This is a genomic window from Halomonas sp. TH-94, from assembly GCF_057473365.1.
Genome location: NZ_JBYCKL010000055.1, coordinates 1 through 50,816, shown reverse-complemented (window position 1 = coordinate 50,816; position 50,816 = coordinate 1). Strand labels below are relative to the sequence as shown.

The window sequence follows — 50,816 nt, the reverse complement described above, 5'->3', positions numbered from 1 at the left end:
GAAGTCCATCGGCGGGTGGCTGCGCGGGTAGTCGCCGTCGTTCATGCCCAGCAGGCACACCCGCTTGAAGGGGATGGCGCGCATCGGCATCAGGGTGGCGAAGTTCACCGCCCCGGCCAGGAAGCGCTGCGACAGGCTCGGCTCGTCGATCTGGGTGAGCCAGTATTCGCGCACCACGGAAAGCGGTAGGTCGCGGGTCAGCCCGGCCGCCTCGGCGCTCTCCTGCCACGCCTGCAGCGTCTGTTCGAGCTGGGCCAGCATCAGGCTGTCTTCGGGGGCGTCGGCGAGAAAGCTCGCTTCCAGCAGGCTGCGCAGGCGCTGTACCCAGCCGGCCACGTCGGTGGGTTCGCGCAGGCTGCGCCACTGCCGCTCCAGGGTTTCCAGCAGCGCGGCCAGCGGGCCGGCCAAGGCCGCTTCCAGGCCGCCGATGTCGTCGAAGGGTTCGATGCCCTGCCAAGGGCCGCTGGCGGCCTCGCCCACGGCGTAGCCCAGCAGCAGCCGGCGCAGGCCGAAGGCCCAGGTGTTCTGCTCCATGCCCTGTGGCAGGTCGAGGCTGCCGCGCTGACCGGCGTTGAGCCCCCAGCGGATGCCGGCACCCTCGATCCAGCGGCGCAGGGTGGGTACGTCCTGCTCCTGAATGCCGAAGCGAGCGCGTAGGGCGGGCACGTCGAGCAGGTCGAGCAGGTCGCTTACCGAGAGGCGCAGTTCCGGCAGGCGCAGCAGTTTTTCCAGCGCGATCAGCAGCGGCAGGCGGTGGCGGCTGCCCTGGTCGGAGAGCGTGAAGGGGATGTAGCGCGGGTCGTCGCGTTCCAACTGGCCCCTCGCATATTGACCGAAGACCGCCTGCACGTGGGGCGCGTAGTGGTCGATGTCCGGCACCATGACGATGATGTCGCGGGGCCTGAGGCCGGGGTCGGCGCTGAAGGCGGCGAGCAGCTGGTCGTGGAGGATCTCCACTTCGCGCTGGGGGCTGTGGGCGGCGTGGAAGACGATGGAGTCGTCGCGGCTGGGGTCCACCACCGGCCAGGTGTCGCGGGTCTCGTGCAGCGGGCGCAGTTCGCGGATATCGTCCTGCAGCTGCTGCAGCAGCCGGCCATCGCCCTCGCGCACGAAGGGCTCGAACAGGTCGATGCGCAGCGAGTCGGCGGCGAACAGGCGCTCGTACTGCTGGGCGTCGTCGTGCTCGTCGAGCAGGCGCAGGTAGTCGCGGCCCTGCTTGCCCCAGGCGGCCAGCAGCGGCTGGGCGTGCAGGTGCAGGCTTTCCGCTCCGTCACCGCTGGCGTCGCCAACGCCAAGCACGTCGAGCCGCGCCGGCATGCCTTGCTTGCGCTGCTGGCGATAACGCTGGGCGCGGAGCAGGTCCTTGTGCTCGATGATGTCGGCCCAGTAGTGCTGGCAGGGGTTGTGTACGCACAGCACCACCTGGCAGCAGCGGGCGATGGCGGCCAGCGCTTCCAGCGACTGCTGGGGCAGCGACGAGATGCCGAACACCATCACCCGCCTTGGAAGACCAACGGGGCGATTATCGCCATCGAGCTGGCGCGACGCCTCGAGGAAACGCCGATGCACCATGGCGCGGCTGGAGGCCACGCCGTCTTCGCCCACGTCTTCGGCAACGCTGTGCACCACGGCTCGCCACAGGGCCGGCTGCCAGCGTTGGGTGTCGACGATGGGGCGGGCCTCGCCGCGGGCGGAGATCAGCACGTCCTCGCCGCGGGCCCAGGCGTCGAGCCAGTCGGCGCGGTAGACCTGATACTGGTCGAACAGGTCGGCCAGGCGCTCGGCGAGCTGATGGTGCTTGCGCAGGTCGCTGTCGCCTTCGAGGAAACGGCGCAGCGGGGCGAATTCGTCGCGCGGCATCAGTTCCGGCAGCAGGCGCAGCAGCCGCCAGATCAGGTGCGACTTGTCGAAGGGCGAGGTGACCGGCACCGCGTTGGGGTCGTCTTCTACGTGGTTGAGCACGGCGCGGTAGGCCTGCCACAGGAAGCGCGCCGGCAGGGTGACGTCGAGCGCCGCGGCAATGCCGCTGCCGCCGTCGGCTTCGTCGGCGGCCAGCGCCAGCTTCATCCACTGGCCGATGCCGTTGCTCTGCACCAGGATCGTCTCGTTCTCCAGCGGTGCCAGCGGGTGGCGCTTCATCCACTCCACCGCCACGCCGCGCAGGTCCTCCAGGCGGTTGCCGTGAACGACCATGAAGCCGGGGGTGAGGGGCGTAGCGGCGAACGGCATGGCGGGTCCTTGCTGCATACATGAACTCAACCATGTTGCCATAAATACAGCTTTGCAGTTTTACGGGTTTACGCATTTACGGTCATGCGCTTCCAAGCCGAGACGCCTATACGGATAGGCGCTTGTCTGGCCGAAAACTCTGAGGCATGGTCTGGAGATCGTGCGTTGCACTTCTATATCAGGGACGACAATGGCCTATGACCTCAGTGAACGCCTGGTAATCGGACTGGCATCCAGCGCCCTGTTCGACCTGGAGGCGTCCGACCGGGTGTTTCGCGAGCAGGGCGAGGCGTCCTATCGCATCTATCAGCGTGAAAACGAGAACAAGCCGTTAAGCACCGGCGTTGCCTTCCCGTTCATCAAGCGTCTGCTGTCATTGAACGAGCTGAGCCCGGACAACCCGCCCATCGAGGTGGTACTGCTCTCGCGCAACGATCCGGAAACCGGGCTGCGGGTCATGAAGTCCATCGAGCACCATGAGCTGGGGATCACGCGGGCCATCTTTCTCCAGGGGCGCTACCCCCACCGCTTCATCCCGGCATTGAACATCAGCCTCTTCCTGTCGGCCAATCGCCAGGACGTCGACCAGGCGATCCTGGCCGGGCATCCGGCGGGGCAGGTGCTATCGTCGGGCGATCTCGACCTGACCGACGAGGAGGAGCTGCGGATCGCTTTCGACTTCGATGGCGTGCTGGTCACCGACGAGTCCGAAACCATCTACCAGCAGCAGGGAATCGATGCATTCCACGAGTATGAGCGGGCCAATGCCCAGGTGCCGCCCGAGGCGGGCTTGCTGGCCGTGTTCCTGCGCAAGCTCGCCCACATCCAGATGCTGGAAAAGCAGCGCGAAGAAGAAACGCAGGGGGCGTATCGTCCCAAGGTCAGGGTCTCCATCGTCACCGCCCGCAACGCGCCGGCTCATGAGCGGGTCATCCATACCATGCGCAGTTGGGGAGTGACGGTCAACGAGGCCTATTTCCTCGGCGGCATCGCCAAGGAGCACGTCCTCGGCATCATCAAGCCGCATATCTTCTTCGACGACCAGGCGTCTCATCTCTCCGCCACCAGCAATATTCTGCCGTCGGTGCATGTACCGTTCGGGCAGCTCAATCAGAGTATGGTCGCTGTCGATATTCATTCGCCGCCGCCTGAAGAGAATCCACCTTGAGAGACCTCAGGGCGCTTCTCGCCGTAACACCATGCCGGCGTGATAGAGCACGCCGTCGATGAACTCACCGTCGGCGGTGAAGCCGGTGTCGTCCCAGTATTCGATGTAATTGCCGGTCACGCGGTAGCGGCCCTGGTAGGCGCTCTCGCGCTCGCCGCGGGCTTCGTCGTAGCGGTTGTTAGGCAGTAGTTCGTGGCGAATGTGGCCGTCGTCGGTGACCCACATGCCCACATAGGGGTGGTCTGCCATGCTGATGTCTCCGGTTGGGGCTGCAGCCTCCCCTGGTTGGGGAGGCGCAGCGGCAAGGATCAGGCTCAGGAGCAGGGCTTTCGTGCTCATGCGCTGGCGGTAGGGCGAACCACGATCTCGCTGGTGTCCACCTCTTCCGGCTGGGCGATGACATGGCCAATGGCAGCGGCGATGGCCTCGGGCTTGAGCGCTATCTCGCGGAAACTCTTCATCGCTTCGGCGGCGCCGGGGTCGGTGATGGTATCGGCCAGCTCAGACTCGACCACGCCGGGATAGACGCAGGTGACGCGCAGCTTGTCGTTCTCCTGGCGCAGTCCGTCGGAAATGGCCCGCACGGCGTACTTGGTAGCGCAGTAGACAGCGCCGGTGGGCACCACGTAGAGCCCGCCGATGGAGGAGATGTTGATCACCTGTCCGCTGCCCTGAGCCTGCATGGTGGGCAGTACGGCGGCGATGCCGTGCAGCACGCCGCGGACGTTGACGTCGATCATGCGGTCCCACTCCTTGACCTTGAGCGAGGCCAGGGGCGAGAGCGGCATGACGCCGGCATTGTTGATGATGACGTCGATGCGCCCGTGCAATTCCAGCGCAGCATCGGCGAAGGCCTGCACGTCTTCGCGCCGAGTGACGTCCAGCGCGCGGTACTCCACGCTGCCGCCTTCGGAACGAATGGCCTGGGCTAACGCTTCCAGCCGCTCGGTGCGGCGTGCGCCGATGACCAGATGATGGCCTTGTTTGGCCAGCAACCGGGTGGTGGCCTCGCCAATGCCGCTGCTGGCGCCGGTGAGAAGAATGACTTTGCTCATGATGGGACTCCTTAGGATGTTGTCATGGACAAGCCTAGGGAGGCAGCGACGATGCCAACAGGGTCATTCCTCTGGAAATATTGCCTATTTCTATTGAGGATTTGTTCTGTGAGCGGAATTTAGCGATTGTTGTTGCCTAAACGTGAGTTTCGCAGTCGGGGCTAAGGAGGCTTCAGATGGCGGCGCATACTGGTTCGCCAACTCAGGAACGGATGATCGAACGGCTCTACCGGCTTGCGCCGCACGAGGGCTACACCCAATCCTTACTGGAAGGCGTGCGCTTCATGCGTTCGAACCGCCCCTTGAAGCATACGCCGGTACTGTACGAGCCGAGCATCGTCATCGTCTGCCAGGGCCGCAAGCGGGGCTACCTGGGCGATGAGGTGTATCTCTACGATGCCCTGCACTATCTGGTGCTGTCGGTGCCGCTGCCCTTTACCTCGGAAACCGAGGCCAGCCCCGAGGAGCCGCTGCTGGCCATATCGATTCGATTGGACATGGCCATGGTGGCGGAGCTGGTCTTGCTGCTGGATCAGGAGGACGCCCGCTCGGTGCCGCCACGGGGCATGATTTCCACGCCGCTTGGCGCGCCCATGTCGGATGCCACGCTCAGGCTGCTCGAGGCGCTGGCCTCGCCCATGGAAGCGCAGGTGCTAGGGCCCGATATCGTGCGGGAGATCTGCTACCGAGTACTGGTCGGGGAGCAGGGCGGCAGCGTACGCGCGGCGCTGGCCCAGCAGGGCCAATTCGGCAGAATCGCCAAGGCGTTGCACCGCATCCACGCGGATTACGCCGAGCCCCTGGAGGTGGGGCTCCTGGCAAGTGAAGTCGGCATGAGCCCTGCGGTGTTCCATGTGCACTTCAAGGCGGTGACGCAAACGTCGCCGCTTCAGTACATCAAGTCGACGCGGCTGCATCAGGCGCGGATGCTGATGATTCGCGACGGCCTGCCTGCAGCGGCCGCCGCCGCCAGGGTGGGTTACGAGAGTGCGTCGCAGTTCAGCCGCGAGTTCAAGCGCTTCTTCGGCCGGCCGCCCGGCGAGGAAGTGCGTGAAATGAAGGCCTCGCTGGCGCTGTTGCCCCCTGAACGGGTGGCAGACCTGGCAGTGTCGCATTGAGGGTGGTGCGGCATCCCCGCTAGTTTTATGGTCGGGAGCTGGGCGCACTGGCCTGTTTCTCCCGACCATTGGTTGTTTTCAGTCTTTGAGGAAATCAAGGAGATCCTGGTTGAAGCGTTCCTTGTGTGTGTCGGTCAGGCCATGCGGTGCGCCGGAATAGACGATCAGCTCTGCTCCCTGGATTTGCTCGGCAGACGCCTTTCCAGAGATGTCGAGTGGCACGATCTGATCGTCGTCACCGTGGATGACCAAAGTGGGCACATCGAATTTCTTCAGATCCTCGCGGAAATCCGTGGCCGAGAACGCAGTGATGGAATCGTAGGTGTTCTTGTGACCAGCTTGCATGCCTTGTGCCCACCAGCTGTCGATCAGACCTTGCGAGACCTCGGCACCAGGGCGGTTGAAGCCGTAGAACGGGCCGGATGCGAGATCGAGGTACAGCTGCGACCGATTTTCCAGTGAGGCCTGGCGGATGCCGTCGAAGACTTCCAGCGGCAGGCCGTCCGGATTGTCGGCGGTCTGCAGCATCAGCGGCGGCACGGCACTAACCAGCACGGCCTTCTTGACCCGTTCGGTACCGTGACGGCTGATGTAGCGTGCCACTTCGCCGCCGCCCGTGGAAAACCCGACAGCGGTGATGTCCTTGAGGTCAAGGGCATTGATTACAGCCGCTAGGTCGTCGGCGTAGTGGTTCATGTCGTTGCCGTCCCAGGGCTGGCTGGAGCGGCCATGGCCGCGGCGGTCGTGGGCAACCACCCTGTAGCCCTGGTCGGCCAGGAAGAGCATCTGCGATTCCCAGCTGTCCGAGTTCAGCGGCCAACCATGGCTGAAGGTGACGACCGGGCCCTCCTTCGGGCCCCAATCCTTGTAGTAGAGGCGCACGCCGTCGGCAGTAATCACGTAGTTGCCATCTACGCTGGCGCCGGCTGCGATGCTTGCGGGCGTGGCGGCCTGCGCTGTGTCGCCGGCCTGCAGGGTGATGGCGAGCAAGCCGGCAGCGAAGGTACTGGTGGTGATGTTCATGCGATATCTCCAGTGTTCGATCGAAAGAAAGAAAAGTGGTGAAGTGAAATCAATCGGCTATGAGCAGCGTCACGTCGATGTTTCCGCGCGTCGCATTGGAGTACGGGCAGACGATGTGGGCTTGGTCGACCAGGTCTTGCAGGGTGTCGCGGTCAAGGCCGGGGGCGGCGATGGTCAGTTCTGCTTCGATACCGAAACCGGTGGAAATCTGGCCGATGCCGACCTTGGCGGTGACGTTGGTGGCTGCGGGCAGTGCGACTTTCTGATTGCCGGCAACGTATTTCAGTGCGCCGAGGAAGCAGGCCGAGTATCCGGCGGCGAACAACTGCTCCGGGTTGGTGCCGGGGCCGCCGGCGCCGCCCAATTCGCGCGGGGTCGACAGCTGCACGTCGAGTATGTTGTCGGAGGAGGTGGCGCGGCCTTCGCGGCCCCCTGTGGCAGTAGCGGTGGCGGCGTAAAGGATTTTTTCGATAGTCATGGCAGTCGTTCCTATTCAGTTGAGTGGCCGGGTGGTGTGACCCGGTGAGATGTATTCTGCGCGTCCTATCGATACAATTGGTGGTATAAAGTCCTAAAAACTTGATCAGGAGTACGGCCCGTGGTGGACAGGCTTGCGGCGCTGATGACGCACTTCCCGGTGAGAGCGCAGGTGTTCAATGCGGGGCCGTTGTGCGGTACCAACACACTGCGAAATGACGGCGCCCACGGACAGTTGCATCTGGTGCGCAGGGGGGCAGTTGAGGTGCGGTACGGCAGGGAGTTACTGCAGGTCGAACGACCGAGTCTGTTGTTGTTTCCACGACCGCTGACGCATCGCTTCGTCACCGATCCCGAGCGTGGTGCGGACATGGTCTGCGCAAACCTGTCGTTCGAGGGCGGCGCAGGCAATCCGATCGCATCGGCGCTACCGGACGTCGCCTGCCTGCCGCTGGCAGAGATTGCCGGCGCCGAGCCGGTGCTGATGTTGTTATTCGAGGAGGCGTTCGAGCAGCGATGCGGACGCGTCGCGCTGGTCGAGCGCCTGTTCGAGGTGGTGATGATCCAGGTTTTGCGCCAACTGATGGCCAGTGGCGAAGTGCACGGCGGCCTGCTGTCCGGCTTGTCACATCCGCGCCTGCGCAACGCACTGGTGGCTATGCATGAGAAGCCCGAGCAGGCGTGGACACTGGATGAACTGGCGAATGTTGCCGGCATGTCGCGCAGCGTATTCGCCACGACCTTTCGCGAGACGGTAGGCGTTACGTCGGGGCAGTACTTACAAAGCTGGCGCGTGCGGCTGGCACAGAAGGCCTTGCTGCGCGGGCGGCCTCTGAAAGTGATCGCAACCGAGGTTGGTTACGGTAGTGAAGCCGCGCTCTCCCGTGCGTTCAAGGCACAATCCGGGCAATCGCCGCGGCAGTGGAAAGCCGGTCATCCATAGAGACTTTGGGCCCATCGATATGGACACGAGTCCGTGGACGGCCTGTCGCAGGTGCATTGAGCAGCCTGTCGAGCGGTGTAGGATGGTAGACCCTCACCGAAGACAATAAGGGCTGGCCATGAGCGACTATCTGTTGGAAGAGGCGCCGCTGAGCAGCGGGGCCATCTATCGCCTGTTCTGCGGCACCATCTGCCCGCGCCCCATCGCCTGGGTGTCGACGCACGATCGTGACGGCAACACCAACCTGGCGCCGTTCTCTTTCTTCAACGTGGTGAGCGTGGCGCCGCCGGTGCTGGGCTTCTCGCCGCTGCTCAATGGCGAAGGTCAGCCCAAGGACACCATTCGCAACCTGGAGCAGGTGCCGGAGTGCGTGGTGCACATCAGCGGCGAGGCGTTGGTCAACGAGATGAACGCTACCAGCGCCAGCCTGCCGGCAGGAGAGGATGAGTTCGCCCTGGCGGGCTTGGAGAAAATTGCCATGCCGGGGCTCTCGGTGCCGCGGGTGGCCGCGGCGCCGGTGGCCTTCGGGTGTCGGCTACGCGAGATCGTGCGCTTCGGCGATCAGCCCATGGCGGGCTGCCTGGTGCTGGCGGAGGTGGTATCGATCCACATCGACGATGCGATATGGAACGGGCGCCACGTGAGCGTCGAGGCGCTCAAGCCCATCGGTCGGATGGCGGGCAGCGACTACGCCCGCACCACGGATCTGTTCGGGTTGGAGCGGCCGGGGTGAGGCGCTGGCCTCACGCACGTTAGGCTCAGGTGGCGCTGGCGAATCAAAATTCTCCCGTCAGCTTCTTCTCCAACAGCTCCAGGCGATCCTGCCCCCAGAAAGGCTCGCCATCGACGTCGTACCATGGCACGCCGAAGCAGCCGGCGGCGACCGCTCGTTCGCAGGCGTCATCCAGGCGCTGCTGGCCCACTTCAGACTCCGCTTCCTCCATCAGCTCCTGGCCGTCCAGGCCGCAGGCATCGGCAATCTCGCGCAGGGTGGCGAGGTCGGCGATGTCGCGCTCCTCGGCCCAGCAGGCACGCAGTATGGCCAGTGTCAGGTCGGAGATGTCGTGCCCTTGGGCCTTGGCGGTCAGCGCCAGGCGCGCCGCCGGGCGGTCGTCGGTGGGGAAGTGTTTCGGTTCCAAGTTGAGTGGAACGCCAAGCACCTGCTGCCATCGCTTCAGCTCGAACAGGCGATAGGCCTGGCGCTCGGGGGAGCGCTTGGGCAGCGGTAGCCCGCCTGTCCTTGGGAAGATGCCGCTGACCGAGACCGGCACGTAGTCGATGGTGGCGCCGTGGCGGGAGGCGACCTCGCCGAGCCGGGCATGACCCAGGTAGGTCCAGGGCGATACCAGGCTCAGATAGTAGGTGATGGTTTGCGACATGGGCGCGTCCTCAGGTCCGTTGCGTAGGGTTTTCTGAGGCTAGCGCGCACTGAGGCCGATGTCCTGCTCTTACGTTCTATAGTCGATACGGCGTGATCAGTGAGGCGGGCGTGAAGCCGCGGCCTTGCGAGCTCCGATCTTGTCGCAAACGTCAAGCATACAAGTCGCTTTAATCGTGAGGCCGAGTTCCTGGAAGCAGTATGTTGAAACCATGGGTCAGTCTTTCTAACTACAATGGTCGCCCTCATGCGTTTACGATTCCGCTCCCTTCGACTGCTCGTCGTCACCCTGGCCGGTGCGTGCCTCCTGGCCGTAACGGCCGCCCTGGTAGGCTATTCACTGGTGTCCGCTTCGCGCACCCAGGACGTGGTGGCCGAACATACCCAATCACTGCTCGAAAGTGGCATCGATGAGCGGCTCTCCTCGCTGGCCCATGTCGAGGCCCAGCGCATCCGCAACGAACTGGACCGTGCCCTGACCCTGGCCAGCCAACTGGCCCATACCAATGCTCTCATGGGGATTCCTGGTGAAGATGGACGTCCCCAACTGCGTCTGAGCCGTAAGGAGCTCTCCCAACTGGTGCGCCACACGGTGGTCGAGAACCCCGGCTTGCTGGACGCCTATATCGGCTGGGAGCCCAACGCCTTCGGTGTCGACGCCAGGTATGTCGATACCGGGTTTGCCGAGGGCAGCGGGCGCTTCCGCCCCTGGTGGGTCCGCGAGGCCGATGGCAGCATGCGCCTGGGCGTTCTCACCGAGGAGAACATGGAGAGCGAGGCGCCGCTGGGCAACGGCATGCGCCGGGGCGAATACTACCTCTGCCCGCGCGATACCTTGGCGCCTTGCATCATCGACCCGGCAGCCTACGACTATGCGGGAGTCATGCGTATGGTCACCTCCTTCAACGTGCCCATCCTCGTGGCGGGGGAGTTCCGCGGGATCGCCGGTGTCGACATGTCGGTGGATTTCACTCAGGAGTTCCTGAATCAGGCCAACCAGGAGCTTTATGACGGCGCAGGCGAGATGGCGCTGATCGCTTCGCTGGGCAGCGTGGCGGCTTATACCGCCGATGACGACTCCTTGGGCGATGCGGCCGGTCAGGTGCTGGGCGATGCGGTGAAACAACGCATTCTCGAAGCCCAGCGCAGCGGCGAGATGCAACGGATAGAAGATGCCGACGGCATGCTCGAACTCTACCTGCCCTTCAGCGTCAGCGACGACCAGGCGCCTTGGGTGCTGCTCACCCGCCTGCCGCGGGAGGTGGTGCTGGCCGAGTTGGGAGCTCTGCAGCGTACCTTGGGCGACCAGCGCCGCGAGCACTTGCTGGGCATGGGCCTGGTGGGGCTGTTGGTCGCCGGTCTCGGCCTGATCGCGATCTGGCTGGTGGGAGGCGGCATCGCCAGGCCGCTGCGAGAGTTGGCCGGGCGCATGCGTGAGATTGCCACCGGAGATGGCGACCTGACCCAGCGCCTGCCGGTCGAAGGGCGCGATGAGAGCGCCGAACTGGCGATCCAGTTCAACGCCTTCGCCGACAAGATCCATGACGTGTTGCGCGAGGTGCGCGTAAGCAGCGAAGCGGTGCGTGTCGCCGCCACCGAGATCGCCAGCGGTGGCCAGGATCTGTCGCGGCGCACCGATACTGCCGCTGCCAGTTTGCAGCAAACCTCGGCCTCGATGGAGGAGATCACCAGTACCGTGGAACACACCGCCGAATCCGCACGCGAGGCCAATGGCCTGTCGCAGACGGCCTCCGAGGTGGCTGTGCGTGGCGGGGAAGTGGTATCCCGGGTAGTGGCGACCATGGATGAGATTTCCGAGTCTTCACGCAAGATCGCTGAAATCGTCTCAGTGATCGACGGTATCGCCTTCCAGACCAATCTGCTGGCTTTGAACGCCTCGGTGGAAGCGGCCCGTGCCGGCGAGCAAGGGCGCGGCTTCGCTGTGGTAGCCGGCGAAGTACGCCAACTCGCCAGCCGCTCGGCGGCGGCCGCGAGCGAGATAAAGGCTCTGATCGAGGCTTCGGGGGCCAAGGTGCATGACGGTACCGAACTGGTCGGCCAGGCGGGTACCACCATGAGCGAAATCGTGGCCAGCGTTTCTCGGGTGAGTACCGTGCTCCAACAGATCACGGCGGCCACCAGCGAGCAGAGCGACGGCATCAGCCAGGTCAATGTGGCGGTCGCCGAGCTGGACCGCATGACCCAGGAAAACGCTGCCCTGGTCGAGCAGTCGAGCGCCGCCGCCGAACGGCTCGAGGAGCAGTCGCTGCGCCTGGCCGAGGCGGTGGGGACCTTCACCTTGGCCAATGCTACCAGTGAGCCCCCGCCATGGAGCCCCGCTGCCCTGCTGCCGGCAGGTGCGCGCCAGGTCGCAGAGGAGGCTTAGTGACCTGACGCCGTGCCGTCGCTCTCGTTCGTGGCGGCTGGCTGGATGGGGTGGCCGGCCGTGTCGCTTGACGGGACAAGGCCGGCCGTTGCCGATTACTCGGCTTCCGGCGGCACCAACTCCTCCGGCACCTCGATGCCGATTTCACGATAGTAGCGCAGTGCGCCGGCGTGCAACGGCGTGGTGGTGTTCTCTACCGAGATCTCGGCGCTCATCCCCTGGGCCGGAGCGAAGGTCTGGCCCAGCCGCTCGATGTTCTCCCAATAGGCGCGGGTGAACTCGTAGGCGGCGTCCTCGTCGAGGTCGCTGGTGGCGGCGATGCCGATGTAGGTGCCAAGAGTAGTGGCGGCCGGCATGTCGCGGTAGGTGCCTTCTGGAATCTCCGTGGCCGAGAGGAACGGCAGCGCCTCGGTGGCTGTGCTCACCTGCTCGTCGGTGAGCGAGAGCACCCGCAGCGGACGCGAGGAGTGAACCTCGGTGAAGGCCGGAATCGGCGGGATGCCGTTGTAGCTGAAGCCGACGATACGGCCGTCGACCACGGCATCGGCAGCGTCCGACATACTCATGCGCTGGTAATCCGGTGAGATGCCCAGGGAGTCGAATACCAGCTCGGTGATGTACTCGCCGCCGCCGCCAATGCTGCTGGGGTTGAAGCGGGCTCCTTCCAGATCTGCCAAAGTCTCGATGCCGCTGTCCTGGCGCACCGCCCAGTGCATGGTCGAAGGGGCCACCCACAGCACCATGCGCATCTGCTCGATGGCATCGTTCTCGTAGCGCCCCGTGCCGTTATAGGCCTCATAGGCACCCGGGGCGTCGATCAGACCCATGTCGATCTCGCCGCGGCCGAGGCGAATGGCGTTCTCACGCGAGCCGCCGGTTTCGCGTACCGAGACTTCGAGCGGCGAATCGGCACTGACGAGCCGTGAAAGCTCCGAGAAGCCGAAGTACCAGCCGGAAGCGGCCGGGGCCACGCCGATGCCGATGGCCTGCTGAGCGAGAGCCGGGGTGGCGAGCCCGGTGGCAAGCGCTGCCACGGCCAGCGGCTTGAGGGCATGACTAAGTGAACTTGGCAATCTCATGGCGTATCTCCTCGCTTATCGTTGTGGTTATGAGTCTTGCTCTTCGCGGTAGGCAGCGATCACCTCTCGGGCGACGCGCAGGCCGTCAATGGCGGCTGGAAAGCCGCAGTAGGGGACACACTGCAGCAGCACCTCACGGATTTCCTCCTCGCTGCAGCCGTTGTTGAGTGCGCCGCGCAGGTGCACCTTGAGTTCGTGGGGCCGGTTGAGCGCTACCAGCATGCCAATGTTGATCAGGCTGCGGGTAGGCCGGGCCAACCCGGGTCGATTCCAGATATCGTTCCAGCAGTTGCGGGTGACCAGCTCCTGCATCGGCCAGCTGAAATCGTCCGTCTGGTCGAGGGCGGCATCCACATAGGCGTCGCCCAGTACCTCGCGGCGGGTGGCCAGTCCCTTCGGGTCGAGTTCGTCATGACGGGATGTGGTCATGGCATCGTCTCCTTTCGTTCTCGCGGGGCCCGTCACTCGGCCAGGTTCTTCACCGGTCGGCCCGCCTCGAAGGCCAGCAGGTTGTCGAAGGCATCACCGAAGTAGAGCTCGTAGCTGTCCTTCTCCACGTAGCCCAGGTGAGGCGTGGCGAGGAAATTGGGCAGTTCGAGCAGCGGATGGCTCGTCACCGGCTCCTCCTCGAATACGTCCACCGCGGCACGACCCGGTCGGCCTTCGCGCAGGGCGGCTTCCAGTGCACCTGCCTCGATCAGCGGCGCACGGCTGGTATTGACCAGCAGGGCCGTGGGCTTCATTCGGGCGAGATCCGCGGCGGTAACGATGCCCTGAGTATCCTCGTTTAGCCGCAGGTGCAGGCTCAGCACGTCGCTGCGCTCGAACAGCTCAGCCTGGCTTGTCGCTACTTCAAGGCCCGCCTCCGCGGCGCGGGCGCGGGTGGTTTCGCGGCCCCACACCAGCACGTTCATCTCGAAGGCCTGGCCGTAGCGGGCCATCAGCTTGCCGATCTTGCCGTAGCCGAAGATACCCAGCGTGCGACCCTTGAGCCCGGTGCCCAGGGTGCGCTGCCAGCGGCCGGCCTTGAGGTTCTCGAACTCCTGAGGAATATGGCGCATGGCGGCGAGTACCAGACCCCAGGTGAGCTCGGCGGCGGCATAAGGCGAGCCGGTACCGGCCATGACCGTGACCCCATGGCGCTTGCAGGCGGCCATGTCGACGTGGGCTGCGCCGCCGCCGGTCTGGCTGATCGCCTTCAGGTTGGGCAGGCGTGCCAGCAGCGATGCGGTAATCGGCGTGCGTTCGCGGATCAGTACCAGTGCGTCGGCCTTTGCAAAACGCTCCACCAAGGCATCCTCGTCGGTCACGGTGTCGTGGTGGAGGATGACCTCGTGGCCTTCCAGCTTGGTGAAGGCATCGAGGTGGCGCACGCAGTCCTGATAGTCGTCGGGGATCACGATTTTCATTGAGCGGTTTCCTTGCTGGCCGCAGGTGAAGAAGGGCTCCCTAATGTGCTTCGGTTCAGCCGATATTGCCAGGCCCATACGCCGCCGATCAGGGCGATGCCTACTGCATCGGTGATGAGTTGGCCGCTGATCAGCATCAGTGCCGCCGTCAGCAGCATGCCGCGCTCAGGCCAGGAGCAGGGGCGCACGAAGTAGCCGATGGTAGAGGCGGCCAGGGCGATGATGCCGAGCACGCCACTGCCCACTGCCAAGGCGATCTCGAGCCCCGTGCCGTTGCCCAGCAGCGGCGGGTGGTAGATGAACATGTAGGGGATCAGGAAACCGCCCAATGAGATCTTGGTGGCGGTGAGCGCGGTGCGAAACCAGTGCGAGCCCGCAATGGCTCCGCCGATATAGGCAGCCAGCGCCACCGGGGGGGTAACGCCGGAAAGAATGGCGAAGTAGAGAATGAACAGGTGTGCCGAGAGGCTGGGAAGCCCCGCTTCGATGAATGCCGCGGCGACCACTGAGGCGGCCAGCATGTAGGCCGCTACCGTGGGCAGGCCCATGCCGAGGATGATCGCCACCACCATGGCCAGCAGCAGGGTCACGAGCACATCGCCACCGCTGACGACGAGAATCACCGAGGAAACCTTCAGGCCCAGGCCGGTAAGGCTGATGACCGAGGCGATGATGGCCACGCTGCCGATGATCACGGCGATCATGGCCGCGGTCATGGCCCCGGCTTCCAGGGCGGCCGGCAGCGACTTGAGGCGCTCGACGAAAGTGCCCGGGCTACGCCAGGAGAACAGGTATAACGCCATGGCGGTGAAGTAGGCTGCCACCGCCGCGGTGGTGGGGGTATAGCGCATGACCAGCAACGCGATCAGCACCGCTAGCGGTATCACCAGAGTTTCGATGTTGAACAGGCCCTCGCGCAGGGTGGGGCGCTGTGACTTGGGGATCGGGTTGAGGCCTAGGCGCTTGGCCTCGAAATGTACGCTCATCCAGATGGCGAGGTAGAACAGCAGCGCCGGGATCAGGGCGGCACCGATGATGTTGAGGTAGCTCGTCGAGATCACGTCGGCCATGACGAAGGCCGCTGCCCCCATGACCGGCGGCAGGATCTGGCCACCGGTGGAGGCCGAGGCCTCGGTGGCGGCGGCAAAGCGTGGGCTGTAGCCGTTGCGCTTCATCAGTGGAATGGTAAACACGCCGGTGGTGGCCACGTTGGCGGCAGTACTGCCGCTGATGCTGCCGAACATGGCGCTGCACAGGGTGGCGGCCTTGGCCGGGCCGCCTGCCATGCCGCCGGTAACGGTATTGGAGAGACGCATGAAGGTGTCGCCGCCGCCGGTGGTCACCAGCAGGGCGCCGAACATGATGAAGATCACGATCACCGTGGAAGAGGTTCGCATGAGACTGCCGTAAACCCCGGTGGGACTCATGTAGAAGGTGGCGATCAGATCATCCCAGCGAAAGCCGCCATGGCCCCACACACCGGGTAGATAATGGCCGAAGGCAGCATAGGCCAGGGCAATCAGTACCAGAATGGGAAAGGCCAGGCCGATGGCGCGTCGGCACGCTTCCAGCAGCAGAAGAATGGCCGATACCCCGAGCACCAGGTCCAGCGTGGTGGGCATCAGGTAGCCCAGTTGATAGATGATGCGGTCGAAGTGGTAGACGTAGTAGGCGCTGATGGCCACGCCCAAGGCGATCGGGACGATGTCGAACCAGGGAACGCGGTCGGCATCGCGGGCGCGACAGTTGTACGCCAGGAAGATCAACGGAAGGGCAAACAGCAGGTGGATGGCGTTCTGGGTGTTCACCGGACCGGTGACCGCTGTGTAGAGGTGGAACAGGGCCATGGACACTGCGGCAAGGCGTGTTACCAGGAACCAGAAGCCCGTGAGCTTCCGCTTTCCCGAGTCCTCTGAATATTTCTCGACCACTTTTGCGTTCTGGGGGGTGTCCATCGGTTGACTCCCACGTCGTCGCCTCCGTGGAGACGACGACGTGTCAGGCTGCGTTGTATCTGACCCGCATGTGCTACCTGCGGACGTGCGGCTGGGTTACTGAGCTTCGGGTGGGATGACGTCGTCGGGAATGTCGAGCCCGAGTTCCTGGTAGTAGCGCAGTGCGCCGGCATGCAGCGGGAAGGTTGCATTGTCGAGCACGGTCTGCGGCGTCACGCCCTCGGCGGGCTTGAACGAGGCGGCAACCTGCTCCTGATTCTCCCAATAGGCCTTGGTGATTTCGTAGACCAGGTCGTCGTCGAGATCGGCATTGGCTGCCACGCCCATGAAGATGCCAAGCGACGTGGCTTCGGGCATGTCGCGATAGGTACCCTCGGGAATCACGGTGCCGGTCAGGAAGGGCAGCTCTTCGGTGACTTGGTCGACCTGCTCGTCGGAGAGCGAGAGCAGCCGCAGCGGGCGCGACGAATGTACTTCGGTGAAGGCGGGGATAGGCGGCACCCCGTTATAGCTGAAGCCGACCAGGCGGCCATCGACCACGCCTTCAGCAGCATCGTCGATGCGCATGCGCTGGAAGTCGGGCTCGACACCCAGGATATCGAACACCAACTCGGTGATGTACTCGCCGCCGCCCCCGATGCTGCTGGGGTTGAAGCGTTGGCCGGCGAGTCCTTCGAAGGAGTCGATATTACTGTCCTGGCGCACGGCCCAGTGCATGGTAGAAGGGGCGATCCAGTAGATCAGCCGGGCGTCCGGGTTGGGTGTGTCTTCGAAGCGGCCGGTGCCGTTGTACATCTCGTAGCCTACCAGCGCCTCGGTAAAGGCCAGATCGAGTTCGCCGCGAGTCAGGCGGATGGCATTCTCGCGGGTACCGCCGGTTTCGCGCACGGTGATTTCGTAGGGAGTGTTGGCGCTGATCACGCGGGCGCCCTCGGAGATGCCGAAGAACCAGCCGGTCCCGGTGGGAACCGCACCGAGATTTAGCGAGGTGTTTGCCTGGGCGCCGGTGGCAACCAGACTGCCGATAACCAGTAGGGAGGCAGGAATGAAGCGGCGTGCCTTGCGGGTGATATCTGTCATTGTTATGTCCTCTCTTGCTTCGGGAAGTCGTAATGTTCAGACGAAAGCCGAGAATCTTCCCTGATCGATTCGAGCCGTTGGAAACCGCTTTTTATGTTCCATAGCGGCGCGATAAGGCGAGTTGATCTCGCCACGTCCCATTGATACCCGCTTGCTAATAGCTTGTGTATTGGTGATTCATGACCCTTTCATTCGCCAATGGAGAAGGCTGAAGCCAGCCCTTTAATTGCTGCAATGCGAATCAGCTCTTTGCGTCATGCCGGCCTTTGTAGTGGAAAAGCTTCAGTACCGGTGGCCGATTGAACCAGGTGCTCGACGAACATTCGGGCTGCCATGGAAAGCCGCTCCAGGTCCTTTACATAGATGCAGAGTTCGCGTCTGGCCCAGGCGTCGTGGAGCGTCAGCACTTTGACGCGCAGCCCACCTACGTAGGGTCGAATGGCTCCCCTCGGCACGACGCCTATCCCCAGACCGGCCTGCACCATCATGCAGAGTGCGTCGTAGCTGGTGACCTGAATACGCAGCTTCAACGGCCGATTTGCCAGGCTGGCCGCCCTCAACAGCTCGAGGTTGATGGCGCTGGAGGTGTGCAGGCCGACGTAAGCGTGATCGAGGCTTTCATGAAATTCGATGCTTTCATGTCGGGCCAGGGGATGGTCGAGCGGTGTGACCAGCACCAGGTCGTCGGTGTGGTACGGAAATTCTGCTAAATCATAGCCGTGGGTGAGCTTGGCACAGATGCCGATGTCGGCGCCATTTCCCATGACTTCACGGGTGATTATCGGGCTGACTTTTTCCTCGAGGTGAACGCCGATATCGGGATGCTTGGCAAAGAAATTCTGCGTCTCGTTGGGCAGGTATTGGGTGATAGCCGACATGTTGGCATACACCCGGATATTGCCACGTGCGCCGCTGGCATATTCCTGCATCTGCAGATCGAGACTCTCCAGGCCGTGTATCACCCCGCGGGAGAGATTGAGCAGAGCATTTCCTGCCGGAGTGAGTTCCACGCCACGATGGTTGCGCCGCAGCAAGGGCGTATTGAAATAGGCCTCCAGTTCGCTCAGGCGCTTGCTGACCGCCGAGGTGGCGATGTACTCGGCTTCGGCAGCCCCGGTGATGGTGCCCATCTCGGCCACGCGGACGAACAACTTGAGTGACGTGGTATCGAGTTTCATGAGTCGGTGAGTGCGCCTTTTCTTGAGATTGTATGCAACTCGGCTCGATTTGTTGAAAATGTAGGCCTATATTGGCCCCTATAGCAAATAATCGTACACAATTATGTATTCGACCTTTGTTGTAAGCGGTGCCGCGCCGCAAGGTCCGAAAGTGTCTCTCAGGTGCTTCAGTCTGCTAGGGAGAGTGCATGACCGCAGCTGATCGCGTTTATCAGATCATCAAGAAGCGCATCCTCAACGGCCAGTACCCGGCCGGAAGCTACGTGCGCGAGGCTACCATCGGTCAGGAGCTGGAACTGAGCCGTACCCCGATACGTGAAGCCTTGCGTCGGCTGGTCTCGGACGGTTGGGTGGAAGCGATACCGCATCACGGTGCTCGCGTGGTGTCGTGGACTCAGCGCGATGTGGAAGAAGTGTTCGAACTGCGTGTCCTGCTCGAACCTCAGGTGGTGAGACGCGCCGCTTCGCGCATCACCCCGGAGCGGTTATCGGCGCTCGAGGCGCTGGCGGAACGCATGGACAGGCTGACGGAGCGCGGCGACGAGGGGGCCATCGAGGAGATCGCCATGCTCAACAATCAATACCATGCCGAGCTCGTGGCGGCGGCTGACAGCCCCCGGCTGCAACGCTTGCTGGAAACCATCGTGCAGGTGCCGGTTTCGAGACGCAGCTTCCATCACTATACCCTCGAGGAGCTGCGTGGAAGCATGCAGCACCATCGCGAACTAATTCGCGCTCTGGCCGCCAAGGACGGTGAGTGGGGCGCCTCCGTCATGCGTGCCCATATCCTGGCCGCCCGTGCCGCCCAGCTTCGCCCCACTTCCAGCGAGAGTGTCGGCAAGAGTGTCGGCGAGAGTGCCGGCGAGCCGATACGACGCCTGGGCCGGAGGTGAACCGGCTACTTCGCTTCATGCGCTCCCCACCGCGCATTCCATACAACAATACCCATCAGGACCGCTTGCCATGAAGACCTCGCACTCCGACACGCCGCTCAATCTGGCCCAACAGCTCATTTCCGATCACCTGGTTACCGGTGAGATGACACCCGGCAGTGAAATCGCTCTTCGTATCGATCAGGCGCTGCTGCAAGACGTACTCGGCACCTTGGTCATGCTCGAACTCGAGGCCATGGGCCTCGATCGGGTAAAAACCAACCCGAGCGTCCAGTACATCGATCATGGCCTCATCCAGGCCGACAATCTCAATGCCGAAACCTACCTGTTTCTGAAAAGTGCCTGCGAGCGTTTCGGCGTGTGGTACTCCGGCCCCGGGAACGGCATCAGCCACCCTGTCCACATGGAGCACTTCGGCATTCCAGGTCAATCAATCGTCGGCTGTGACAGCCACACTACGGCGGCGGGCTCGTTGGGTATGCTGGCCATCGGCGCCGGCGGCATCGAGGTCGCCATGGCCATGGCCGGCGAGCCGCTCTACCTGAGCATGCCGGAGATCTGGGGTATACGGCTGGAGGGCAGCCTGCCCGACTGGGTCTCGGCCAAGGATGCCGTGCTGGAGCTGTTGCGTCGTCACGGCGTGGCCGGCGGCAAGAACACCATCATCGAGTATCACGGCCCCGGGCTCGCCAATCTGTCGGCCATGGATCGACATGTCCTGGCCAACATGGGCACCGAGATGGGGGCTACGGCCAGCCTCTTCCCCAGTGACGAGGAAACGCGTCGCTTCATGGCGGCGCGCGGTCGCGAGGCGGACTGGAAGCCGCTCGCCGCCCAGCCCGGCTGCACCTATGACCGTGAGGAGGTGCTCGACCTGTCGAGCCTCGAGCCGATGATCGCGCTCCCTTCGAGCCCCGACAAGGTAGTGACGGTGCGCGAGGCGGCCGGTGAACCATTGCATCAGGCCTACATCGGTTCCTCGGGGAATCCGGGATTCCGCGACTTCGCCGTAGTGGCGGAGATAGTGCGAGGGCGTACCGTGGCGGATGGCGTCTCGCTCGACATCAATCCCTCCTCGCGCCAGGTACTCACGACATTGATCCGCGAAGGCTACCTGGCTGATCTGGTGGCTTGCGGTGCGCGTTTGCATCAGACCGGCTGCAACGGCTGTATCGGTATGGGACAGGCACCGGCGGTAGGACTCAACAGCCTGCGTACCGTGCCGCGCAACTTTCCGGGACGTTCGGGTACTCGCGAAGACAGCGTTTTCCTGTGTAGCCCTGAAACTGCCGCCGCCTCGGCGTTGGCCGGCGTCATCACCGATCCGCGCAGCCTCGACATGCCCTATCCCCGTATCGCAGAGCCGGCGCGGATGGTGGTCAATCGAGATGTCTTCACGCCGCCGTTGGCGCTGGCGGAGGCTCGCCTGAAGCCGCTGCAGAAAACCGACAACACTCCGGCACTGCCGGAGCTGCCGCCCCTGCCCGACCTCATTGAGGTTCCGGTGCTGCTGAGCGCCGGCGACAATATCTCCACCGACGACATCATGCCCGCCGGGCAGCGGGTCATGCCCTACTGGAGCAGCGTTTACGCCTCGGCACCCTTCACATTCGAGGCGGTCGACGAAGACTATGCACGCCGCGCCGAAGCGAGCCGCGAGCTGGGTGGCCATGCCATAGTCGCAGGGCACAACTATGGCCAAGGCTCGAGCCGCGAAAACGCCGCCCTGGTGCCGCGCTACCTTGGGCTGCAGGTGGTACTGGCCAAGAGTTTTGCCCGTATTCACTGGCAGAACCTGATCTGCTTCGGCGCTCTGCCGCTGACCTTCGTCGACGAAAGCGACCGAGATCGGCTGGAACAGGGCGACAGCCTGGTGATTCGTGACCTGTACGCTCAATTGGCTGCCGGCCCTGAACTCACCGCCGAGCTGGTGGGCAAGGGCACGTTGCGTCTGCACCACGGCTTGACGCCGCGTCAGCGCGAGCTAGTGACGAGCGGCGGGGTCATCAACCATATCCGTGGTGGCGGTGAAGCCCGTAAAGGGGCCGAGGGGCACTAGGTTTGACTTGCGAAAACGGTGGGATGGCTGGCTTGGTATACCGCCTGAGATCCTAGGCGAGACCGCCCAGGAACGTATGGTTAAGCTGCTGGGCTTGCTCGATGCCGCATGAGAGGGAGTATCTTGCAGCTTTGAATAATCGATTATTTCCTGTTGACATGATTTTTACGCTTGGCTAGGCTCAGTTACATATGAGATTGGTATACCAGCTGTGCCCTGGAAGCCAGCCGGATCGATACGAGGTCGTCCCATGTGCGCCTTGAATAGTGACGTTGCGACCAGCGGTTCCGTGAGACCCGACACCTTGGCCGCCACCTCCTTGGGCCAGCTCAAGCAGGCGCTGATCAAGGACTATAACGACGTCAACCATCGTCTTTTCGGCATCGGCGTGGTGCGCCAGAAAGTCGACATTCAGGGCGACAGAATCCTGATCATCGCGTTGCACAAACGGGTTCCGGCACTGGGTTACCTCAACGGTCTGAACAGCAACGTGAGCGAGCTGGCCGACCACTATCTCATCAAGGGATTCAAGCACGAGTTCAAGCTGCTGCTGGAGGAGAAGTACGGCTTCGAGGTCCTGTCCATCTTCAAGGACTACGATGCCGAAGCCGAGCTCTCCGCCACGGTGGTGATAATGAAAAAGGATGTGCGCGACTACCTCTGACGCTTCCGGCGTCGGGCATGGTCCGTAAATCCGCAGGCAAGACGTTGACTGGTGATGTGAACTCGACCTGAAAAGGCGAGTGCTCGAGACCGTCAGCGCAGTTCGAGGCTTCAGGCCTCTTGCTGTGCTGGCGGTCTTTTTTTTATGGCAACAAGAGGAGAACAACGATGGCCAAGGTAGCGGATATCGTCAATGCGATGAGCGTGATAACGGGTGGCAGAACGGTTTCGTCCCTGGAGGATATCAGGAGCGGCAAGCACCCTTTCGTGATCAAGAAATCCTCGGGTATCTACGGTAAGGAGGTGCTGGAAACCCCGGGGTTGGTCTATGGCGATCCCGATAAGGACGTCAGGAAAGTCGCCGTGTGCATGACCATGACGGAGCACGTGATAGAGCTGGCGGGAGCCACCGGCGTAGACGCCATCGTGGCCCATCATCCCCTCGCCGATGCCGCCAGCTGTGGTGGCGTTACGCTGAAGAGCTACTGCGATCTTTACGATCTGGCGGCTCTGGAGTGCCACGAAGCCTTCCACGGGCTGCATCCCGGTATCCCTTTCCTGCACGGGCACAAGGTGGAGAAGGGCAGCATCACTTACGGCGGCGTGCACGGCAACGTCATGTTCGTCGGCAAGACGCTGCCTGGCGTCACCACCCTCGGTGACATGCTCGACCGCCTGGACGGTTACATGGGGCTGGATCAGGACAGTGCCCTGCTCGCCGAGGAGCGACTGGTGCGAGGCATCGAGGAGATTCGCGAAACCAGTGTCGAGACGCGGGGCTTCATCCATCTGGGCGAACGAGACAGCCGGGTCGAGCACGTGTTGCACATCTTCCCGCACACCGGTTTTTCATCGGCGAACCTGCGTCAGGCGGTGGCCGAGAACCCCGGTGTCGATACGGTGCTGGCCTCGATCAGCCGCGTCTACGCAGGCCACGAGCTGATCGAGACGGCTCGCGAGCTGGGCCTCAACTTCCTGGTCGGCAACTGCCACGTGATGGAAATACTCGAGAACGGTCTGCCGCTGGCTTATGCCCTGGATGAGCTGCTCCCGGGTGTGGACGTGGTGCTGTTCCGCGACCGCGTCACCTCCACGCCGGTAGGCCGAGTGGGCAATGAGGTCATGCAGGCCTATGCCAGGGAGATGTCCACGGGCCACTTGATGGGTAAGCACGCGCTGAGCGAGACATGACGGTGACACTTACCGCTATTCTCTCCCCAAGCGCTCATTCAATAATAATAGAGGCACTGTCATGAAAACCTCAGTGACTACCCCTGAAACACCCGCTGACGCTGACAAGAAAGAAGTCGTGCTACCGGCAAACAAGCGGGCGTGGAAGCGTATCGAAGTGGTCGGCATCGTGCTGCTGTGCATTTGCTTGTTGATGCTGCTGCTCTCACCTACCAGCCTCTCGGGGCTGTTCAATGCCATTCTCGACTCCGTGCGACCGGTGGTTGTCGATGTGTTTCTCACCGGCGTGGTCGGCACGGCGATAATCGTCAGTGTGATCATCGGTCGATTGCTGGAGCGACTGGGCTTCACCGATGCGCTGGTGCGCATTTTCGTGCCGGCGATGAAGCTGTTGGGCGTCAACCCGGCGGTGATCATTCCCAGCGTCTACAACATTTTTGGCGACATCAATGCGGCGGGAAAAATCTCCGGCCCGATCCTCAAGAAAGCGGGTGCCACCAAGGACGAACAGAAGCTGGCCGTAGCGACCATGGTGCAGTCGCAGCAGTCTTTTTCCACCTTCATGCTGGGACTGATGGCGCTGACCTTTGCCGGGGTGAACGTCTTTGCCGTGGTGCTGCTGGCGGTGTTCCTGCCACTGGTGATCGTGCCGCTGATCCTGTCGAAGGTGCTCTATCGCGACGTCAAGCGGGTCGAGATCGGTCACCTGCCGACCTTCACTCCAGATCGCGACTTCATGCCCACGCTGTTCAGCGCAGCTCGGGAAGGCGTGGAACTGTTGTTGCTGATCCTGATCCCTGCGGTGGCACTCGTCTTTGCGGTGATCGGCGTGCTCGATTACATCGGCGTCTGGGCGCCGATCGAGGCGGGGCTGGGCAGGGTTCTGCTACTGTTCAACATCCATCCGGAAACCGGCGTCCTGGCGGTGCTGGTCAGCCCGACGCTTGCCATGGGCCAACTGCAGAGCATTGCCGCCGACCTAGACCCCTCGTTGGTGGTGGGCTCCTTCGTGCTGGCCTCTTCCGGCCTGCCGCTGTCAGCCGTGTTCGGCCAGGTGCCGGTGGTATGGGCGGAAAGCTCCGATCTTTCCGAGCGCGAAGCCATGGGCGCCGCCGTGCTGGGAATCGTCATGCGCCTGGGTACGGCCTTCCTGATCGCCTTCTTCGTCACGCCGCTGGTGGTATAGCAACCAAAGCACGGCCGGCCGAATTTGATCGGCCGGCCGGCCGTGGCTGGGATGGCCGACGAGCGCTCAGCGGTAGGTGTCCTGATACTGTTTGCGCAGCTCGTTCTTCTGCACCTTGCCCATGGTGTTTCGCGGCAGGGTATCGGCGAAGATAACCCGTTTGGGTTGCTTGTACTTCGCCAGCCGCCCTTCGAGATGAGCGAGTACCTGCTTCTCCTGCAGCGCGGTGCCCGGTTCCGGTATCACCACGGCGGTCACGCCTTCGCCGAAGTCCGGGTGCGGCAGGCCGATCACCGCCGATTCCACCACGCCCTCCAGCTCGTCGATCACTTGCTCGACCTCCTTGGGGTAGACGTTGTAGCCACCCGAAATCACCAGGTCCTTGTCGCGCCCGACGATGTGCACGTAGCCCTGCTCGTCGGTCATGGCCAGATCGCCGGTGATGAAGAAGCCATCCTCCAGCAGTTCCTCGCGGGTCTTCTCGGGCATGCGCCAGTAGCCGATGAAGACGTTGGGCCCGCGGATCTCGAGCATGCCGATCTCGCCCTGGGGCACCGGCTCGTGGGTCTCGCGGTCGGTGATGCGGTACTCCACTCCCGGCAGCGGCATGCCCACGGTGCCGGCACGGCGCTCGCCGTCGTAGGGGTTGGAGATGTTCATGTTGGTCTCGGTCATGCCGTAGCGCTCGAGGATGGCGTGCCCGGTCTTCGCCGCGAAGGCCTGGTGGGTTTCGGCGGTGAGCGGGGCGGAGCCGGAGACGAACAGGCGCATGTTGGCGGTGACCTCGGGGGTGAGGCGCTCGTCGGCCACCAGTCGGGTGTAGAAGGTGGGCACGCCCATCATGACGCTGCCGTGCGGTAGCTCTTCGAAGATGACGTCGGCATCGAACTTGGGCAGGAACAGCATGCTCGAACCGGCCATCAGGGTGACGTTGCAGCCGACGAACAGGCCGTGGGTGTGGAAGATGGGCAGGGCATGGATCAGGCGGTCCGTGGTGGAGAAGCACCAGGCCTCCACCAGGGTGGCGGCATTGGAGCCCAGGTTGCGGTGGGTCAGCATGGCGCCCTTGGAGCGCCCCGTGGTGCCCGAGGTGTAGAGAATCGCGGCCAGGTCGTCCTCCCCGCGCGGCTCGATGCCCGTGTAGGGTTCGGCCCGCTCGGCCAGCGCCATCAGGCTGCCGTCGGCGGCGGTGCCGAGGGTCTCCACCGCGGGGCAGCCGCTCGCGGCGGCCACCGAGCTGGCCTCCTCGAGGGCGGCGGGGCGGCAGACGAACAGTGCCGGTTCGGCGTCATCCAGAAAGTAGCGGATCTCATCGGCGGTATAGCCGGTATTGAGCGGCAGATAGACGCCGCCCATGCGCAGGCAGGCGAGATAGAGCAGGATCGCCTCGGGGCTCTTGTCGACCTGCACCGCGACCCGGTCGCCGGGGGCCACATCCAGCGTGACCAGCGCGCCGGCGAGGCGGGCGCTGGCTTCCAGGGCATCGAGGTAGGAGTAGCGATGGCCTTCGCGGGTAGTGATGAAATCGGCATTGCCGCGGTCGCGCATGCGGTCGGCAAAGGTTTCGAAGAGGTTGTGACTCATTTGGCTGGCTCTCCCTTGGCCATCTTCCTGGCGCGGCGGTTGAGGTCGCGGACCTCGTTGGAACAGACCACGGTGGCATTGGCGGTGTAGTTTTCATGGTTGCGCTCGATATCGTCGAGCACATAGAGGTAGTTGACCATGAGACCGGCGGCCTGCTTCAAGCCCTTGGACGAGATATCGCCGAGCCAGTTGATGCGATGCAGCTCGGCGCCGTTGCCGAGGTGGAAGCGTGCCACCGCATTGAGCGGTAGGCCGCGAGCGTTCTTCTCATCGACCAGATAGCGGGCCGCCAGCGGTTTGACGATAGCCTTGAGGCGCTCGCTACGGGCGGGGTCGAGATGCCAGTCGGTCGCGTCGAGCTCGTGCAGCTCCTGGCTCACTTCGTCGGGCAGGGCACCGTCGTCGCGCTGCTCGGCTAGCCAATGGGCAAAGCCCGGCACCGGGGAGAGCGTGACGAAGTACTTGAGCTGCGGCAGCTCCATTTTCAGCTCCTGAACCACCTGCTTGATCAGGAAATTGCCGAAGGAGATGCCACGCAGCCCGGTCTGGCAGTTGCTGATGCCGAAGAAGGCGGCGGCATCGGCGGATTCGGCGTCGTCGATGTCGCGTTCTCCGGCGCTTTCCCCCGAGAGAATGGGCTGGATGCGGTCGGGAAGGCCCCGGCACAGAGCCACTTCGACGAAAATCAGCGGCTCGTCGCCGATGGCCGGGTGGAAGAAAGCGAAGCAGCGACGGTCGCGGGCGTCGAGGCGTCGTCGCAGATCGTCCCAGTCGCGAATCTCGTGCACCGCCTCGTAGCGAATGATCTTCTCCAGGATGGAGGCCGGGGTGTTCCAGTCGATGCGCTTGAGCATCAAAAAGCCGCGGTTGAACCACGAGCCGAACAGGTGGGCGAAGTCGGCGTCGATGGCACTCAGCTCTTCCCGCTCGGTGGGTGGGCGTTCGCGCAGCCGGGCCAGTAAACCTTCACGCATGCGTACCAGCTCATAGGTGCCGTTGCTGGCCAGGTTGAGGCGCCGGAACAGCTCCTGCCGGCGCGGCTCGCAGGCATCGAACAGGGCTTGCAGGCGAGGATTGTCGCGCTGCTCGCGGTAGGCTTCGTAGGCCTGGTCGATGCCAGTCGGGTCGGCGGAGAATTCGCTGCCAAGCCCTTCGAAGAAGCGAGTGCGTTCGTCCTCGCTCAGCCGGCTGTACATGGAGAGCGCGCGACTGGCCAGACTGATGCTCGAGGCCTCGCCGTCGCTCGCCAGCAGCGCTCGGCAGGCTGCCAGCATCTGAGCGTGGTCTGGCGCGACAAGCTCGCCCTGTCGTCGCCAGAGTCGGGCGTCGCGCTGGGTGATGCTGTTGAACAGCTCCTGCAGGAAAGTCATGTTCATGAATCCATACTCCTCAGCCCATGATCAGGTTGGGCAGCCACAAGGCGATGCCGGGGAAGAAGCACAGCAGCAGGATGCCGAGCACCATGCACAGGGCGTAGGGCAGGCTGCCCAACAGGATGTCGCGCAGCGAGATGTCCGGCGCGATGCCCTTGATGATGAACAGGTTCAAGCCCACCGGCGGGGTGATCAGGCCGATTTCCAGGTTGATGGTCAGGATCACCGCGAACCAGTAGGGGTCGAAGTCGGCGGCGAGGATGATCGGCAGCAGGATCGGCGCGGTCATCACGATTACCGCCACCGGCGGCAGGAAGAAGCCGGCCACCAGCAGGAACAGATTGATGATACCCATCAGCACCCAGCGGTTCACTTCCATATCGGCGATGACGGCGGCCACGGTCTGGGTGATGAACATCGAGGAGAGGGCATAGGCGAACACCTCCGCGGTAGCGATCACCAGCATGATCATCACGCTCTCGCGCAGGGAGTCGCGCATGATCAGCTTGATCGGCCCTACTTGCCACATGCGGTAGATGAGTACCGCCAGTGCCACGCAGAGGAAGGCGCCGACGCCGGCGGCCTCGGAGGGAGTGGCTACGCCGCCATAGAGTGCGAACAGAATCCCGGCGATCACCGCCATGAAGGGCAGCACGCGCACCAGCGCCTTGAGGTTGGCGTCGACGTTGGCCTTCACGCTCTGCTTCATCTGGACGGCGGCCTTGGCCAGAGGGTTGGAATAGCCACCGGCCAGGCGGCAGGCGATCATGGTCCAGGCCATGAACAGCCCGGCCAGCATCAACCCGGGCATGACCCCGGCGATGAACAGCCTACCGATCGAGGTCTCGGTGGAGATGCCGTAGATGATCATGGTCACCGAGGGCGGTATGAGAATGCCGAGGGTGCCGCCGGCCGCGATACAGCCGGCGGCAACGCCATCGGGATAGCCGCGGGAGCGCATCTCGGGAATGCCCATCTTGCCGATGGCGGCGCAGGTGGCTGGCGACGAGCCGGAAAGTGCCGAGAACACGGTACAGGCTCCGATGTTGGAGACCGCGAGCCCGCCCGGCAGGCGTCCCATCCACAGATCCAGCGAGCGGTAGAGGTCACGCCCGGTAGGCGAGGAGGCCACGGCGGCACCCATCAGGATGAACATGGGAATGGCGACGAAGCCGAATTCGGCGATGCGGTCGAAGAAGGTCTCGCCGAAATAGATCAGCTCCGGCAGGCCGCGGTCGTACATCAACGCCAGAAGCGAGACGGCGCCCAGGGCGAAGGCGATGGGCGTGCCGATGGCCATCAGCACGATGAGCGCAATGGCGACGATGATACCCAGGGTGATCGGATCCATGATTACACCTCACCACGCAGGATTTCAGCGACGTACTGCAGCGAGAGCAGGCTGGTACCCACCGCCATTGGCAGCAGCCCCGGCCACAGCAGCGGGTTCCACACGGTGCCGGTGCGCCAATTGAACATGTAGGCCTCGATCACGTAGACCCATGAGGCGTAGGCCAGCGCCGCACAGAAGGCCAGGCCGATCAGTGCCGCCACCAGGCGCATGATCTTGCGTGCCGCGCCGCCCAGGGCATCCGGCAGGATGGTGATGGCGACATGGCCGCCGGTCATCAGTACGTAGGGGCTGCCCATCAACATGGCGCTGGTCACCGAGAACACGGTGAATTCGGTCTGCCAACTGGTGCTCATGCCGAGCACGTAGCGAATGAAGACCATCTGGCAGATCACCAGCACGCCGGCAATGAACATCGCGGCCGCCAGGTAGGCGCTGGCGCGCGACAGGGTATCCATCAGGCGAATGTAGCCGCCGACGACAGCGGAACGTTGAGCAAGGGATTGAGAGTGGGCCATGGCCATGCAGTCCTCCCGGGTTGGAAACGGGGGCCACCCGTTGCGGGTGGCCCGACACGCGCTAGGAAGGGTTGGCGTCATTCGACGGCCAGGGCGGCATCGATGATGGCCTGGCCGTTGGGCACGCTCTCGGCGAAGTTCTTGTAGGAGGTTTGGCGGGCGATCTCGAGCCAGGCGTTGTAGTCCGCCTCGCTCATGCGTACCACCTCGATGCCGTTCTGCTCGTAGACCTCGACCATCTTGGCATCGATGGCTGCGGCCTCGGCGGCGAAGAACTCCTCGGCTGCCTTGCCCGCTTCCATCAGCGCGGCCTGCTGCTCCTCGTTGAGGCGCTGCCACACCTGTTCGGAGATCAGCACCGGCTCATACATGAACCACAGCGCGAAATCGCCCGGCTCGGTCAGGCACTCCACCTGCTCGTAGAGGCGGAAGGAGATGAACGACATCGACGAGGTATTGGCGGCATCCAGCACGCCGGTCTGCATGGCGGTGTAAACCTCGGAAGAGGGCATCGAGGCGATGGAGGCGCCGGCGGCCTGCAGCATCTGCTCGAAGGCCGGGCCGGCGGCACGGATGTTCTGCCCACGCACGGTGTCGGGGGAGGTGATGCACTGCTCGCTGGAGGCGAAACCGCCGGCCAGCCAGCTGTCGGCCAATACACGGGCTCCGTTGTCCATGATCACCTGCTTGATCATGTCCATGTACTCGGAGTCGTTGAGTCGTGCGGCATGCTCGTGGTTACGCACCAGGCCCGGCATCAGGGTGGCGGAGAACTCGGGATGACGGCCGCTGGCGTAATCCAGCGGCAGCAGGGTCAAGTCCAGGCGTCCGCGCACCAGTGCCCCCCACTGCTCGCCGGCTTTGAACAGGGACTGGCCGGGGTAGACCTGGATTTCGAGCCCTACGTCGGCTTCGGCGACCTGGCGGGCCATCATTTGCACCATCTCGTCACGGACATCGCCTTGACCACCGGGGAACTGGTGTGAGGCGCGCAGGACGGTATTGGCGGAAGCAGTGCTGCTGAGGGCGAGGGCCAGCCCGACCGCAGTCAAGGTGGCTAGGGTGTAGCGTTGCATTTGGCGTCTCCTTGGGGTTGTTATTGTGCTTGGCGTTCTTTTTATATTCATCAGGCTCGCTGATATATACTTCAATAGCTGTTGCGTATACCTATGTCAAATCCGTTACAGTAAAAAGATCCGCTCTAGAATGCCGCGATTGAGGAGGTGGCTATGCCCAGCACCAAACGCTCCAATGCACAGCGTCTACGCGATTCGCTGGAAAACGACATCATCAATGGGCGCCGGGTGCCCGGCGAAAGACTCGATCCGGAGGCGCTGGGGCGAGAGTTCAATGTGTCCCGCACCCCGGTCCGCGAAGCGATCCAGCAGCTGGTCGCCAGCGGGTTGGTGACGGTATCCCCCAAGAAGGGGACCTTCGTGGCAAGGGTGGGCATCGATCAGCTGATCGAGATGTTCGAGGTGATGGCGGAACTGGAGGGCATGTGCGGCCGACTGGCGGCGAGACGCATCAGCGATGCGGAACTCGACGAGCTGCGTGGTGCCCTGGAACGCTGCGAGGCCGCTGCCGGAGCCGGAGACACCGATGAGTACTACTACGAGAACGAGGTCTTTCATGACTGTATCTATCGTGCCAGTCACAACAACTTCTTGCTCGGCGAGGCTCGCCAGCTGAAGCAGCGGCTCAAGCCCTATCGGCGTTTGCAGCTGCAGGTGCGTCAGCGCATGCTCAGTTCGCTGACCGAGCACCGAACCGTTGTATCGGCCATCGCAGCCGGCGATTCTGCGGCAGCCGAGCAGGCCCTGCGCGACCACGTACTGATCCAGGGCGAGCGTTTCAGCGACTTCGTGGCCAGCATTCGCGAGTTCGAGCGTCCGGTGTCCGCTACCGGCTCGTAAGGGGATGCAAAGCCCCTCGATTTTCCCAGGGCGCGGGCCTACAGTGAGCGGCAGGACAGTCATTGGAGCCGCCATGTTTCCCCCGTTCACGCTACGCTACGCCCGCCTGCCGGAACGCTTCTATGCGCACTTCGAGCCGGTGCCCGTACGCGACCCGCACCTGGTGGCCTTCAACCGTACGCTGGCCGAGGAGCTTGGCTTCGACCTTGCTGCCTTCGATGCCGAAGAGGCGGCAGTGTGGTTCTCCGGCAATGTGGTGCCGCGCGGCGCCGAGCCGCTGTCCCAGGCCTATGCCGGGCATCAGTTCGGCGGTTTCGTGCCGCAGTTGGGTGACGGGCGCGCCGTCCTTCTCGGCGAGGTGACCGACCGCAATGGCCGGCTGCGCGACATCCAGCTCAAGGGGGCGGGGCGTACGCCTTTCTCCCGCGGCGGGGATGGCCGGGCGCCGCTGGGGCCGGTGCTACGCGAGTATCTGGTCAGCGAGGCGATGCATGCCATGGGCATTCCCACTACCCGGGCGCTGGCGGCGGTGACCACCGGCGAGCGGGTAATGCGCGGCATTCCCGAGCCGGGGGCCATCCTCACCAGAGTCGCTTCCAGTCATATTCGAGTCGGCACCTTTCAATACTTTGCCGCCCGCGGTGACATGGAGGGCGTGCGTGAGCTGGCCGAGCACGTCATCGAGCGCCACTATCCTGAACTCAATACGCCGGAACTCGCCGACCAAGGCAACGGTGCGCGCTATCTGGGGCTGCTGGAAGCGGTGCAAGACCGCCAGGCGGCGCTGATCGCCAGATGGATGGGGCTGGGCTTCATCCATGGTGTGATGAATACCGACAACACGTCGATTTCGGGTGAAACCATCGACTTCGGCCCCTGTGCCTTCATGGAGCAGTACGATCCCAAGATGGTGTTCAGCTCCATCGACGAGGGCGGGCGCTACGCCTATGCCAACCAGCCAAGAATCGCTCAGTGGAACCTGGCGCGCCTGGCCGAGACCCTGTTGCCCTTGATCGATGAAGATGGCGACAAGGCGGTGGAGCTGGCCACCGAGCTGCTGCAGCGCTTCCCCGAGCGGTACGAAGCCGAGTGGCTGACGGTGATGCGCGCCAAGCTCGGCCTGAGCAGCGAGAAGCCCGGCGACAAGACACTGATCGAAGCACTGCTGGCAAGCATGCATCGCGGTCGTGCCGACTTTACCCTGACGTTCCGTTCGCTGGCCGATGTTGCCGAGAGCGCGGAAGCGGAAGCCGAACTCGTGGCGCTGTTCGAGCGCCCCGAAGAGATCGCCGCCTGGTTAGAGGAGTGGCGTGAGCGCCTGGCTCAGGATGAGCAGGCCGAGAGCGAACGGGCTCGGCGGATGCGTTTGGCCAACCCTGCCTTCATCCCGCGTAACCACCGTGTGCAGCAGGCGCTCACCGCGGCCATGGACGAGAACGATTTCGGCCCCTTCGAGACGCTGCTGGAGATCGTGACCCACCCCTTCGACGACCAGCCCGGGCGTGAGGAATTCACCCTCCCGGCCGAACCCACCGAGCGCGTGTTCCGTACCTTCTGCGGTACCTGATCGCGCTCGTTGCGTATCTTGTCGGTCCAGCCCGGAAGCACGCCGGCTGGGCTGACAAGCTGCTCGTACTCTCACCTCTTTTCCGGTCTGGTGTCGTAGCGACGTAGGCCTCGGCGGCGAAATCGTCGGCGCCGACACAGCTTAACTTTCTGCGTAAACTGCTTTGCAGCACAACGACAATCTGGAGAACGGACATGGCAAGTCCTGACGACATGCCCCCTCGCGGCGCCAGCGTGGACCTCTCGCAAGAGTCGGTTCACTGGGACCAGCCGATGAGCTACGGCGACTATCTGCAGCTGGGGCCGCTGCTGTCGGCCCAGCAGCCAGGCAGCGCGGAGCATGACGAGATGCTGTTCATCGTCATCCATCAGGTGTCCGAGCTGTGGCTCAAGCAGTGCCTGCACGAGGCCCATGCCGCTGCGGCGCATATCGCCGCCGACCGGCTGCGCCCGGCGTTCAAGATGCTGACCCGGGTGGCGAGGATCCAGGCCCAGATGATCAGCGCCTGGGAGGTCCTGGTGACCATGACCCCGGCGGACTACGCACGCTTTCGCGACAGCCTGGGGCAGAGTTCGGGCTTTCAGTCGTATCAGTACCGCGAGCTGGAGTTCCTGCTCGGCAACAAGAATGCCGCCATGGTCGAGGTGCATCGCCGCCATCCCGAGCGTTACCGGCGGCTGAGCGAGGTGCTGCATGCCCCGAGCCTGTACGACGTCAGCCTGCAGCTGCTGGCGCGGCGCGGCTTCGAACTTCCGGACTCGGTCATCGCGCGGGACTGGGCTGAGCCCTATCGGCCCTGTGCCGAAGTCGAGCAGGTCTGGGCTTCGATCTATCGCGATACCGGGCGGCACTGGGAGCTGTACGAGCTGGCCGAGAAGCTCGTCGACACCGAGTACCACTTTCATCAGTGGCGCTTCAGTCACCTCCAGACCGTGGAGCGCATCATCGGTCAGAAGCCCGGGACCGGCGGCACCGGCGGCGTCTCCTTCCTGGCCAAGGCATTGGACCTGCAGTTCTTCCCCGAACTGTGGTCGGTGCGCACCACCCTGGAGGAGGGCGCCTCATGACCCGGCTCTACGACCTCTCCCAGCCGCTGCGCGCCGACATGCCGGTGTGGCCCGGCGACACGGCTTTCTGTCACGAGCCGACCTGGGTAATTGACGGGCAGTGCCCGGTCAACGTTTCGCGTTTGACGCTCTCGACCCACACCGGCACCCATGCCGATGCGCCGAGCCACTACGCGGCCGATGGCCAAGCCATCGACGAGGTGGAACTCACCCCCTACTTGGGCCCCTGCGTGGTGCTGGACATGCGTCATGCCGCGCCGAGGGTCGAGCCCAAGCACCTGTTGCCCGTGCTGCCGCCGCACGTCGAGCGGGTGTTGCTGCGCACCTGGGAGCATTTTCCCCATGCTGAATGGCGCAGCGACTTCACCACCATCGCGCCGGAGAGCATCGACCTGTTGGCCGAGCGCGGCGCGCGGCTGATCGGCGTGGACAGTCCTTCGCTCGACCCCGAGGTGGATAGCCGGCTGCTGGCGCATTGGCGTGTGCATCATCACGGTATGGCGATCCTGGAAGGGCTGGTGCTGGACGCGGTGCCGCCGGGCCGTTACGAGCTGATCGCCCTGCCGCTCAAGCTGGCCGGGGCCGATGCCTCACCGGTGCGTGCGCTACTGCGCGAACTGGATAGATAGCTGCGCGAGCTGAGCCTTTACCCTTAACCCAAGACAAGTCTTGCCGGAGCCTGCCATGCCCCCTAGCCTCGATGAGGTCCGCGAACTGGACCGCCAGGATCCGCTGGCCACCTTCAAGCCCTGCTTCTCTTTACCGGAAGATACGATCTATCTGGATGGCAACTCCCTGGGAGCTCAGCCGAGCGCTGCCGTGGAAGCCGTCGACGGCTTGATGCGGCAGTGGCGCGATTCGCTGATCCAGGGCTGGAATCAGGGCTGGTTCGATGCCCCGGAGCGGCTCGGTAACCGGTTGGCGCCGCTGCTGGGGGCCGAGCGGGGCGAAGTGCTGGTGACCGATACCATCACCCATAACCTGTTCAAGCTGCTGGGCTATATCACCGAAGGGCAGGGGCTCACCGAAGGGAACAGGCGAGTGCGGCCGGTGGTTCTCAGCGAAGGCGGCAACTTCCCCACCGACGGCTACATCGCCCAGGGGTTTTGCCGTTTCGGCGGCTTCGAACATCGGGTAGTGCCGGAAGGCGAGGCGCTGGATGCGTATCTCGACGACCGGGTGGCGGCGGTGGTACTCAGCCACGTGCACTACCGCACCGGCAGGCTGCGCGACATGGCGGCGATCACCCGTCAGGTGCATGCCAGCGGCGCCGAGGTCATCTGGGACCTGGCCCACTCGGCCGGCGCTCTGCCCGTCGAGCTGGCGGCCTGCGGGGTGCGCTACGCCGTGGGCTGCACCTACAAGTACCTCAATGGCGGCCCCGGTGCGCCGGCCTTTCTCTATGTGCGGCGCGACTGTCAAGCGCTGGGCTGGCAGCCGCTCTCGGGCTGGCTGGGCCACGCCGCGCCGTTCGCCTTCGAGGCCGACTATGCCCCCGCTCCTGGCATCTCGCGCTTTCGTACCGGTACCCACTCGCCGCTGGCCTGCGCGGCGCTGGAGGCATCCCTGGCGCTGTGGCAGGAGGTGGACCTCACACAGCTGCGGCGCAAGAGCCAGCGCTTGATCGAACTCTTCCGCGAGTCGTTGGGCGATTGTCTGGATGAGCACGCCATCAGCGATATCACTCCGGCCGAGGCGCAGCGCGGCAGTCAGGTGGGGTTGGTGGCCCCGAACCATGGCTCTTCCAACGCCCCGAACCATGGCTATGCCATCGTCCAGGCGCTGATCGAGCGCGGCGTGATCGGCGACTACCGCGAACCGGGGCTGATGCGCTTCGGCTTCGCACCGCTCTACCTGAGTCATGAGGATGTCTGGCGAGCGGCGCAGCACCTGCGTGAGGTGCTGGCCGAGGGCGAGTATCTCGCCCCGCGCTTTCAGCAGCGCGGGGCGGTGACCTGAAGCAGGGTCAGTTGATCATCCCGGGCAGCCAGGTGGCGATGCCGGGGAACACGATCAGCAGCGCGACCAGCAGCATCGAGCAGAGGATATAGGGAATGGCTGCGGAGTAGATTTCGCGCATGGTGGTGCCCTTGGGCGCCACGCCTTTCATCACGAACAGCAACAGTCCCAGTGGCGGCGTGGAAAAACTGATTTCCAGCGCCAGCAGCATGATGATGCCGAACCAGATGGGGTCGAAGCCGAGCACCTGGGCCAGCGGGAAGAAGAACGGCACCGTGAGCATCATGATCGAGATCTGCTCCATGAAGGTACCGAGCACCAGCAGCACGGCGAACATCGCCAACAGCATCAGAATCGGCGCCAGATCGAAGCTGGTGGCCCACTGGATCAGCCCACTGGAAGCGCCCGAGAAGGCCAGCAGCTGACTGAAGGTCGCCGAGCCGAACACGATCAAGTACGCCATCAACGTGACCTTGAGTGCACCGATCACCGAAAGCTTGAACGCCTCCCAGGTCATGCAGCGGAAGACCACCGCCAGCACGATGGCGCCGAGAGCGCCGAACGCCGCCGCCTCGGAGGGCGTGGCGAAGCCCATCAGCATCAGCGCCACGATGAACACCATCACGCTGATCATCGGCAGGATGTCGGTGACCACCAGCAGCAGTTTCTGCTTGAACGGCACCGGTTCGAGTTCGTAATTGGGCGCTGCGTCCGGATCGAGCCGGGTCTGGATCCAGATGGTGACGATGTAGAACCCGGCCAGCACCAGACCCGGCATGATGCCGGCGATCAGCAGGGCACCGATGTCGACCTTGGCCAGGGTGGCCAGCAGTACCGCAAGCGCCGAGGGTGGAATGATGATCGCAAGCCCCCCGGTGCCCAGGATCGGGCCGATGGCCATGCGCTTCTTGTAGCCGCGGCGCTCCATCTCCGGCACCAGCAGCGAGCCCATCAGCGCGGTGGAGCCCATCGAAGAGCCGCTGAGGGTGGAAAACCCGGTACCGCCCACCACGGTGACGTAGGAGAGTCGGCCGGGTACCTTGCCCATCAGCTGGTCGATGGCGTTGAACATGCGCATGCCCAGGCCGGTGCGGAAGAACAGCTCGCCCATCAGAAGGAACAGCGGGATCGGCACCAGGTTGAAGCTGGAGAGGGCACCGAAACCGTTATTGAGCAGTTGAATGAGACCGTTCTGGCCGCCCATGAAGTACCAGGCGCCGATGACGTTGGCGGCGAGGAAGGCCAGGGCGATCGGCGTACCGATGGCCATGAAGCCGAGAATCAGAGCCAGCAGAAAGGCCAGGGCCAGATACCATTCCATTATTCCTTGATCCCCGCTTCGCCGCTGTGAAGGATGTCCCGCCCTACCACGAAGCGGGCGAATTCGATGGCCATCATGAAAAAGCACACCGGATAAGCGATGGTGAGGATCCATTTCGGCACGAAGAAGGCGCGCACGTCATAGTCGTTGCGCATGAGGTTCATCGACACCAGGTCATAGCCCTTCCAGGCCAGCACCACACAGACCGCCACGCACAGCAGCGCCACCAGGCGGCTCAGCACCTGCAGTGCCAGCGGTGGCAGGATCGAAGTAAGCAGTTCGATGTGCACATGGCCCTTGTGCCGCACCAGCCAGGGCGCGCCCAGCAGGGTCAGGTAGAACATGGCGTACTCGGTGGAGAGAAAGAACCACGCCGAAGGCTGCAGCCCCAGGTTGCGGATCACCACCGAGAGCACGATGGCGACCATCAACCACACCAGCATGATGGCGGCGACGAGGGCCATGCCATTGAGCACCAGCAGATAAGCTCGACTCGCGTAGCGCATGAGGAGTCCCGGACGAGAAGGTAGAGGCGAAGCCGCCATGTGGGTTGGGCCGGCCAATCAAGGCCGGCCCACGCCTGTTACAGGTCGTTGAACTTCTCGATCAGCTCGTCGTAGTGTTCGAGGCCCATGGGGTGGCGCTCCATCTGGCGGCGCATACGCTCCCAGGTGGCTTCACGGGCAGCCTCGGAGAAACGCTCGCCGGCCTCGCCTTCCAGGCGGAAGACCTGCATGCCATCCGCTTCCAGCTCGGCCTGCTGCTCTTCGGCCAGCACGTCGAAGCGCTCGGCGCTGGCACGCTCGTGCTCGATCGCCACTTCCTGCAGGATCTCGCGGGCTTCCTCGCTCAGGCCGTTCCAGCTGTCGAGGTTGACGATCACGCCCATGTCGGTGGAGAAGAAGTCGGGATCGATACGGTAGTTGAGGAAGCGGTCCCAGTTGAGATCCTTGAGACCGATCTGGGTCCAGCCGGTGGCGTTGACCACGTTGCGCTCGAGCGCCGAGTAGACGTCGGTGGTGGGCAGGCTGATCGGCTGGGCGCCCAGGTAGTCCTGGAAGAAGGCGTCATAAACGGGGTTGCTGCGCAGGGTCAGGCCGGAAACGCTGAGGTTGCCGTCATCGTTCAGGCGCGGCTCGTTGATGGTGTAGAGGTTGTAGCTCACCCCGCTGTCGAACCAGCCCAGGTAATAGACACCCATCTTGTCCTGGTGGATCTGGTTGAGCAGATCGATGCCGCCGTTCTCGCGGGCGAAGATGGCGTTGGTGTTGGAGGCCACCATGGCGTCGCGTTCGGGCACGGTGCCGGCGTAGAAGCTGGCTGCGGTGTAGGCCATGTCGACTACGCCGTTGCGTACGGCATCGGGCTGTTCGGAGAGGCCGATGACCTCGGGGCCGCCACGTACGTCGATCTGCACCACGCCTTCACCGCGCTCGTTCACCTTGTCGACGAACTCGAGGAAGCTCTGGGTGTAGATCAGCGAGGGCGGAAAGGCGTGAACGGCGCTGATTCGGTCCACGGCCAGGGCATGACCGGAGGCCACCAGGGCGGCCATGCTCAGGGATACGATAAGAGGCTTTTTCATGATTGTTCTCCTTGTCTACCGCGTTGGTTGTCTTGCGTCTTGTTGTTGGCCCAGTAGGGCAGCCAGCCGGTGTCAGCCCCGTGCAATCACCTGCGATGGGCCGACCTCGAGCCAGGGGCATCGGCTGGCATAGCGAGTGGCGAAGCGTTCGATTTCCCCGGTGTACTGCCGGGTCATGTCGATGTCGTCCCAGCCGTTGAGCAGCTTGGTGCGCCAGGTGGGGGCAAGGGTGAACGCAACGCTCAGTTCACCGATACCGATGCGCTGCGTTTCCAGGTCGACGTGCAGTGGCCCCGGGGCTTCACCCAGCGCAGCGAGCAGCGCTTCGGCGTCTTCTTCGCTTACAGTGGCCGGCAGCAGGCCGTTGTTGACCGCGTTGGAGGCGAAAATGTCGCCGAAGCTCGGGGCGACCACGCAGCGAAAGCCGTAGTCCACCAGCGCGTAGACGGCCGCCTCCCGCGACGAGCCGGCACCGAAGTTGCGACGTGCCACCAGGGTCTTCGCCTGCGCCGCTTGCGGATGATTGAGGATGAACCCCGAGTCCGGCCGGCCGCTGCTGTCGTGGCGCAGGTCGTGGAGCAGGAACTGGCCGTAGCCAACGCTGCGAGGCTCCTTCATGAAACGAGCTGGAATCAGCTGGTCGGTATCCACGTTGGCCAGCGGCAGCGGGCAGGCCGGGGCGTCGATGATCTTGATCGGTTCCATCACTCGGCTCCTGTCACAGCTCGCGAATATCGGCTAGATGGCCGGCGACGGCGGCCGCTGCCACCATGGCCGGAGACATCAGGTGGGTCCTGGCTCCCGGCCCCTGGCGGCCCTTGAAGTTGCGATTGGTGGTAGAGGCGCAGCGCTCGCCGGCCGGTACCAGGTCGCCGTTCATGCCTACGCACATGGAGCAGCCGGATTCGCGCCACTCCAGGCCCGCTTCACGAAACACGGCATCCAGCCCTTCGGCTTCGGCTTGCCGCTTCACCTGGGTGGAGCCGGGCGAGACGATGCCCGGTACCTTGCTGCGTCGGCCTTTCAGCACCTCGGCGGCGGCGCGCAGGTCCTCCAGTCGGGCGTTGGTGCACGAGCCGATGAAAACCCGGTCGATGGCGATGTCGGTGAGCTTCTGTCCGGGGGAGAGCCCCATGTAGTCGAGGCTGTCGCGCAGCTGGCGAGCCTTGCCGGCATCGCGCTGGACGGCAGGGTCGGGCACACGGCCGTCGATGGGTAGGGCCTCCTCCGGTGAAACGCCCCAGGTCACGGTGGGGGCGATATCGGCCGCGGTAAGCGTAACCTCCCGGTCGAAGTGGGCGCCGTCGTCGCTCTTCAACGTCTGCCAGTAGGCCAGCGCCTGCCCCCACTGCTCCCCGCTGGGAGCGAAAGGACGTTCGCGAAGATAGTCGAAGGTGGTGTCGTCGGGGGCGATCATGCCGCAGCGGGCACCGCCCTCGATGGAGAGGTTGCACAGCGTCAGGCGCGCTTCCATCGACAGGCTGCGGATAGCGCTGCCGGCATACTCGATGGCATAGCCGCGAGCTCCGTCGGCACCCAGACGGGCGATCCAGGTCAGCGCGATGTCCTTGGCGGAAATACCGGCCGGCAGTTCGCCATCGACGGTCAGGCGCATCTTCTTCGGGCGGCTCTGCCAAAGGGTCTGGGTGGCCAGCACGTGGGCGACTTCCGAGGCGCCGATGCCGAAGGCGATGCTGCCGAAGGCGCCATGGGTAGAGGTGTGGCTATCGCCGCACACCATCAGCAGCCCCGGCTGGGTCAGCCCCTGCTCGGGGCCGAGTACGTGAACGATGCCCTGGCGTGGGTCGTCGAGACCGAACAGGGTGATGCCGTGGCGTTGTGCATTGCCCGCGAGCTGCTCGATCATGCCGCGCACCTTGGCGTCACCGATGTCGTCCAGCTTGCGGGTCAGGGTCGGCACGTAGTGATCGGCAATGCCGAAGGTCAGGTCGGGACGCGACACCGCCAGCTCACGCTCGTGCAGCTTGTTGAAGGCATGAAAGGAGCCTTCGTGCACGAAGTGGCGATCGATCCACAGCAGGCTCTGGCCGCTTTCGCTGCGCAGAATCTCGTGGGCATCCCACACCTTGTCGAACAGGGTCGTTGGCATTGTCATGTCGGTTGCGTCACCGAGGTTGCGTTGTTTTCATCCCGTTTGATTCATACAACTATCCTAGACCGATGCCACAGGTCAAATGTATTTTATGTATCTTTTTATCTGTATTAAAAATAGAACAATATGAGCTGTTGCGCCAAGGCTCACGCTTCCTGCCGTTCGGTTTCTGCATTCCGCGGATCCGACGCCATCGGTTCCCAATACCGGGCCGCCTCATCGCCGGTGCGGTTGAGGTCGATCTGGATGCGGTAACGGTCGGGGCGGTAAAGCGCATCGAGGTGCTCCACCCCGCGCCCCTCTTCGTCGTAGACCACGCGTGTGAGTGAAATCAGCGGCGAGCCCACCGAGACGTCCAGCGCTTCGGCCACTTCGTGGGTCGCCAGGGTGGCCGAGATGGTCTGGGCGGCGTGGTCGACCTTTACGCCGCTGCGTTCGAGCAGGGCAAATAGCGGCGTCTGTGAAAGATCCGCCTCGTTGTAATGCAGGGCGATGTATTCCGGTACGTGCGTCACCAGGTAGGAGAACGGCTTGTCATCGGCCATGCGCACGCGGATCGAGCGCTGCACGCGTTCTCCCTCACGCAGCCCCAGGCCCTCGCGCACCGGCTCCGGCGGCTTGACGTAGCAGAACTCCAGCAGCCGCACCCGCGAGGCCTTGCTCATCTTGACCATGTTGGGCAGCAGGTTGGCTACGCTTGCGGTCATCACCGTGGCATCCAGCGGCTGCTCCAGTACAACGGTACCGAGCCCCGGCTTGCGCTCCACCAGTCCTGCTTCATCGAGCGCCTGCATGGCGCGTCTGACCGTGACCCGCGATACGCCGTACTGCTCCGCCAGCTTCAGCTCGCCCGGTAGCTTGCGGCCCGGTGCCAGCCTGCCGCTGAGAATCGCATCCTTGAGCAGCAGATAGATGCGATGGGCCTTTGTGCCCCCGACGGAAGTCGCATGCGTATCGTTCATGGTTCGGTCCTTGTACTTGGATGGTCGTGATGTGGCGCTTGACGCGAGGCATGAAGTAGACATAGAAATGTATTATGCATAGGACAGGTTAATGTGCCATGCAATGAGAAGAATAGCGCCAAACAACGATAAAGGCTCTCTTGGAGAAGACCATGTCTGTCGATACGCCCACTGCCTCTCCCGAGGAGCTCGTGCGCACTTTCCTCGCGGCCATGGAAGCGCGCGATCTCGAGCGTGCCGGCGCCCTGCTCGATGAGGACTTCACCATGGTCTTTCCCGGCAGCGGCGAGATGCATCGGCTCGACGAGCTGGTGGCCTGGGCCGGTAGTCGCTATCGCTTCGTGCGTAAGCACATCGCGGCGGTGGAAACCTGCGGCGACGGTGGCGTGGCGACAGTGTTCTGCCATGGCGAGCTCGAGGGTCAATGGCCCGACGGAACCTCCTTTGCCGGTGTGCGTTTCATCGACCGCTTCGAACTGCGCCACGGCCGGATAGCGCGACAACAGGTCTGGAACGACCTGGCGCTGTCACGGCCCTGAGAGAACGCTTCGTTCCATTTATCGACTTCATGTACATGCGAGGAAACCTCCTGCCATGACTCTTCACGCCAGCGACTTGAAGGCCAGGCTGCACGCTCCCGAGATCGTCGTTGCGCCGGGCGTCTACGACGCTCTGAGCGCTTCCCTTGCCGCCGATGCTGGCTTCGATACCGTCTATCTTTCCGGGGCCAGTATCGCCTACACCCAGCTTGGCCGCCCCGATATCGGTCTGGTCAGCGTGAGCGAGGTCAACGACGTGATGTCGCATATCCGTGAGCGCACCGAGCTCTCGGTGGTGGTCGATTGCGATACCGGCTTCGGCAACGCCATGAATGTCATGCGCAGCGTGCGCATGCTGGAGCGCGCCGGGGCCAACGCCATCCAGCTCGAGGACCAGACCTACCCCAAGCGCTGCGGTCACCTGCGTGGCAAGACACTGGTTCCGGAAGACGAAATGGTGGGCAAGCTCAAGGCCGCCCTGGATGCCCGAGAAAGCGAGGCGACCCTGATCATCGGCCGTACCGATGCGGTGGCTGTGGAGGGTACCGAGCGAGCCATCGAGCGCGCCCATGCCTACCGCGAAGCCGGTGTCGACATGCTGTTCATCGAAGGCATTCGCAGCGACGCTGACATCGCCAGCATCATGGCCGAGTTTCGCGGCAAGATTCCCATCATGGCCAACATGGTGGAGGGGGGGGATACGCCGTTGCAGAACGCCCAGGCCCTCGAGGAGCTGGGATTTTCGCTGGTGATCTTCCCAGGCGCCCTGGTGCGAGCCTTCACTCACATGGCGAGTCAGTTCTTCGACACTCTGCACCGTGACGGTACCACCGACGCCTTCCGCGAGCGCATGCTCGACTTCGGCCAGCTCAACGAAGTGCTGGGTACCCGCAAGATGCTCGAGCTGGGCGAGAAGTACGACGGCCGCTGAGGCATGGATGAATGTCTGGCAGCACGACAATTACAGCGACTGAGGAAGCGCTGATTCATGTCGCGAGCGAAGAGAGGCTGGTTGCCGCCGCAATAAATCAGGGTTTCCCAAAGGAGAGAGCGCATGATCACGACTGATAAAACCGCCAAGGAGATCTTCTTCGAGGTGATGGCCAACCCCCAGCGCGTGCCGTTCGGCTTCGGCAACAAGGCGGTGCTGGTCAACGTCGACCCGCAGAAGGCCTACACTCGCACCGACCTTTACCCGACCGCCTACGAGACCGACCCCAACCAGCTCGAGTACGTCAACCAGCTGGCGAGTGGCTTCCGCAGGCTTGGCTGGCCGGTGGTCTGGACCCACGTGGCCTTTCTCGACTCCGCCGAGGATGCCGGCGTATGGGGTACGCGCACCGATACCCCCGACTCGCTGCAGAACATCAAGTACGGCTCCGACCGCGCCGCCTTCGACGAGCGGGTGCAAATCGAAAAGGGCGACGTGATCTACACCAAGCGCATGCCCTCGGCCTTCTTCGAAACCCCGCTGCAGTCGCTGCTGGTGTGGCATCAGGTCGACACCGTTATCGTCACCGGCGGTTCCACCTCGGGCTGCATTCGCGCCACTGCGGTGGACAGCCTGTCGCGGGGTTACCGCACCATCGTGCCGATGGAGTGTGTGGCCGACAAGCACGAGAGCTACCACTACGCCAATCTCACCGACCTGCATCTGAAGTACAGCGATGTGATGAACGTGGCCGATGTGCTGGCCTGGCTCGAAACGCGCTCGACCGAGCAAGCCTGAGTCGCGAGGAGGCTGACATGAAGGAAAGTCTTGGCGCCTACGATTACTGGCCCTACGAGAACCGGCCCAGGATCGCCTGGCCCGGCGGGGCGCGGGTCGCCTTCTGGGTGGCGCCCAACATCGAATATTACGAACTCGATCCGCCGGCCAACCCGCAGCGCAAGCCGTGGCCCACGCCGCACCCCTCGGTGCCGGGCTTCAGCATTCGCGACTACGGCAACCGGGTCGGCCATCAGCGCCAGATGGCGCTGCTCGACAAATACGGTATCCGCGGCTCGGTCTCGCTCTCGGTGGCGCTGTGCGAGCACCACCCCGAGATCATCGCGATGTGCCGTGAGCGTGACTGGGAGTTCTTCAGCCACGGCATCTACAACACCCGCTACACCTATGGCCTGAGCGAGGCCCAGGAACGGGAGATGATCCGCGACGGCATCGAGACCATCCATCGCCACACCGGACAAAAGTGCGCCGGCTACCTGGCGCCAGCGCTGTCCCACTCGGAGCACACCCTGGATCTTTTCGCCGAGGTGGGCCAGGAGCTGTTCGGCGAAGAGGGCGGCCTTTATACCTGTGACCTGTTCCACGACGACCAGCCGACGCCGATTCGCCTGCGCTCGGACCGGCGCTTCATCTCCATGCCCTATTCGCTGGAGATGAACGACACCATCGTCTATGCGGTGAACAAGGTGGAGCCACGCCACTACCTGACCATGCTCAAGCGTCACTTCGACCGGCTCTATGCCGAGGGCGCCGAATCGGGCACGGTGATGTGCATCCCCACTCACAGCTATCAGGTCAGCTGCCCCCACCGCATCAAGGCGTTCGAGGAGGCGCTGGAGTACATCACCGGCCATAGCGACGTATGGGTCGCTACCGGCCGCGAGATCGCCCAGCATTATCTCGCCCATCACTACGACGATGCCCTGCGCGACATCGATGCCAAGGCCGACGCGGCCGGGAGGCGCTGAGTCATGTCCCTCGAATCGGAATACCTGAGCTACCCCTGGCGGCGTCACGGCTACGATCATCGGCGCTACGCCTGGTCGATGCTGGGCGACCGTACGCCGGTCCGCTGGCCCGGCGACAAGCCATTGGCGGTGTGGATCAACGTCTCGCTGCAGTTCTATCCGCTCGATCAGCGCGGCGTGCCGTTCAAGGTGCCCAACGGCATGACCATGCCCTACCCGGACCTGCGCCATTACTCGCTGCGCGACTACGGCAACCGGGTGGGCATCTACCGCATGCTCAAGGCCTTCGAGCAGCGAGGCATCCGCCCGACCTGGGCGATCAATGCCCAGCTCGCCGAGCAGACCCCCTATCTGGTGGAGCGTCTCAAGGCCCACGGCGGTGAGTTCCTGTGTCACGGCTGGAACATGGACCACCTGCATTACGGCGGCCAGAATCGTGACGCGGAGGCGGAGATCGTACGCCGCTCGGTGACGACGCTACGCGAGCTGACCGGCCAGCCGGTGCGGGGCTGGCTGAGCCCGGCCAAGCACCAGAGCTGGAACACGCCGGACCTGCTGGCCGAGAACGGCATCGAGTACTGCTGCGACTGGGTCAATGACGATATGCCCTACGCCTTCGCCACCGAGCGCGGAGAGCTGACCATGCTGCCGCTCTCCACCGAGATCGAGGATCAGTTCGTGATGTGCCAGAACCTGCATTCGGAGGACAGCTGGGCGAACCAGGTCAAGGACGCCTTCGACTATCTGCTGCAGGAGGGGCGAGAGCAGGGGGGGCGGCTGCTGGCTCTCAATCTGCACCCTTGGCTCGTCGGCCAGCCGCATCGCATCGGCTGTCTGGAAGCGGTGCTCGACCATATCGCCGGTCATGCCGAAGTGTGGCAGGCCCCGGCCGGGGAGATCATCGATGCCTACCGGGCTCAGGCCAGCAGCAAGGAGGAGTAATGTCATGGGAATCGTGGCCTTTGGTGGTGAAGAGGCGTTCGAGACGCACGTGCCGCTGGTGATTGTCGGCGCGGGGGCCTGCGGTCTTGTCGCAGCGCTCGCGGCCCATGAACAGGGCATCTCGGCCGTGGTGCTGGAGCGCGATGCGTTGCCGCGGGGGAGCACCTCCATGTCCCAGGGGTTCATTCCTGCGGCAGGCACGCGCTTCCAGGAGCAGCGAGGCGTAGCGGACAGCCCCAAGCTGATGGCCGAGGACATCCAGCGCAAGAACGGTCATCAAGCGGATCCTGGCATCGTGCGCGCCTTGACCGAGGCCTCGGCCGGCGTGGTGGAGTGGCTGGCCGACGCCCACGGCGTGCCTTTCGACCTGGTGGAGGGCTTTCTCTACCCCGGACATAGCCGAATGCGCATGCACGCCACGCCGAGGCGCACGGGGGATGAGCTGATGGGCAGCTTGCTCAACGCGGTGGAGGCGGCAGGTATCGACCTGCTGACCGAGGCTCAAGTAGTGGATCTTCATGTGGACGATGCCGGTCGGGTACATGGCGTCACGCTCGAACGTCCCGACGGCAGCCGGGAGTCATTCGGCTGCGATGCCCTGGTGCTGGCATGCAACGGCTACGGCGGCAACCCGGAGCTGGTGGCACGTCATTTACCGACGTTGAAGGAAGCGCTCTACTTCGGCCACGAAGGCAACCAGGGCGATGCCGTGCTATGGGGCGAAGCGATGGGTGCCAGCCTCAAGGATCTGGGAGCCTGCCAGGGGCACGGCTCGTTGGCCATGCCGCACCAGACGCTCATTACCTGGGCGGTAATGATGCGCGGCGGGGTGCAGATCAACCGCCAGGGGCGGCGCTTTTCCAACGAACACGGCGGCTATTCGGAGCAGGCGGCCAAGGTACTGGCTCAGCCGGGCGGTATGGCATGGAACCTCTTCGACCGGCGCATTCACCGGGCGGCGCTGGAGTTCGAGGATTACCGCAATGCCCACATTGCCGGGGCGGTGCGCACTTTCGACAGCCTGGAGACCATGGCCCGCGAGCTGGCACTGCCCGTGGAGGCTGTGCGTGAAACCTTTGCCGAGATGCAGGCTCTGGCAGAAAGCGGCGAGGCCGATGTTTTCGGGCGCACCTTCAGCAAGGAAGATCTGCTGGAGTCCCCTTTTCATGCGATCAAGGTGACCGGGGCGCTGTTCCATACCCAGGGCGGTCTCGAAGTGAACAGCCAGGCGCGCGTGCTGCGCCAGGATGGCTCCCCCTTCGACAATCTGTTCGCCGCCGGCGGTGCGGCGCGTGGGGTTTCCGGCTCGGGCGACAGCGGTTATCTCTCCGGTAACGGGTTGCTCAGTGCCGTGGTGCTTGGCGCCATTGCGGGGCGAGAGGCCGCCCGTCAGCTCGGCTGCGAATCCGCCGCCTGACGGCGTACTTCTACCCCGAGGTCGCGGGAAGCACCAGCTCCCGCGACTCTCCCATCAGCAGCGCCCGGTTGGCCTCCAGCGCCTCACGCAGGAAATCCCATAGCAGCCGCACCCGCGCCAGGCGGCGCTGCTCCTGGCGGGCGGTGATCCAGAACTGGCGCACGATCTGGACCTCTTCATTAAGCACGCTTTCCAGCGGGTTGCCGGGTTCGGCCATGAAGCAGGGCAGCACGGCGAGTCCCGCCCCCTGCTGGGCGGCGGCGTGCTGGGTGGTCACGCTGGTGCTGCGGATCGAGAAGTGCGGTGCGGCACCGACCACTGCCGGATCGAGCAGCGGTTCGAGATAGCTCAGCTGTTCGCTGAAGATCAGGTCGTCCACGTAGCCGATAAGACGATGGTGACCCAGCTCGGCAAGGCGGGCAGGGCGGCCGTGACGCTGGAAATAAGCCTGGCTGCCGTAGAGCCGCAGGCGGTAGTCGCACAGTCGCGAGACGATCAGCCCCTGGCTCGCCGGCCGCTCCACGGTGATGGCCAGGTCTGCCTCGTGGCGGCTCAGGTTCACCACCCGGGGCAGGGCCAGCAGGTCCAGGGTGATGCCGGGGTGGCGCTCGCAGAAGGCGGAAAGCAGTGGGGCGACGACCCAGGTACCGAAACCCTCGGTGACGCCCAGGCGAATCTGACCGCTCAATTGACGGTTCTTGTCGGCCAGGCTTTCGCCGGCCTCGAAGGCGTGACGGGCCATCTCCTCGGCGTGTGCCAGCAGCTGCTGGCCGGCCTCGGTCAGGTGGTAGCCATGAGTGCTACGCTCGAAGAGCTGGGTATTGAGTTTCTGCTCGAAGCGCCTGGTACGGCGCGACAGCGTGGAGTGGTCGAGTCCCAGGCGCCGGGCGGCGTCGGTGAGCCGCTGGCTGCGCGCCACTTCGAGAAAGATCTGAATGTCCTGCCAGTCGACCATGGGGCGATGTTTCCAAACGAGGCTGGTTGTGCATTCTTGCACAAATAATGTGAAGAAGTGCCCGTTGTCACGCCGACGAGTGACTGTATAGACTCGAATCCAACTTGTTTCGTGCTTTTATACACACAAAGTCTAAGCCGACCCAACCAAACAACGACGATAAGGGAGGCGCAGGCAATATGCCGTGCATCCCAAGGAGAAGCGCCATGTCCGTTCGCGAAATCCCCATGTACATCGACGGCAAGCCCGTCCCGTCCCAGAGTCAGGAGTGGCGAGACGTGATCAACCCCGCTACCCAGGAAGTGGTGGCGCGGGTGCCGTTCTGTACCGCCGAGGAGGTCGATCGTGCGGTGGCCAGCGGCAAGGAGGCGTTCAAGACCTGGCGCAAGACGCCGCTCGCCAAGCGCATGCGCATCATGCTTACGCTGCAGGCGCTGATTCGCGAGCACACCGAGGAGCTCGCCGCGCTGATCACCGAGGAGCACGGCAAGACCCTGCCCGACGCCGCCGGTGAGGTGGGCCGCGGCCTGGAAGTGGTGGAGCACGCCTGCTCCATCACCTCGCTGCAGCTCGGCGAGCTGGCCGAAAACGCCGCCAGCGAGGTGGACGTCTACACCCTCAACCAGCCGCTGGGCGTGGGGGCGGGCATCACCGCCTTCAACTTCCCCATCATGCTGCCGTGCTTCATGTTCCCGCTGGCCATCGCCGCCGGCAACACCTTCGTGCTCAAGCCCTCCGAGCAGGACCCGAGCTCCACCATGCGTCTGGTCGAGCTGGCCCACGAGGCGGGTGTGCCGGCCGGCGTACTCAACGTGGTCCACGGTGGACCCGACGTGGCCAACCAGATCTGCGATCACCCGGATATCAAGGCGCTCTCCTTCATCGGTTCCACCAACGTCGGCACGCACATCTACCGCCGCGCCTCGGATGCCGGCAAGCGTGTGCAGTCGATGATGGGCGCCAAGAACCACTGCGTGGTGATGCCCGACGCCAACCGCAGCCAGGCGATCAACAACCTGCTGGGTTCCGCCTTCGGTGCCGCGGGCCAGCGCTGCATGGCCAACTCCGTGGTGGTGCTGGTGGGCGAGGCCAACCAATGGCTCGACGATATCGTCGAGGGCGCGCGCAACATGAAGGTGGGCCCGGGCACCCAGCGCGATGCCGACCTCGGTCCGCTGGTCTCGCCGGCCGCCAAGGAGCGCGTGGAGCGTTTGATCGATGCCGGCGAGAAAGAGGGCGCCAAGTTGCTCGTCGATGGCCGCGGCTGTGAGGTGGAAGGCTACCCGGACGGCAACTTCGTCGGCGCCACCGTGTTCGCCGACGTAAAGCCGGAGATGACCATCTACCGCGAGGAGATCTTCGGTCCGGTGCTGTGTGTGGTCAGCGTCGACACCCTGGACGAGGCGATCGCGTTCATCAACGCCAACCCCAACGGCAACGGCACCTCGATCTTCACCAACTCCGGCTGGGTGGCGCGTCGCTTCGAGAGCGACATCGACGTGGGCCAGGTGGGCATCAACGTGCCGATCCCGGTGCCGGTGGCCTACTTCAGCTTCACCGGTTCGCGGGCCTCGAAGCTGGGCGATCTGGGCCCCAACGGCAAGCAGGCGATTCAGTTCTGGACTCAGACCAAGACCGTAACGGCACGCTGGTTCGAACCCGAGAACGTCTCGAGCGGTATCAACAGCACCATTTCGCTCAGCTGACAGCGAGCGTTCTGGCGATGTCCGGCCTCACCCGTGCGGGTGGGGCCGTTTTATTAGAAGAGCCGCAATGAAGCAAACCTGCTAGAGTGGAGAGATCGTAAGGACACGATATGGAGGCGCTGGACTCATGCGCTGCACGCAAGCCGGAGGACCAGCCGGCATGGCCAAATGGATGGCCTCTCTACTCTGGTCGCTTTTGTGGTTGCTGTCGTGGCAGGCCCAGGCCGCCGTCGACATCACCTCGCCCTCGGTCGTCATCAACCCCGCCTCACAGGTGGAGGTGCTCGAGGACGGCTCCGCCCAGTTCAGCATTCATCGGCTGCTGGAGCAGGGTGAGGCGCTTTCCTGGCGGCCTCTCCAGCAGGAAGTGCCCAATTTCGGTTTCACCCGCTCGGCCTGGTGGCTGAAGATGGAACTGGAGAATGGTTCCCACGCTCCCTTGCGCCGCCACCTCGAACTGGCCTCGCCGCTGCCGGATTTCATCGATGCCTACGCCGTCGACTCCCAGGGCAGAGTGTTGCAGCAGTGGAGCACCGGCAGCCGGCGCCCGTTTGCTTCTCGTCCGGTCAGCCACCACTCCTTCGTGTTGCCGATCTATATGGGGCCGAACGAAACCCGCCAGCTCTTCATCCGCTTGGCGAGCCATGATGGGCTGCTGCCCGCCATGCCGCTTTTGCTGATGGACGACGTCAGTTTCCTCGAACGCACCCAGACCAAGCTGATGGCCTACAGCGTTCTGTATGGTGGGCTGCTGGCGCTGCTGCTCTACAACCT

At 63.8% G+C, this 50,816-nt stretch carries 47 protein-coding genes; 23 read left to right on the top strand and 24 right to left on the bottom strand.

All coding sequences use genetic code 11. The features are described from left to right. Positions 1 to 2,229: exodeoxyribonuclease V subunit gamma (gene recC / locus AC2VNO_RS10725; protein ID WP_486934127.1), on the bottom strand; the 2,229-nt coding region annotated here is incomplete at its 3' end. Positions 2,230 to 2,419: 190 nt separating this feature from the next. On the opposite strand from recC, the gene AC2VNO_RS10720 reads away from it, so the two are divergent. Next, the gene (locus tag AC2VNO_RS10720) at positions 2,420 to 3,397 is read left to right on the top strand and encodes a 5'-nucleotidase (protein ID WP_486934126.1); all 978 of its coding nucleotides are present in this window, start codon (positions 2,420 to 2,422) and stop codon (positions 3,395 to 3,397) included. Between the two features lie 6 nt (positions 3,398 to 3,403). Here the strand turns inward: AC2VNO_RS10720 and AC2VNO_RS10715 are convergent, their stop codons facing one another. Beyond that, positions 3,404 to 3,646 carry an Atu4866 domain-containing protein gene (locus AC2VNO_RS10715; RefSeq protein ID WP_486934125.1) on the bottom strand — a complete coding sequence of 81 codons (243 nt, stop codon included), beginning with the start codon at positions 3,644 to 3,646 and terminating at the stop codon, positions 3,404 to 3,406. Between the two features lie 86 nt (positions 3,647 to 3,732). Beyond that, the gene (locus AC2VNO_RS10710; RefSeq protein ID WP_486934124.1) at positions 3,733 to 4,452 is read right to left on the bottom strand and encodes an SDR family oxidoreductase; all 720 of its coding nucleotides are present in this window, start codon (positions 4,450 to 4,452) and stop codon (positions 3,733 to 3,735) included. A 176-nt stretch (positions 4,453 to 4,628) separates the two neighbouring features. Here AC2VNO_RS10710 and AC2VNO_RS10705 point away from each other — a divergent pair, with 176 nt between their 5' ends. Then, entirely contained in the window at positions 4,629 to 5,570 is a 942-nt protein-coding gene (locus AC2VNO_RS10705) for an AraC family transcriptional regulator (protein ID WP_486934123.1), read from the top strand. Between the two features lie 78 nt (positions 5,571 to 5,648). On the opposite strand, the gene AC2VNO_RS10700 is transcribed toward AC2VNO_RS10705, so the two are convergent. Both AC2VNO_RS10700 and AC2VNO_RS10695 read right to left on the bottom strand, forming a co-directional pair. Then, the gene (locus tag AC2VNO_RS10700; RefSeq protein WP_486934122.1) at positions 5,649 to 6,593 is read right to left on the bottom strand and encodes an alpha/beta fold hydrolase; all 945 of its coding nucleotides are present in this window, start codon (positions 6,591 to 6,593) and stop codon (positions 5,649 to 5,651) included. Between the two features lie 49 nt (positions 6,594 to 6,642). Beyond that, positions 6,643 to 7,071 carry an organic hydroperoxide resistance protein gene (locus AC2VNO_RS10695; RefSeq protein ID WP_486934121.1) on the bottom strand — a complete coding sequence of 143 codons (429 nt, stop codon included), beginning with the start codon at positions 7,069 to 7,071 and terminating at the stop codon, positions 6,643 to 6,645. 120 nt (positions 7,072 to 7,191) lie between these two features. Between AC2VNO_RS10695 and AC2VNO_RS10690 the strand changes: the two genes are divergently transcribed. Further along, a complete protein-coding gene (locus tag AC2VNO_RS10690) occupies positions 7,192 to 8,013 on the top strand; it encodes an AraC family transcriptional regulator (protein WP_486934120.1) in 822 nt (273 codons plus the stop codon). Between the two features lie 118 nt (positions 8,014 to 8,131). Continuing rightward, positions 8,132 to 8,746, top strand: a complete 615-nt coding sequence (locus AC2VNO_RS10685; protein WP_486934119.1) for a flavin reductase family protein — start codon at positions 8,132 to 8,134, stop codon at positions 8,744 to 8,746. 43 nt (positions 8,747 to 8,789) lie between these two features. Here the strand turns inward: AC2VNO_RS10685 and AC2VNO_RS10680 are convergent, their stop codons facing one another. Next, a complete protein-coding gene (locus tag AC2VNO_RS10680; RefSeq protein ID WP_486934118.1) occupies positions 8,790 to 9,392 on the bottom strand; it encodes a DsbA family protein in 603 nt (200 codons plus the stop codon). Between the two features lie 246 nt (positions 9,393 to 9,638). Between AC2VNO_RS10680 and AC2VNO_RS10675 the strand changes: the two genes are divergently transcribed. Then, positions 9,639 to 11,777: a methyl-accepting chemotaxis protein gene (locus AC2VNO_RS10675; RefSeq protein ID WP_486934117.1), complete on the top strand. Its 2,139-nt coding sequence runs from the start codon at positions 9,639 to 9,641 to the stop codon at positions 11,775 to 11,777. Between the two features lie 95 nt (positions 11,778 to 11,872). Here AC2VNO_RS10675 and AC2VNO_RS10670 read toward each other — a convergent pair whose 3' ends face one another. The 6 genes from AC2VNO_RS10670 to AC2VNO_RS10645 all read right to left on the bottom strand — a co-directional run bounded on the left by AC2VNO_RS10670 (position 11,873) and on the right by AC2VNO_RS10645 (position 18,478). Next, positions 11,873 to 12,856, bottom strand: a complete 984-nt coding sequence (locus AC2VNO_RS10670) for a TAXI family TRAP transporter solute-binding subunit (protein ID WP_486934116.1) — start codon at positions 12,854 to 12,856, stop codon at positions 11,873 to 11,875. A gap of 27 nt (positions 12,857 to 12,883) precedes the next feature. Next, positions 12,884 to 13,285, bottom strand: a complete 402-nt coding sequence (locus AC2VNO_RS10665; protein WP_486934115.1) for a carboxymuconolactone decarboxylase family protein — start codon at positions 13,283 to 13,285, stop codon at positions 12,884 to 12,886. 32 nt (positions 13,286 to 13,317) lie between these two features. Then, positions 13,318 to 14,265: a D-2-hydroxyacid dehydrogenase family protein gene (locus tag AC2VNO_RS10660; protein WP_486934114.1), complete on the bottom strand. Its 948-nt coding sequence runs from the start codon at positions 14,263 to 14,265 to the stop codon at positions 13,318 to 13,320. Then, the gene (locus AC2VNO_RS10655; protein WP_486934113.1) at positions 14,262 to 16,220 is read right to left on the bottom strand and encodes a TRAP transporter permease; all 1,959 of its coding nucleotides are present in this window, start codon (positions 16,218 to 16,220) and stop codon (positions 14,262 to 14,264) included. Before AC2VNO_RS10655 ends, AC2VNO_RS10660 begins: the two co-directional genes overlap by 4 nt. A 96-nt stretch (positions 16,221 to 16,316) precedes the next feature. Continuing rightward, positions 16,317 to 17,300: a TAXI family TRAP transporter solute-binding subunit gene (locus tag AC2VNO_RS10650; protein WP_486934112.1), complete on the bottom strand. Its 984-nt coding sequence runs from the start codon at positions 17,298 to 17,300 to the stop codon at positions 16,317 to 16,319. 254 nt (positions 17,301 to 17,554) lie between these two features. After that, entirely contained in the window at positions 17,555 to 18,478 is a 924-nt protein-coding gene (locus tag AC2VNO_RS10645; RefSeq protein WP_486934111.1) for a LysR family transcriptional regulator, read from the bottom strand. Between the two features lie 188 nt (positions 18,479 to 18,666). On the opposite strand from AC2VNO_RS10645, the gene AC2VNO_RS10640 reads away from it, so the two are divergent. From AC2VNO_RS10640 to AC2VNO_RS10620, 5 genes are all read left to right on the top strand, one after another. Continuing rightward, entirely contained in the window at positions 18,667 to 19,371 is a 705-nt protein-coding gene (locus AC2VNO_RS10640; protein ID WP_486934110.1) for a GntR family transcriptional regulator, read from the top strand. A gap of 70 nt (positions 19,372 to 19,441) precedes the next feature. Continuing rightward, positions 19,442 to 21,430: an aconitate hydratase gene (locus tag AC2VNO_RS10635; protein WP_486934109.1), complete on the top strand. Its 1,989-nt coding sequence runs from the start codon at positions 19,442 to 19,444 to the stop codon at positions 21,428 to 21,430. Positions 21,431 to 21,680: 250 nt separating this feature from the next. Beyond that, on the top strand, positions 21,681 to 22,094 hold the full coding sequence (locus AC2VNO_RS10630; RefSeq protein WP_486934108.1) for a Na-translocating system protein MpsC family protein: 414 nt from the start codon (positions 21,681 to 21,683) through the stop codon (positions 22,092 to 22,094). Between the two features lie 167 nt (positions 22,095 to 22,261). Continuing rightward, complete coding sequence (locus tag AC2VNO_RS10625; protein WP_486934107.1) at positions 22,262 to 23,284, top strand: Nif3-like dinuclear metal center hexameric protein; 1,023 nt, start codon at positions 22,262 to 22,264, stop codon at positions 23,282 to 23,284. 61 nt (positions 23,285 to 23,345) lie between these two features. Beyond that, the gene (locus AC2VNO_RS10620; RefSeq protein WP_486934106.1) at positions 23,346 to 24,470 is read left to right on the top strand and encodes a hypothetical protein; all 1,125 of its coding nucleotides are present in this window, start codon (positions 23,346 to 23,348) and stop codon (positions 24,468 to 24,470) included. Positions 24,471 to 24,536: 66 nt separating this feature from the next. On the opposite strand, the gene AC2VNO_RS10615 is transcribed toward AC2VNO_RS10620, so the two are convergent. The 5 genes from AC2VNO_RS10615 to dctP (AC2VNO_RS10595) form a co-directional block, all read right to left on the bottom strand. Beyond that, the gene (locus AC2VNO_RS10615) at positions 24,537 to 26,054 is read right to left on the bottom strand and encodes a malonate--CoA ligase (RefSeq protein WP_486934105.1); all 1,518 of its coding nucleotides are present in this window, start codon (positions 26,052 to 26,054) and stop codon (positions 24,537 to 24,539) included. Beyond that, positions 26,051 to 27,430: a malonyl-CoA decarboxylase gene (locus tag AC2VNO_RS10610; RefSeq protein WP_486934104.1), complete on the bottom strand. Its 1,380-nt coding sequence runs from the start codon at positions 27,428 to 27,430 to the stop codon at positions 26,051 to 26,053. The genes AC2VNO_RS10615 and AC2VNO_RS10610 overlap by 4 nt, the downstream gene beginning before the upstream one ends. A gap of 13 nt (positions 27,431 to 27,443) precedes the next feature. After that, a complete protein-coding gene (locus AC2VNO_RS10605; protein ID WP_486934103.1) occupies positions 27,444 to 28,778 on the bottom strand; it encodes a TRAP transporter large permease in 1,335 nt (444 codons plus the stop codon). A gap of 2 nt (positions 28,779 to 28,780) precedes the next feature. Further along, complete coding sequence (locus AC2VNO_RS10600) at positions 28,781 to 29,302, bottom strand: TRAP transporter small permease subunit (protein WP_486934102.1); 522 nt, start codon at positions 29,300 to 29,302, stop codon at positions 28,781 to 28,783. Positions 29,303 to 29,373: 71 nt separating this feature from the next. Next, complete coding sequence (gene dctP / locus AC2VNO_RS10595; protein WP_486934101.1) at positions 29,374 to 30,372, bottom strand: TRAP transporter substrate-binding protein DctP; 999 nt, start codon at positions 30,370 to 30,372, stop codon at positions 29,374 to 29,376. 153 nt (positions 30,373 to 30,525) lie between these two features. Between dctP (AC2VNO_RS10595) and AC2VNO_RS10590 the strand changes: the two genes are divergently transcribed. The 5 genes from AC2VNO_RS10590 to kynU all read left to right on the top strand — a co-directional run bounded on the left by AC2VNO_RS10590 (position 30,526) and on the right by kynU (position 35,805). Beyond that, the gene (locus AC2VNO_RS10590; protein WP_486934100.1) at positions 30,526 to 31,212 is read left to right on the top strand and encodes a GntR family transcriptional regulator; all 687 of its coding nucleotides are present in this window, start codon (positions 30,526 to 30,528) and stop codon (positions 31,210 to 31,212) included. A gap of 73 nt (positions 31,213 to 31,285) precedes the next feature. Then, the gene (locus AC2VNO_RS10585) at positions 31,286 to 32,779 is read left to right on the top strand and encodes a protein adenylyltransferase SelO (protein ID WP_486934099.1); all 1,494 of its coding nucleotides are present in this window, start codon (positions 31,286 to 31,288) and stop codon (positions 32,777 to 32,779) included. A gap of 194 nt (positions 32,780 to 32,973) precedes the next feature. After that, a complete protein-coding gene (gene kynA, locus AC2VNO_RS10580) occupies positions 32,974 to 33,846 on the top strand; it encodes a tryptophan 2,3-dioxygenase (RefSeq protein WP_486934098.1) in 873 nt (290 codons plus the stop codon). After that, complete coding sequence (kynB, locus tag AC2VNO_RS10575) at positions 33,843 to 34,475, top strand: arylformamidase (protein WP_486934097.1); 633 nt, start codon at positions 33,843 to 33,845, stop codon at positions 34,473 to 34,475. Before kynA ends, kynB begins: the two co-directional genes overlap by 4 nt. Positions 34,476 to 34,530: 55 nt before the next feature. Beyond that, a complete protein-coding gene (kynU, locus tag AC2VNO_RS10570) occupies positions 34,531 to 35,805 on the top strand; it encodes a kynureninase (RefSeq protein WP_486934096.1) in 1,275 nt (424 codons plus the stop codon). Between the two features lie 7 nt (positions 35,806 to 35,812). Here kynU and AC2VNO_RS10565 read toward each other — a convergent pair whose 3' ends face one another. From AC2VNO_RS10565 to AC2VNO_RS10540, 6 genes are all read right to left on the bottom strand, one after another. Next, positions 35,813 to 37,126: a TRAP transporter large permease gene (locus AC2VNO_RS10565; protein WP_486934095.1), complete on the bottom strand. Its 1,314-nt coding sequence runs from the start codon at positions 37,124 to 37,126 to the stop codon at positions 35,813 to 35,815. Next, complete coding sequence (locus AC2VNO_RS10560) at positions 37,126 to 37,632, bottom strand: TRAP transporter small permease (RefSeq protein ID WP_486934094.1); 507 nt, start codon at positions 37,630 to 37,632, stop codon at positions 37,126 to 37,128. Before AC2VNO_RS10560 ends, AC2VNO_RS10565 begins: the two co-directional genes overlap by 1 nt. Positions 37,633 to 37,709: 77 nt before the next feature. Next, the gene (gene dctP / locus AC2VNO_RS10555; RefSeq protein ID WP_486934093.1) at positions 37,710 to 38,711 is read right to left on the bottom strand and encodes a TRAP transporter substrate-binding protein DctP; all 1,002 of its coding nucleotides are present in this window, start codon (positions 38,709 to 38,711) and stop codon (positions 37,710 to 37,712) included. Between the two features lie 72 nt (positions 38,712 to 38,783). Then, positions 38,784 to 39,416 (bottom strand): 3-isopropylmalate dehydratase small subunit, encoded by a 633-nt coding sequence (leuD, locus tag AC2VNO_RS10550; RefSeq protein WP_486934092.1) that lies wholly within the window; start codon positions 39,414 to 39,416, stop codon positions 38,784 to 38,786. A gap of 13 nt (positions 39,417 to 39,429) precedes the next feature. Beyond that, on the bottom strand, positions 39,430 to 40,827 hold the full coding sequence (gene leuC, locus AC2VNO_RS10545) for a 3-isopropylmalate dehydratase large subunit (RefSeq protein ID WP_486934091.1): 1,398 nt from the start codon (positions 40,825 to 40,827) through the stop codon (positions 39,430 to 39,432). A gap of 143 nt (positions 40,828 to 40,970) precedes the next feature. Continuing rightward, complete coding sequence (locus AC2VNO_RS10540) at positions 40,971 to 41,786, bottom strand: GntR family transcriptional regulator (RefSeq protein ID WP_486934090.1); 816 nt, start codon at positions 41,784 to 41,786, stop codon at positions 40,971 to 40,973. Between the two features lie 152 nt (positions 41,787 to 41,938). Between AC2VNO_RS10540 and AC2VNO_RS10535 the strand changes: the two genes are divergently transcribed. The 6 genes from AC2VNO_RS10535 (at position 41,939) to AC2VNO_RS10510 (ending at position 47,381) form a co-directional block, all read left to right on the top strand. Continuing rightward, a complete protein-coding gene (locus tag AC2VNO_RS10535) occupies positions 41,939 to 42,325 on the top strand; it encodes a nuclear transport factor 2 family protein (protein WP_486934089.1) in 387 nt (128 codons plus the stop codon). Between the two features lie 55 nt (positions 42,326 to 42,380). Beyond that, positions 42,381 to 43,256, top strand: a complete 876-nt coding sequence (locus tag AC2VNO_RS10530; RefSeq protein WP_486934088.1) for an isocitrate lyase/PEP mutase family protein — start codon at positions 42,381 to 42,383, stop codon at positions 43,254 to 43,256. Between the two features lie 123 nt (positions 43,257 to 43,379). After that, positions 43,380 to 44,054, top strand: coding sequence for an isochorismatase family protein (locus AC2VNO_RS10525; RefSeq protein ID WP_486934087.1), 675 nt, complete (start codon positions 43,380 to 43,382; stop codon positions 44,052 to 44,054). A 17-nt stretch (positions 44,055 to 44,071) separates the two neighbouring features. Next, positions 44,072 to 45,022 (top strand): polysaccharide deacetylase family protein, encoded by a 951-nt coding sequence (locus AC2VNO_RS10520; protein WP_486934086.1) that lies wholly within the window; start codon positions 44,072 to 44,074, stop codon positions 45,020 to 45,022. A gap of 3 nt (positions 45,023 to 45,025) precedes the next feature. Continuing rightward, on the top strand, positions 45,026 to 45,964 hold the full coding sequence (locus AC2VNO_RS10515) for a polysaccharide deacetylase family protein (protein ID WP_486934085.1): 939 nt from the start codon (positions 45,026 to 45,028) through the stop codon (positions 45,962 to 45,964). A gap of 4 nt (positions 45,965 to 45,968) precedes the next feature. Then, entirely contained in the window at positions 45,969 to 47,381 is a 1,413-nt protein-coding gene (locus AC2VNO_RS10510) for an FAD-dependent oxidoreductase (protein ID WP_486934084.1), read from the top strand. 10 nt (positions 47,382 to 47,391) lie between these two features. Here AC2VNO_RS10510 and AC2VNO_RS10505 read toward each other — a convergent pair whose 3' ends face one another. After that, positions 47,392 to 48,336, bottom strand: a complete 945-nt coding sequence (locus tag AC2VNO_RS10505) for a LysR family transcriptional regulator (protein ID WP_486934083.1) — start codon at positions 48,334 to 48,336, stop codon at positions 47,392 to 47,394. A 206-nt stretch (positions 48,337 to 48,542) separates the two neighbouring features. On the opposite strand from AC2VNO_RS10505, the gene AC2VNO_RS10500 reads away from it, so the two are divergent. Further along, a complete protein-coding gene (locus AC2VNO_RS10500) occupies positions 48,543 to 50,042 on the top strand; it encodes a CoA-acylating methylmalonate-semialdehyde dehydrogenase (protein ID WP_486934082.1) in 1,500 nt (499 codons plus the stop codon). A 160-nt stretch (positions 50,043 to 50,202) separates the two neighbouring features. Continuing rightward, the coding region (locus tag AC2VNO_RS10495) for a 7TMR-DISMED2 domain-containing protein (protein ID WP_486934081.1) at positions 50,203 to 50,816 on the top strand (614 nt) is incomplete at its 3' end.

Bases quoted from the DNA above. Each gene is read 5' to 3' on its own strand.
- AC2VNO_RS10560 (WP_486934094.1), bottom strand. From the start codon at position 37,632: ATGCGCTACGCGAGTCGAGCTTATCTGCTGGTGCTCAATGGCATGGCC.
- AC2VNO_RS10660 (WP_486934114.1), bottom strand. From the start codon at position 14,265: ATGAAAATCGTGATCCCCGACGACTATCAGGACTGCGTGCGCCACCTC.
- AC2VNO_RS10685 (WP_486934119.1), top strand. From the start codon at position 8,132: ATGAGCGACTATCTGTTGGAAGAGGCGCCGCTGAGCAGCGGGGCCATC.
- AC2VNO_RS10705 (WP_486934123.1), top strand. From the start codon at position 4,629: ATGGCGGCGCATACTGGTTCGCCAACTCAGGAACGGATGATCGAACGG.
- AC2VNO_RS10675 (WP_486934117.1), top strand. From the start codon at position 9,639: ATGCGTTTACGATTCCGCTCCCTTCGACTGCTCGTCGTCACCCTGGCC.
- AC2VNO_RS10520 (WP_486934086.1), top strand. From the start codon at position 44,072: ATGAAGGAAAGTCTTGGCGCCTACGATTACTGGCCCTACGAGAACCGG.
- AC2VNO_RS10640 (WP_486934110.1), top strand. From the start codon at position 18,667: ATGACCGCAGCTGATCGCGTTTATCAGATCATCAAGAAGCGCATCCTC.
- AC2VNO_RS10625 (WP_486934107.1), top strand. From the start codon at position 22,262: ATGGCCAAGGTAGCGGATATCGTCAATGCGATGAGCGTGATAACGGGT.
- AC2VNO_RS10655 (WP_486934113.1), bottom strand. From the start codon at position 16,220: ATGGACACCCCCCAGAACGCAAAAGTGGTCGAGAAATATTCAGAGGAC.
- dctP (WP_486934101.1), bottom strand. From the start codon at position 30,372: ATGCAACGCTACACCCTAGCCACCTTGACTGCGGTCGGGCTGGCCCTC.
- AC2VNO_RS10510 (WP_486934084.1), top strand. From the start codon at position 45,969: ATGGGAATCGTGGCCTTTGGTGGTGAAGAGGCGTTCGAGACGCACGTG.
- AC2VNO_RS10635 (WP_486934109.1), top strand. From the start codon at position 19,442: ATGAAGACCTCGCACTCCGACACGCCGCTCAATCTGGCCCAACAGCTC.
- AC2VNO_RS10565 (WP_486934095.1), bottom strand. From the start codon at position 37,126: ATGGAATGGTATCTGGCCCTGGCCTTTCTGCTGGCTCTGATTCTCGGC.
- AC2VNO_RS10590 (WP_486934100.1), top strand. From the start codon at position 30,526: ATGCCCAGCACCAAACGCTCCAATGCACAGCGTCTACGCGATTCGCTG.
- AC2VNO_RS10515 (WP_486934085.1), top strand. From the start codon at position 45,026: ATGTCCCTCGAATCGGAATACCTGAGCTACCCCTGGCGGCGTCACGGC.
- kynU (WP_486934096.1), top strand. From the start codon at position 34,531: ATGCCCCCTAGCCTCGATGAGGTCCGCGAACTGGACCGCCAGGATCCG.
- leuC (WP_486934091.1), bottom strand. From the start codon at position 40,827: ATGACAATGCCAACGACCCTGTTCGACAAGGTGTGGGATGCCCACGAG.
- AC2VNO_RS10720 (WP_486934126.1), top strand. From the start codon at position 2,420: ATGGCCTATGACCTCAGTGAACGCCTGGTAATCGGACTGGCATCCAGC.
- AC2VNO_RS10615 (WP_486934105.1), bottom strand. From the start codon at position 26,054: ATGAGTCACAACCTCTTCGAAACCTTTGCCGACCGCATGCGCGACCGC.
- AC2VNO_RS10540 (WP_486934090.1), bottom strand. From the start codon at position 41,786: ATGAACGATACGCATGCGACTTCCGTCGGGGGCACAAAGGCCCATCGC.
- AC2VNO_RS10650 (WP_486934112.1), bottom strand. From the start codon at position 17,300: ATGACAGATATCACCCGCAAGGCACGCCGCTTCATTCCTGCCTCCCTA.
- AC2VNO_RS10530 (WP_486934088.1), top strand. From the start codon at position 42,381: ATGACTCTTCACGCCAGCGACTTGAAGGCCAGGCTGCACGCTCCCGAG.
- AC2VNO_RS10630 (WP_486934108.1), top strand. From the start codon at position 21,681: ATGTGCGCCTTGAATAGTGACGTTGCGACCAGCGGTTCCGTGAGACCC.
- kynB (WP_486934097.1), top strand. From the start codon at position 33,843: ATGACCCGGCTCTACGACCTCTCCCAGCCGCTGCGCGCCGACATGCCG.
- AC2VNO_RS10620 (WP_486934106.1), top strand. From the start codon at position 23,346: ATGAAAACCTCAGTGACTACCCCTGAAACACCCGCTGACGCTGACAAG.
- AC2VNO_RS10600 (WP_486934102.1), bottom strand. From the start codon at position 29,302: ATGGCCATGGCCCACTCTCAATCCCTTGCTCAACGTTCCGCTGTCGTC.
- AC2VNO_RS10645 (WP_486934111.1), bottom strand. From the start codon at position 18,478: ATGAAACTCGATACCACGTCACTCAAGTTGTTCGTCCGCGTGGCCGAG.
- AC2VNO_RS10670 (WP_486934116.1), bottom strand. From the start codon at position 12,856: ATGAGATTGCCAAGTTCACTTAGTCATGCCCTCAAGCCGCTGGCCGTG.
- AC2VNO_RS10500 (WP_486934082.1), top strand. From the start codon at position 48,543: ATGTCCGTTCGCGAAATCCCCATGTACATCGACGGCAAGCCCGTCCCG.
- AC2VNO_RS10610 (WP_486934104.1), bottom strand. From the start codon at position 27,430: ATGAACATGACTTTCCTGCAGGAGCTGTTCAACAGCATCACCCAGCGC.
- AC2VNO_RS10710 (WP_486934124.1), bottom strand. From the start codon at position 4,452: ATGAGCAAAGTCATTCTTCTCACCGGCGCCAGCAGCGGCATTGGCGAG.
- AC2VNO_RS10695 (WP_486934121.1), bottom strand. From the start codon at position 7,071: ATGACTATCGAAAAAATCCTTTACGCCGCCACCGCTACTGCCACAGGG.
- leuD (WP_486934092.1), bottom strand. From the start codon at position 39,416: ATGGAACCGATCAAGATCATCGACGCCCCGGCCTGCCCGCTGCCGCTG.
- AC2VNO_RS10665 (WP_486934115.1), bottom strand. From the start codon at position 13,285: ATGACCACATCCCGTCATGACGAACTCGACCCGAAGGGACTGGCCACC.
- dctP (WP_486934093.1), bottom strand. From the start codon at position 38,711: ATGAAAAAGCCTCTTATCGTATCCCTGAGCATGGCCGCCCTGGTGGCC.
- AC2VNO_RS10715 (WP_486934125.1), bottom strand. From the start codon at position 3,646: ATGGCAGACCACCCCTATGTGGGCATGTGGGTCACCGACGACGGCCAC.
- AC2VNO_RS10605 (WP_486934103.1), bottom strand. From the start codon at position 28,778: ATGGATCCGATCACCCTGGGTATCATCGTCGCCATTGCGCTCATCGTG.
- kynA (WP_486934098.1), top strand. From the start codon at position 32,974: ATGGCAAGTCCTGACGACATGCCCCCTCGCGGCGCCAGCGTGGACCTC.
- AC2VNO_RS10680 (WP_486934118.1), bottom strand. From the start codon at position 9,392: ATGTCGCAAACCATCACCTACTATCTGAGCCTGGTATCGCCCTGGACC.
- AC2VNO_RS10505 (WP_486934083.1), bottom strand. From the start codon at position 48,336: ATGGTCGACTGGCAGGACATTCAGATCTTTCTCGAAGTGGCGCGCAGC.
- AC2VNO_RS10585 (WP_486934099.1), top strand. From the start codon at position 31,286: ATGTTTCCCCCGTTCACGCTACGCTACGCCCGCCTGCCGGAACGCTTC.
- AC2VNO_RS10535 (WP_486934089.1), top strand. From the start codon at position 41,939: ATGTCTGTCGATACGCCCACTGCCTCTCCCGAGGAGCTCGTGCGCACT.
- AC2VNO_RS10525 (WP_486934087.1), top strand. From the start codon at position 43,380: ATGATCACGACTGATAAAACCGCCAAGGAGATCTTCTTCGAGGTGATG.
- AC2VNO_RS10700 (WP_486934122.1), bottom strand. From the start codon at position 6,593: ATGAACATCACCACCAGTACCTTCGCTGCCGGCTTGCTCGCCATCACC.